This is a genomic window from Sphingopyxis sp. KK2 (assembly GCF_001990265.1).
GTDB lineage: Bacteria > Pseudomonadota > Alphaproteobacteria > Sphingomonadales > Sphingomonadaceae > Sphingopyxis.
The window spans coordinates 1-45,944 of sequence record NZ_LYVN01000016.1; the positions used below are offsets into that span (position 1 = coordinate 1).

Sequence of the window (45,944 nt, forward strand, 5' to 3'; positions counted from 1 at the left end):
CCGCTACCGCTCGTTCGACAAGATCCTCGAGATTCCCGGCGGCTATTTTTCCGACTTCGCCGACTGGTCGCGGCTCGCGCTGATGCGCAACCGCCGCACGATCGACGAACTGCGCCGCTTGCAGCGCGACGCGCTCGAACCCGACCGGATCGAGCGCATGATCGCGCTGATCGAGCACGAACAGGGCTTCCCGCTCTATGACGCCGTCGGCCGGGTGAAGCGCGCGTTGTCGGCGCACGAAGAGGCCGAATTCCATTTCGCCGGCGGCGGGGTCGAGATCGGCACGACGGTCCGCCGCGCCGATTTCGAAAGCTGGATCGCGGGCGACCTTGGCAGCATCGAAGCCGCGATGGACGTCGCGCTCGCCAAGGCCGGCGTCGAACCCGCCGCCATCGACCGCATCTTCCTCACCGGCGGATCGTCGCTGATCCCCGCGATCCGCGCGATCTTCGACCGCCGCTTCGGCGCCGAGCGGATCGCGACCGGCGGCGAGCTGACCTCGATCGCGCACGGGCTCGCGCTGATCGGCGACGAGCCCGATCCGGCCGAGTGGGCCGCCTGACGGTCGTTAGGGTGTCGGCGCCGCCAGTTCGGCTTTGAGGAACGCGACGATCTTGGGCCAGCTGTCGGCGCGTGCGGCGGCATTGCCCTCCTCGGTCCCGCCCATCTGGCTCCAGTTCCTGCGCGCCTCGTCGTCGGTGAAGGGTGCGCCCATCACGCCGTGGCCCGCGTCCCTGTAGCGCAGCACGGTGACCGGAGGGCCGCCCGCCTTCGCCGCGCGCGCCACGATCTGGTCGGTCATCGGACAGCTTGGCCATAATTTCTCGGCCTCGCCGCAGACGAGCATCAGCCTGCCCTTGAAATTTTCGACCGGGATGATCGTAGCGGGATTCGAGCCCAGTTCCTTGAGGCCGTTTTCGAATACCGGCATCAGCCCGCGCGCATCGGGCTGGCCCTTGTAGGCGAGGTGCGGCACCGGCTCGCCCTTCGCGCTCCACGACGAGCTGAACGATCCGAGCAGGTAATTCTCGCCCGACATGCCGTCCCACACGACGCTCGACGGCATGCCGAGAACCGCGGCGCGGATGCCCGGGGTGCGCGTCGCGACGAGCAGCCCCGCCTCGGCGCCCTTCGAATAACCGACGATGCCCAGCCGCGAGCCATCGACCCCCGGCTGTTTCTTGAGCCAGTCGAGCCCGCGGGTGAAATCCTCGAGCGGGATATTCTTGAGCTTGGCGGGCTTGCCGGGGGCATTGTGGTAGGCAAGCTGGAGCGTGCTGAACCCCTGCGCCTGGAGCAGCAGCGCCTGCGCCTGCATATCTTTGCCGAGCCCGCCTTCGGATCCGCCGAGCAGCAGGATCGCGGGGTGCGGGCCGGGGCCGCTCGCGGGATAATAATTGGCGAAGATACCGTCGGCGGCGATCCGCTGCCCTGTCGGACCGGCGTCGGCGATCTTCGCGGGCGCGGGCGCGCGGGTGAGCATATAGGCGAACCCGCCGCCGCCGACCACGACCAGCGCGCCGACGACGCCCAATGTGATTTTCCACCCGCGCTTCATATTCCGCCCTCAGCCGTTGCTGTATGGCAGATATGGGGCGGGGGCGCGGATAGCCAGTGAAAAGGGGCCGCGCGCACCGCGATGAAACAGGGGTCGCCACCGCGCGCTTTTCGGTTATGCTCGGCGCCATGTTGACGCCCCTGATCTCCTCCCTCGCGCTGGGCTTTGCCGCCCAGACGCCGACCGTGCCGCCGCAGACGACGCAATTGCCGCCGGTCCCGGCGCCGATCGCCGCACCGGCGACGCCCGTCGTCGAGGTCGATACGCGACCTTATGTGGCGCTGGTCACCGACCTCGGCACGATCACCGTCCGGCTCGAGGACAAGCGCGCGCCGATCACCGCGGGCAATTTCCTGCGCTATGTCGACAGCAAGCGCATGGACGGCTTTTCCTTCTATCGCTCGACGCGCAGCTGGGGTCCGGCGAACCAGCTGATCCAGGCGGGCAATCGCGTCGATGCCAACATGAATTACCCGCCGATCGCGCACGAGCCGACCCGCGCCACCGGGCTCACCAATTGCAAGGGCGCGCTGGTGATGGCGCGGCTCAATCCCGGCGACGCGACGACCGACTTCTTCCTGCTCCTGTCCGATATCAAGGGCTTCGATTCGGATGCGCCCGGCGGCGACGGTCCGGGCTTCGCGGTCTTCGGCGAACTGGTCGGCGGCGCCGACGTGGTCGAGAAGATTTTCAACGCGCCGATCTCGCCGACCGCGGGCGAGGGCGTGCTCGTCGGCCAGATGCTCGACCCGATGGTGACGATCAAGACCGCGCGCCGGGTGCCGGCCCCCGCCGACGCGCCCGCGGGTTGCGTCGTCAAGGCGCCGTAAATGCGCGCCGATACCCCTATCATTTATTTTGCGTTCATCCGCGCTGTGGCTATACCGCGCGCATGACTCAGCGTCCCACCCTGCGCGCCTCGACGCGCCTGCTCGCCGCCGCCCTCGTGATTACGCCGATGCTGGCCGCCTGCGGTGGCGGTGCGGGGGTCAAGAAGGACACGCGTTATGTCGCGCGCGACGTCAATACGCTGTACCGTGCGGCGCAGGACCGGCTCGACCGCCAGCAATATGGCCTTGCCGCGGCGCTGTTCGACGAGGTCGAGCGCCAGCATCCCTATTCGCCCTGGGCGCGCCGCGCGCAGCTGATGAGCTCGTTCAGCTATTATATGGACCGCGAATATGCCCCGGCGATCGAGGCGTCGCAGCGCTTCCTGTCGATCCACCCGGGCAACAAGGACGCGCCCTATGCCTATTATCTGATCGGGCTCAGCTATTATGAGCAGATCAGCGACGTCACTCGCGACCAGAAAATCACCCAGCAGGCGCTCGCCGCGCTCGGCGAAGTGATCCGCCGCTATCCCGACAGCCGCTACGCCGCCGATGCACGGCTCAAGGTCGACCTGGTGCAGGACCATCTTGCGGGCAAGGAAATGGAAATCGGCCGTTTCTACCAGCGCAGCTCGAACTGGCTCGCCGCCTCGATCCGCTTCCGCGAAGTGACCGAAAAGTTCCAGACGACCAGCCACACGCCCGAGGCGCTCTATCGCCTCACCGAATGCTATCTGGCGCTCGGCGTGCCGTCGGAAGCCAAGAAGTCGGCGGCGGTGCTCGGCGCCAACTATCCGGGCAGCGAATGGTATGACCGCGCGTACAAGCTGATGCAGAAGAACGCGCCCACCGCTTGATATCGCAAGGCGTGGATTCGCGCTTTGTTCTGTTATAAGGGCTGGCCATGCTGACGGCCCTGTCCATCGCCAATATCGTTCTGATCGAACGGCTCGACCTTGATTTCGCGGCCGGGCTCGGCGTGCTTACGGGTGAGACCGGCGCCGGTAAGTCGATCCTGCTCGACGCGCTCGGCCTCGCGCTCGGCGCGCGTGCCGACAGTGCGCTCGTTCGCCAGGGCAGCGACAAGGCGCAGGTGACCGCAAGCTTCGCCGCCCCCGCGCCCGGCACCGCGCTCGCGAAGCTGCTCGCCGACAATGATATCGAGGTCGAGGCGGGCGAGCCTTTGCTCATCCGCCGGACGCTCAAGGCCGATGGCGGCAGCCGCGCCTTTTTGAACGACCAGCCCTGTTCGGCCGCGTTGCTGCGCGAGGTTGGCGGCCATCTTGTCGAAATTCACGGCCAGCACGACGATCGCGGGCTGCTCGCGCCCGCGGGGCACCGCGCGCTGCTCGACATTTATGGCCGCTGCGACAGCGCGGCGGTTGCCGCCGCGCATGGCGCATGGCGCAGCGCGGAGGCGCGGCTCGCGGCGGCGCGCGCGTCGCTCGACGAGGCCGAGCGCGATCGCGACTGGCTGACCCACTGCGTCGCCGAACTCACGAGCCTCGCGCCGCAGCCGGGCGAGGAAGCCGAACTCGCCGAAGCGCGCGCCGCGATGCAGAAGGGCGAGCGCATCGCCGGCGACATGGGCGCGATCATGGCGGCGTTCGAGGGCAGCGACAGCGGCCCGGCGCAGCTGCGCGCCGCGGCGCGGCGGCTCGACCGGCTCGCGGGCGATCACCCCTTGCTCGCCGAAGCGCTGGCGGGACTCGACCGCGCGATCATCGAAGCCGACGAGGCCGAGCAACGGCTGAACGAAGCCGCGCGCGCGCTCGAATATGATCCCGCGCGGCTCGAAGAGACCGAGACGCGGCTGTTCGAGCTGCGCGCGATGGCGCGCAAGCATCATGTCCAACCCGACGAACTCGCGACGCTCGCGGGCGACCTCGCCGCGCGGCTCGACGCGATCGAGGGCGGCAGCGACGGCCTCGCCAGGCTCGAGGCCGAGGTCGCCACGAAAGCGGCCGCCTACACCCACGCCGCGACCGCGCTGTCCGATGCACGCAGCAAGGCGGCGGCGCGGCTCGACACGGCCGTGGCTGGCGAACTGGTGCCGCTCAAGCTCGACGCCGCGCGTTTCCAGACGCTCGTCGAGCGCCTGCCCGCCGAACGCTGGGGCGCCGAGGGCATGGACCGCGTCGAATTCCTCATCTCGACCAATCCCGGCGCGCCCTTCGCGCCGCTCATCAAGATCGCGTCGGGCGGCGAACTCTCTCGCTTCATCCTCGCCTTGAAGGTCGCGCTTGCCGAAGAGGGCGGCGCCGACACGATCATCTTCGACGAAATCGACCGCGGCGTTGGCGGCGCCGTCGCGAGCGCGATCGGTGAACGGCTGGCAAGGCTCGCGCGCGGCGACAAGCAATTGCTCGCGGTGACGCACAGCCCGCAGGTCGCGGCAAAGGGCGCCGCGCACTTCATGATCGCCAAATCGAGCGAAGGCACCGTCACCCGCACCGGCGTCCGCGCGCTCGACGACGCCGAACGCCGCGAAGAAATCGCGCGCATGTTGTCGGGGGCGGAGGTTACCGACGAAGCGCGGGCGCAGGCCGAGCGGTTGCTGGAGGTGGTTTGATGCCTGCTGTTTTCAGCGCGGAACATGACCCTGGCGCAACCCAAGAAGCGTATCGACGGTTTTACGCCTCTATCGGTCTCTGTATTACAAGGTATCAATCCATCGATGATCGATTGGAATCGATATTTTCTTCAACGCTTCGCATCGGAAATGAAGCGTCGAGCGGCATGTTCTCGATCGCCCAAGGCTTGGAGAGTCGGATAAAGCTTATTTCCGCCGCGATGACTGAGCGCGACGAGAGGTTCGGTAAGTTATGGGAAAATCTTCGCCGTAGAATTAAACTGGCCGCCGATCATCGAAATCAAATCGCTCATTCTACCAGCTTCTTGCAGGGCCGGGCGATTGTATTAGCCGAAGGTGAAGACGGTGAGATGGCCGTTGCTGGGTTCTCCCCACTTCAATCCGAAATGAAACTCGCCAAGAAGACGAAGGCTGGAGAAGTAATCTGGAACACCGAAGCCATCATAAAAGAAACTGAAGCGCTGGATGAACTCTCACGAAATATGACGGTGTTCGTTAGGCTCCTAATCGACGGAAAAGTTCCTTCTCAGTTTCAAACTTGGTGGGCCCACCCATTGGTGAAATCATGGGAACCGTGATGACCCACCCCCTCGACCGCCCGGTCTGGTCGATGCTCACCGGGCGGCAGGCCGCGCTCGCCGAAGGCGACCCCGCGCTCGCGCTGCGGATCGACCGCGGTTACGGCGTCTTCGGCATCCCCGCCGACGACAGTCCGGCCGCCGCGGCGGCGCTCGCGGCGCATTGTCCCGCCGGCGAGGAATTGTGGATCGTCGACGGCCCGCGCTGGCCGCTGCCCCCCGGCACCAGCGAAGTGAAGCGCGCGGTGCTCGTGCAGATGGTCGCCGAGGGGCCGCCGCCGCCGCCGCGCGACGGCGAACCGCCGATGATCGCGCTCGGCGATGCCGATGCCGCCGAAATGGCGGCGCTCGCCGATCATGCCAAGCCTGGGCCTTGGGGTCCCAAGACGCATCTTTACGGACCCTTTTTCGGTGTGCGCGAAAACGGCCGCCTGCTCGCGATGGCGGGGCAGCGCATCCTGCTGCCCGGCATGGCCGAGGTGAGCGGCGTGTCGACCTGGGAGGATTGCCGGGGCCGCGGCCTCGCCCGCGCGCTGATCGGCCATGTCATGCGCGCGATGGTGGCGCGCGGCGAGACGCCCTTCCTGCACAGCTATGCCGACAATGCGGGGGCGATCGGCCTCTATGAATCGCTCGGGTTTCGCATTCGCCGCGAAATCCATGTGCTGGCGATCGCGAAATGAACCGCCGCCAGCATCTGATGGCGCTCGCCGCAATGGCCGCCGCCTTTTTGCCGATCACCAAGCTGCGCGCGCTGGAGGCTATGATGGAAGAAGCCGACCCCCAATATGGCCTGATCGGCCAGATGATCGCAAAGCCCGGCCAGCGCGCCGCGCTCGTCGCGGCGCTCAGCGAAGGCACCGGCACGATGCCGGGCAATTTCGCCTATCTGATCGGCGAGGACAGCGCGAACCCCGATGCGATCTGGATCGTCGAGCTGTGGGACAGCAAGGATTCGCATGCCGCCTCGCTGACGCTGCCCGCGGTGCAGGAGGCGATCAGCAAGGGCCGTCCGCTGATCGCGGGATTTGGCACTCGCGCCGAATTCAAGCCGGTGGCAAAGACCGGTGCATGATCGAGATTGAATCGCTGTCCGAAGCCGGTGCTGCCAATGAATTGATGCGGCTTGCAAAAACCATCGCCTATCACAGCAAGCGCTATCATGCCGAGGATGCGCCCGAGATTTCGGATGCCGATTACGACGCGCTCGTCCGTCGCAACAACGACCTCGAGGCCGCCTTTCCGCATCTGATCCGCGCCGACAGCCCGAACAATATAGTCGGCGCCGCGGTCGAGGCCTCGCCGCTCGCGAAGGTCACGCACCGGCAGCGGATGATGAGTCTCGACAATGCGTTCAGCGGCGAAGATGTCGAGGAGTTCGCGGCGCGCGTGCGGCGCTTCCTCAACCTGCCCGACGATGCGGTTGTCGCGCTGACCGCCGAAGACAAGATCGACGGCCTGTCCTGTTCGCTGCGCTATGAACAGGGCAAGCTCGTGCAGGCCGCGACGCGCGGGGACGGCAGCGTCGGCGAGGACGTCACCCCGAACGTCGCGACGATCGCCGATATCCCGCAGGCGCTGAAGGGCGAGGTCCCCGACGTCTTCGAGATCCGCGGCGAGGTCTATATGGCCAAGGCCGACTTTGCCGCGCTCAACGCGCGGCTGATGGAGGAAGGGCGTGCGCTGGCGGCGCAGCGCGAGGCCGAATTCGACCCCGCGACCGTTCGCCAGTTCGCCAACCCGCGCAACGCTGCGGCGGGTTCGCTGCGCCAGAAGGATGCGAGCGTCACCGCATCACGCCCGCTGCGCTTCCTCGCGCATGGGTGGGGCGAGGTGAGCGCGGTGCCCGCCGACACCCAATATGACATGATCAAGCGGATCGAGGCGTGGGGCGTCCCGGTGTCGCCGCTCTTGAAGCGCTTTGACAGCGTCGCCGATGTCCTCGCCCATTATGCCGCGATCGAGGCGACACGCGCCGAACTGCCCTATGATATCGACGGCGTCGTCTACAAGGTCGACCGGCTCGACTGGCAGGCGCGGCTGGGTTTCGTCGCCAAGGCGCCGCGCTGGGCGATCGCGCATAAATTCCCCGCCGAACGCGCGCAGACCACATTGGAGGCGATCGACATCCAGGTCGGGCGCACCGGCAAGTTGACCCCCGTCGGTCGGCTCGTGCCCGTCACCGTCGGCGGGGTCGTCGTGTCGAACGTCACGCTCCATAACCGCGACGAGATCGGCCGGTTGGGGGTGCGCCCCGGCGACCGCGTCGTGATCCAGCGCGCCGGCGACGTCATCCCGCAGGTTGTCGATAACCTCACCCGCGACGAGGATCGCGCGCCCTATGTCTTCCCCGACCATTGCCCGGTGTGCGGCAGCGAAGCGGTCGCCGAGGAGGGCGAGGTCGATGTCCGCTGCACCGGCGGGCTCATCTGCAATGCGCAGAAGTTCGAGCGCCTGCGCCATTTCGTCAGCCGCGGCGCGCTCGATATCGAGGGGCTGGGCGAGAAGAGCATCCAGGAATTTCTCGACCTCGGCTGGCTCGACAGGGGGCCGGCCGACATCTTCCGCCTGAAGGCGCACCGCGACGAATTGCTCACCCGCGAGGGATGGAAGGAAAAGTCGGTCGACAATCTTTTCGCCGCGATCGAGGCGAAGCGCTCGCCCGACGCCGCGCGGCTTCTCTTCGGGCTCGGCATCCGCCACATCGGCGCGGTCACCGCGCGCGACCTGCTCAAGGGGCTCGGCGACATCGCGCGGCTGCCCGAAGCGGCGGCGGGCATTCAGGGCTGGCTCGACGCCAATCCGCAGGGCGAGGGCGAATCGGAAGGGAAATACCTCGCGCGCCGGATGGAGGCGATCAAGGCGATCCTCGAGGTACGCGCCGACGGCATCGGCCCGGCTGTGGCCGAGGCGCTCGGCGACTTCTTCCACGAACCGCACAACCGCGATTTGTGGGACGACCTGCTCTCCGAAGTCTCGCCGCCGCCCTATGTGGTCGAAACGCGCGAGAGCGAGGTGTCGGGCATGACCGTCGTCTTCACCGGCAAGCTCGAGACGATGAGCCGCGACGAGGCCAAGGCGCAGGCCGAAGCGCTCGGCGCCAAGGCGGCGGGCAGCGTCAGTGCCAAGACCGACCTTGTCGTCGCGGGCCCCGGCGCGGGATCGAAACTCAAGCAGGCGAGCGCGCTCGGCATCCGTGTGATCGACGAGGCCGAATGGGCCGCGATCGTCGCGGCGGCGGGATGATGATCCCCCCTGTCGCGCAGCGATGGGGAGGGGGACCGCTCGCGAAGCGAGTGGTGGAGGGGCGAGCAACCTTGCGTTTTGGCCCCTCCGTCAGCGCTTCGCGCTGCCACCTCCCCATGGCTTCGCCACAGGGAGGAATGTTAAGCGGTGCGCGTCATCACAGACGGGACAGCGAAAAAGCTGTGAGGGGACCACATGGCCAAACGTGATTATCTCGACCATCTGATGCGCGATCTCGAATCGCATACCGAGGTGCGGCGCTTCGGCAGCGGCTGGCTGTCGGGTTTCTTCGCTTTGCTGTTCGGGGTCGTCGGCTTCGGGCTGGTGATCGCGCTGCGCTTTCCCGACTGGTTCGCGACCCCCGAACTCGCTATCGTCAAGGATTGGGGCGGCTTTCGCGGCCTCGTCCATCTGATCCTGCTCGCGAGCTACGGTCTCGCGCTGCTCAGCCTGCTGCTGCGTCCGCGGAAAGTTCTCGGCGCGACCGCGCTGATCGTCGCGCTCGCCGCGACGCTCGTCGGCGGCGCGAATGTCCAGCCCGCCGAGACGCGCGACTGGGGCATTTTCTTCGGGCTCGACTTCTTCGTCGTCAACCTGCTCATCACCGGCTTCATGTTCGCGCCGCTCGAACGCGCCTTCCCGCATCGGCGCAAGCAGCGCCTGTTCCGCACCGAATGGCGCGAGGATCTTTTCTATTATCTCGTCAGCACGATGTTCGTGCAGGTGCTCGGCTTCCTCGCGCTCGCGCCGCAGCAGTTCGTCAACGACCATACGAACAGCTGGGACGCCTTCCGCGCCGGCGTCGCCTCGCTGCCGTGGATCGTCCAGTTCGTCATCGTCCTGATCGCGTCGGACGTGGTGCAATATTTCTTCCATCGCACCTTTCACCGCTACCCCTTCCTCTGGGGTTTCCACGCGGTGCACCACAGCGCGAAATCGATGGACTGGCTCGCGGGGTCGCGGATGCATTTCATCGAAATCATCCTGCTCCGCGCGATCACTTCGCTGCCGCTGTTCACGCTGGGATTCAGCCCGTCGGTGATGCAGGCCTATATCGGTTTCGTCTATGTCTGGTCGTCGCTGCTCCACGCCAATGTCGGGGGCAATTTCAACCGGCTCGGCCACTGGATCGCGACGCCGCGCTTCCACCATTGGCACCACGGGCTCGAGCGCGAGGCGTTCGACGTCAATTTCGCGATCCATTTCCCGTGGATCGACAAGCTCTTCGGCACCTTCCACCTGCCCAAGGACCGCTGGCCCGAAAATTACGGCATCCCCGAAGATGTGCCGAAAAACTATTGGGGCCAGATGCTCTACCCCTGGACGCGCACCGGCAAGAAGACCGACGAGACGCCGGCCGAATAGCCGCTTGCCAGCCGGCGGCCCCGGGCATAGGAGGCCCCGCGTGGGCCTCCTCGCCGCCTTTCGCCGTCCGGGCATCCTCCTGTTGCTGCCGCTGCTGCTCGCGCTCGCCGCGCGCATCCTCGTCGCGCCGGGCTGGATGATCGAGACCGACAGCCAAGGCACGATCACCGTGCGCGTCTGTTCGGACCCCGAAAATCCGGGCGCCACGATCACGATCCCGGTCCAGAAGGTCGCGGGTCACGACGGCGAGACGCAGCAGCATTGCCCCTGGGGCGCGCTCGCGGTCGCGCCGATCGTCCCCGCCGAACCCGTGCTGCCCGCCGCGCCCGTCGCACTCGATCCGCAACCCGTCGCGATCCCGTCGCTGGGCTATGCGCCCGGCATCGCCTCGCCGCTGCCGCCAAGTACCGGACCACCCGCCTTCGCCTGATCCAGCCTGAATTGCCGCCCGCGCATCCGCGCGGCGCGGCCCATGCCTGTATCCCAACGAAGGACTATCCATGAAAAGCCACGCCTATGCGGCGGCGCCCCTGCTGGCGCTCGCCTACTCGCTCGTCCCCTCGATCGTCCATGCCGAAGAGGCCGGCGACGATCAGACGATCATCGTCACCGCGCCCGATATCACCGACGCCGCCGAAACCCGCGCCCGCCAGACCCCCGGCGGGACCGACGTCGTCAGCCATCAGGATTATGCCGACAAATCGGTCGTCAGTTTGCGCGACACGCTCGCCTTCTCGCCCGGCGTCTATCTCCAGCCACGCTATGGGCAGGAGGTGCGGATTTCGATCCGCGGCTCGGGCCTGTCGCGCGGCTTTCACATGCGCGGGCTGACGCTCCTGCAGGACGGGGTGCCGATCAATCTCGCCGACGACAATGGCGATTTTCAGGAACTCGAACCGATCTTCTTCGACCATCTCGAGGTCTATCGCGGCGCCAATGCGCTGCGCTTCGGATCGGGCACGCTCGGCGGCGCGGTCAATGGCGTGACCCCCACCGGACGCACCGCCGAGGGCATTTATCTTCGCGGCGATGTCGGCAGCTTCGACAGCGTGCGCGGACTCGTCTCGGCGGGCGTCGCGAGCGAACAGGTCGATGCCTGGGGCGCCATTAGCGCCGATACCTCCGACGGCGACCGCGATCATGCGAAGCGCCACAGCCTGCGCTTCCACGGCAATGCCGGGCTGAACATCAGCGAGGTCGCGAGCACGCGTTTCTATGCCAGCGTCAACCATATACGCCAGGAACTGCCCGGCGCGCTGACGATGGCGGAGGCGCTGACGACGCCGCGCATCGCCGCCGCCGCGAGCGTCGCAGGCGACCAGGCGCGCGACGTGGATTCGCTCCGGCTCCAGAACCGCACGCGCTTCGACTGGGGAAGTCTTGCGCTCGACGTCGGCGGCTTCGTCAACGCCAAGTCGCTCTATCATCCGATCTTCCAGGTCGTCGACCAGGAGAGCGCCGATCGTGGCGGTTTCTTCCGCCTCGACTATGACGGCGGCATGATTGCCGCGACCGTCGGCGGCGAACTGCGCGTCGGCGACACCGCGTCGAAACGCTTCGTCAATCTCGCGGGCAAGCGCGGTGCGAAGACTTTCGAGGCCGAGCAGGATGCGCGCACCGCGACGCTCTATGGCGAGCTGCGGCTGACCCCGGTCGAACCGCTGACGCTCGTCGCCGGTGGCATCTACGCCGACGGAAAAAGGCGGCAGGCGATCGTCTTCAACAGTGCCGCCCCGGCGCAGACGGGCACCGTCGGTCGTGCCGATTTCAACGCCTTCTCGCCCAAGTTCGGCCTGCTCCTCGAACCGGTCGCCGATGTGCAACTCTATGCGAACTACAGTCGCTCGGTCGAATTTCCCGGCTTCAACGAACTGGCGCAGATCGCGAGTTTCGTGCCGCTCGACCCGCAGCGCGCCTGGACCGCCGAGGTCGGCACGCGCGGCAGGGCGGGAGCGCTGAGCTGGGACCTCAGCCTCTATCGCGCCGATATCGAGGGCGAGATGCTGCAGTTCAGCGTCGGCCCGGACATCCCCGCCTCGACCTTCAACGCGGGGCGCACGCGGCACGAAGGGATCGAAGCAGCGCTCGAATGGAACCCCGCCGACTGGCTGCGGCTGCGGCAGGTCTATGCCTATAGCGACTTTCGCTTCCGCGGCGATGCCGAGTTCGGGCACAACCGCCTGCCGATCGTCCCCGAACATATGTATCGCGCCGAGCTGCGCCTCGGCACCGACGCGCTGCATATTGCGCCGAACCTCGAATGGGTCCCCGATGGTCCCTTCGCCGATTACCGAAACCGGGTCCGCACCCCCGGCTATGCGCTGCTCGGCGTGACCGGCGGCGCGCGGATCGCCGAGGGCATCGACGCCTTTGTCGATATCCGCAACGTCACGGGGAAAAAGGCGATCGGCGACATCAGCGCGGCGATCGTCGTGACCCCGGCGTCGGCGGTCTATTACCCCGTCGAACGCCGCGCGGTGTCGGCGGGTTTGCGCGCGCGCTTCTGACGCCGCGACATGGTAAAGGGACCGGTCTGGCGGAGTCGCCGGACCGGTTTCATTTGCAACTATTTCATGCTAGGCCATGCGCCATGAAAGACGGCTTTACCCACGTCCACGAAACCCCGCCGCCCGGCGCCGCGGCCGACTGGACGATTTCGCAAAATTGGGACGCTTTCACCGCCGACGAGCATGCGATGTGGGGCCGGCTTTTCGCGCGCCAGTCGGCGATGCTGCCCGGCCGCGCCTCCGAAGCCTTTCTGCGCGGTATCGACGTGCTGCGGCTCGAAAAGCCCGGCATTCCGGACTATCGCGAGCTAAACGCGCGGCTGATGGCGGCGACGGGGTGGCAGGTCGTTGCGGTGCCGGGGCTCGTCCCCGACGACGTGTTTTTCGACCATCTCGCGAACCGCCGTTTCCCTGCGGGCAATTTCATCCGCACCCCCGAACAGCTCGATTATCTGCAGGAACCCGACGTCTTCCACGACGTGTTCGGCCATGTCCCGATGCTCGCCGACCCGGTGTTTGCCGACTATATGGTCGCTTATGGTGAGGGCGGGCTGCGCAGCCTGCAGTTCGACGCGCTCAAACAGCTCGCGCGGCTTTACTGGTATACGGTCGAGTTCGGCCTGATCCGTGAGGCGGACGGTTTGCGCATCTATGGCGCCGGCATCGTGTCGAGCTACGCCGAAAGCGTCTTCGCGCTCGATAGCGACAGCCCGAACCGTATCGGCTTCGACCTCGCGCGCGTGATGCGCACCGACTACCGGATCGACGATTTCCAGCAGAATTATTTCGTCATCGACAGTCTGGACCAGCTGCTCGACACCACGGTGAAGACCGACTTCGCGCCGCTCTATACCGCGAACGATGCCTTGCCGCCGATCGCGATCGCCGACATATTGGACACCGACGATGTGATCACACGCGGGACCCAGGACTATGCAACGGCGCGAGTTGATTGAGGGCCTGATTGCATTCTCCGCCTCCGCGATCGCGACGCAACCGGGAGGCAATATGTTCGACAAGTTGAAGCAGCTTTTGGGCGGCGGCCAGGCCGGCGCCGCCGTGCCCGAGGTTCCGCCCGCGATCGCGCCGATCCATATCGCCGAAAGCGATCTCGACGATGGCGACCTGCCGCCCGACGAGCCCGACCGGTCGCTCGATGCCAGCATGCATTACCTCGATGCGCTGACCAATGCGCACAACGGGACTTGGCGGCTGGGCACGGCGCGTTGGGATGCCGATCTCGATGCCGGCACGCTCACCTTCACCAATGACCGCGGCTGGAAAATCGTCGCGCCGGTGCAGGTGATCGGCACGCTGAACACCGCCGATGGCACCTGGCTGTGGGGCTGGGATCACCCCTCGGTTCCCGAACCGCTGCGTGCGCATGCCGCGCTGGTGCGCGATTTCGGCGCGGCGCATGGGCTCGATGCCTTCACGACGCGCCATATCGAGGCCAGCGAAGAGGATGGCTGGCAATTCGCCGCACTCGCGGCCTATCTCGCCAAGGCGCAGGGCGCCTATCGCGGTCCTTCGGGGCAGACGATGATCTTCATGACCTTCGGCGAACTGACGATTTCACAAGCCTGACGCGGCGCTACCAGCTCCCGAAACTCGCGTCCGCCGGGTCCGATCGGTGGAAGGCGCGTTCTTTGCGGCGGTAGCCGTAACGGCGGCGCTTGACGAGCAGCAGGCACGGCCAGTCGGCGCTGCCGCCGCGCGCGGCAAGGCGGAACCCCTGCGCGAGATAGGCCGCCAGCACCGGCTCCATCTGCCGCGCGATCAATCCCGCGAGGATGGCGCGGCCCCCCGGCGCGGTGACGCTCGCGATATCGGGGGCGAGCGTGATCAGCGGCCCCGCGAGGATGTTGGCGATGACGAGGTCATAGGGTGAGCGATGCTTGATCGACGGATGGTCGGTCCCCGGCGCGACCGCGACCGCGAGCCGCCCGCCGCCACGCCCCAGCGGCACGCCGTTGATCCCGGCATTGTCTTTGGTCACGAAGATGCTCGCGGGGTCGATGTCCGACGCGATCATCCGTGCGCGCGGCCAGAGCGCCAAGCCCGCAAAGGCGAGCAGCCCGGTGCCGGTACCGATGTCGGCGATGTTGCGCGGGACCACGCCGGTTCGCGCCATCAGGTCGAGCATCGACAGGCAGCCCGCGGTGGTATCATGCCCGCCGGTGCCAAAGGCCTGGCTCGCGTCGATCAGGAACGGCGTGCTGCCCGGCGGCACGCGGTCGGCATAGCTGCTGGTGTGGACGAAGAAGCGCCCCGCCTGCACCGGCTCGAGCCCTTGCTGCGACAGTGTCACCCAATCCTCTTCGGGCAATTCCTCGACAACGGGCGTCGCCCCCTTCGCGCTCGGCACCAGCGATTGCAGCAGCGCGACCAGCGCCGCGCCGGGCTTGTCGTCCATATAGGCGTCGAGCTGCCAGTGCCCGGCATCCTCGTCGATCTCGCGCGTCACCACGACCGGCGCTTCGGGCATCGCGTCGAGCGCAGGGATTTCGCCCGACAGCGCCTCGGCCTCGGCGCGCGTGCAGGGGAGCGAGACGATCCAGCTCATTGCGCCGCGGTTTCCTTCGCCAGCCGCTCGTCGAGCCGCTTCACGGCGCCCGCAGCATAGAAATGGCACGCGTCGGCATCGACCAGCCGCGCGTCGCCCGCCAGCCGCGCGAACAAATTGCTCGCCGACGGATGCGGGGTGATCAGCAGGTCGCAGGGCAGGGTCGGGACCTTGGCCAGCGTCGCGCGGAAGGTCGCGACATAGTCGGGGTGGTCGGTGAAGCGATAGGCGTCGCCCGAGATCGCGGTCAGGCTGTCGACATAAGCGATGCTGCGGCAATCGCCGCCTTCGCACGACCGCCAGGTCCAGCTTGTGCTGCCCGGGGTATGGCCGGGGGTCGCGTGCGCAGTCAGGCCGATGTCGCGCAAGCCGACCGCTTCGCCGTCGCCGATCGTGCGCGACACGGTGGCGCCGGCGAAGGGGTTGGCGATTTCGCGCTGCGGGTCGGTTGCATCGGGCGTGCCGCTGGTCAGCGCCGCGACCGCCTCTCGGCGCGCGAGCAGCTTTGCGCCCGTCGCCGCCTGCAGCGCGGCGAGCCCGCCGACATGGTCGTCATGCTCGTGGCTCGCGAGCAGATAGCGGACATTCTTCGGGTCGAAACCGAGCGCGCGGATATTGGCGAGGATGCCCGGAACCGCCTTTTCGGTCGCGCCGTCGATCAGCACCAGCCCGTCGGGGGTCGCGATCAGCAGCACGGTGATGCCGCAGGTGCCGACATAATAGGTGTTGCCGTGAATCTTTGCGGGCGGCGCGGGGTCGCTCCATCCGTCGCGGCCTTCGCAGGCGATCGCGAGCGCCTTGCCCGTCGGTGCCATAGCTGCGGGGGCGGGGGCCGCTTGCGGTGCGCAGCCGGTCAGTGCCAGCGCGGCGAGCATCGCGATCCTAGCGGACATAGCTCGCCCCGTTCACGTCGAGCACCGCGCCGGTCATCGACGCCGGTGCATCCGTGGCGCACCAGCGTGCCATTTCGCCGACTTCGTCGGGCATCGCGACGCGGCCGAGCGGGATATCGGCGAGCAATTTGTCGCCGCCGCGGCTTTCCAGATACTCCTCGGCCATGCCCGTCATCGTGAAGCCGGGGCAGATGGCGAAGGCGAGGATATTCTCCCTGGCATAGGCGCGCGCGATCGTCTTGGTCATCGCGACCATGCCCGCCTTCGACGCCGCATAATGCCAGTGCGCGGGGCTGTCGCCGCGATAGGCGGCGCGGCTCGCGACATTGACGATGCGCCCGCCCGATGCGCGGCCCTGCCAGTGCAACACCGCGAGGCGGCAGAATGAAGCGCTCGCGGTCAGGTTGATCTGCTGCGTGCGGTTCCAGTTCGCGAGCCAGTCGGCCTCGTCGGCGTCGATCGGGTTCGCCTCGAACACCCCGGCATTGTTGACCAGCACGTCGATGCGGCCACCCAGATGCGCGAGCGCGCGGTTCCAGATGCGTCCCGGCGTGGCGGGGTCGGCGAGGTCGCCGTCTGCGCTCGACAGCGCGACGACCTTGGTGGTGTCGGAAGACAGCGCGCTCGCAATCGCGGCGCCGATGCCGCGGCTCGCGCCGCTGATCAGGATGTGGGTTGCCATGGCCCCGCCTTAGAGGGGTGCGCCGAACGGCGCCAGTGGTTCCCCGGCGGAGTCGTAGACGGCGCGTAGCGCCACCGCCGGGGTCCATGCGGCAGCGCTATGTTCGCGATATGGGCCCCGGCTTTCGCCGGGGAGCAGAGGCTTATGCCACCCGGCGGCTGAACTCGCTCGCCGCCTGTTCGAGCGACTGGAGCCGTTCGCCCATCTTGGCGAATTCGTCGCTCAGCACGCTGATCTCGCCCGCGACCATGCCCGAATCGTTGCGGATGCTGGCGATCGTCGACGACATCGAATCGGCCGCGAGCGCGGTTTCGTCGACCGCTGCGGTGATCGAGGTGACCGTCTGCGCCTGCGCGTCCATCGCGTCACGGATGCGCTGCGCCGACAATTGCACTTCGACGATGGTTTGCTGGATCGACTGGTTGGCGGCGACCGAGCCGCGCGTCGCATGCTGGATTGCGGTGATCTTGCCGGCGATATCGTCGGTCGCGCGCGCGGTTTCGTTGGCGAGGCTCTTCACCTCCTGCGCGACGACGGCAAAGCCGCGGCCCGATTCGCCTGCACGGGCAGCCTCGATCGTCGCGTTGAGCGCGAGCAGATTGGTCTGTCCCGCGATCTCGCGGATCAGCCCGAGGATCGATTCGATCGATTCGGCATGGTGCGACAGCGCCTCGGACATGGCGACCGCTTCGCCCGCCTGTTCGGAGGCGCGGACCGCGACGTCGGACGACGCCTCGACTTCGCTGCGCGCATCCTCGATCGCGCGGATCAGCCCCGCGGCGGTCGAGGCGGCTTCGCGCATCGCGATCGCCGATTGTTCGGAGGCCGCGGCGACTTCGCTCGTCTTGGCGATCATGCCCTTCGCGGCATGGTCGGCCGAGGCCGCCTGCTTCGCGAGTTCGCGGCGGACGCCGTCGGTTTCCTGCACCAGCGAGGCGATCGACTGGTCGAAATCGCCCGCCAGCGCCTGGCGTTCGGACGACACCACCGCGCGGTCGAGCTTTTCGGCATAGCGCTGCATGATGTCATATTCGAGCAGGCCGAGCCGGTTCATCGCGCTCGTCAGGCGGATTAGCCGCGCGTCGTCGCCCTGGCATGCCTCGACGATATATTCGATGGTCAGCCGCTGGCTTTCGGCCATGCACGACATCACCGACGCGAGCGGCAGGTTCACGCGTCGCGCCATATGCGTGTTCTGGCACGCGATCGTCGCGACCTCCTGCCCGGCGGGGTCGCGATATTTGACCGCGCTGTGGTGCGCGCTGCCGCGGACATAGGAGGCAAGGAGCTCGCCCTCGACGCGGTTGTCGATCGTCGGCAGGGCGTTGAACGCATCCCAATAGGCGCGCGCGACCGCTTCCTCGCGTCCGGCGACGATCGCGTGGATTTCGGCGCCGTTCGCCGCGAGCTGGCCGTCGAGATCATAGAAGGGAAAGCGATCCGCCATCAGGATCGGATCAATCTGCTGCTTATGAATCGGATTTTCCTTCACCATGATCCTGCTTCCCTCGCTTGTTCGTGGCGCGCAGAGCTACCGTCCGCTGTCACCGGCGAAAATCATGACCGATCTATGTGGGGAAGGGGTAAATTCGGCGTTAACCAGCTGGCGTAAAATTCGCTTCAGGCCTCGCTTTGCACCGGATAGCCCTCGAACGCCTTGATCGTGCGCAGCGCAAAGGCGCTGTGCATCGCCGCCACACCGGGCAGCCGCGACAGGCAATGGCGGTGCAGCCGGTCGAAATCGGCGACGTTACGCGCCGCGACGCGCAGCCGGTAATCCGACGCGCCCGACAATAGCTGGCACTCCAATATCTCGTCGAAGCTCTTCACCGCGCTCTCGAACGCGGTCAGCGCCTCCTCGCTCTGCGAGGTCAGGCTGATGTCGACGAAGACGTCGAGCCCCAGCCCGATCTTGTCGGGGTCGAGCCGCGCGGCATAGCCGGTGATGATGCCCTCACCCTCGAGCGCGCGGATACGGCGGTGGCACGCCGACGCCGACAGCCCGACGATCTCGCCGAGCTCGACCGCAGGGCGCGGCCCGTGCCGCTGCAACAGGTCGAGAAGCTTGCGGTCGATCCGATCAATCATGAAGCGCTCCAGGCCGATTTGGCGCACAATTTGTGCGCGCTTGTCGAAGAATGGACCGCGATATGCAAGCACCTCGCGCGATCAAGCTGCTATATTGCGGGCAGGAGACGTCGGCACGCGCGCGATCGGGCGCGCCCGGCGATGGAGAGCGACCATGATCATCGGCACCCCCAAGGAAATCAAGAATCACGAATATCGCGTCGGCCTGACCCCCGAAAGCGCGCGCGAACTCGCTGTCCACGGCCACCGCGTGCTCGTTCAGACCGGCGCCGGCGCCGGCATCGGCGCCGATGACCGTTTCTACGTCGAAGCGGGCGCCGAGATCGTGCAGAGTGCCGAAGAGATTTTCGCGACGTGCGAGATGGTGGTGAAGGTCAAGGAACCCCAGCCGGTCGAACGCGCGATGCTGCGCCCGGACCAGATTCTCTACACCTATCTCCACCTCGCCCCCGATCCCGACCAGACGCGCGACCTGATGGCGTCGGGCGCGGTCTGCATCGCTTATGAAACCGTGACCTCCCCCCATGGCGGCCTGCCGCTGCTCAAGCCGATGAGCCAGGTCGCGGGGCGCATGTCGATCCAGGCCGGCGCGACCGCGCTCGAAAAGGCGCATGGCGGCCGCGGCGTGCTGCTCGGCGGCGTCCCCGGCGTCGCGCCGGGCAAGGTGTGCGTCATCGGCGGCGGCGTCGTCGGTTTCAACGCGGCACAGATGGCGGCGGGCCTCGGCGCCGACGTCACCATCCTCGACCGCGATCCCGAAGTCCTCGAACGCGTCGGCACCTTCTTCGAGGCGCGCGCCAAGACGCGCTTCTCGAACCGCGCCAACCTCGCCGAATGCGTTGCCGAGGCCGACCTCGTCATCGGCGCGGTGCTGATCCCCGGTGCCGAGGCGCCGAAGCTGGTCAGCCGCGACATGCTGAAGACGATGCGTCCCGGCTCGGTGCTCGTCGACGTCGCGATCGACCAGGGCGGCTGTTTCGAGACCAGCCATGCGACCACCCACGCCGATCCGACCTATGTGGTCGACGGCATCGTCCATTATGCCGTCGCCAACATGCCCGGCGCGGTCGCGCGCACCAGCACCTATGCGCTCAACAATGTCACCCTGCCGCACGCGCTGCGCATCGCCGATCTCGGCTGGAAAGAGGCGCTGAAGCGCGACACGCATCTTGCGCAGGGACTCAACGTCTGGAATGGTAAGGTCACGTTCGAAGCCGTCGCCGAAGCGGTGGGGACGGATTATGTGCCTGTCGATCAGGCACTCGCCTGATAACAAGGACTTAGGACTGCCATGACTCCCCAGGACGATCTCCCCGACACCGGTACCGGCGAAGAGACGGAGAATGAGGTGCTGCGCGCCGCGCGCGAACTCCAGGCGCAAAAAGACGCAGCCGACGCGACCGAGGCCGCCGACAAGGAAGCGAGCGGCGCGGGCAAGAAAGTCGGCTGGAAAACCGCCGCGGCGGCCGCAGGCATCGGCATCGGTTCGGCGGCGGTGCTTGCCGCGCTGCTCTACGCGAACCGCGGCCGGAAATAATCAGGGCAGGGCGATTTCACCGGTCTTCGGATTGGTGAAACCGTCGATGCCGAGCAGCCAGACGTCCTCGTCGGGCATGATGATCGCCATGTCGACCGGGACGTTATAGCGCACGAAATAATGGATTTCGGTCGGCTGCGGATCGAGCAGGTGCGACACGTAAAAGGCGGTCTTTTTCTCCATCTCGCCGTCGGGGCGGGAATCGATCAGCATGCAGCTGTTCAGGAACGGCCGCCAGCTCGCGACCTTGCCGTCCTTGTCGATGTCGAAGCGATAGTGGCCGCCAAGCGGAAATACCCCTGCGGTGACCGGCGATGACATCAGATAGGCGCGCACTGGCCCGTCGTCCTCGGGCGGCAGAATGACGCTGTTGCCGGTGCCCTTGGTGCAGAAGCCCAGCTTTTCCTGGGCGAAGCGCGCGGCGGCGGCATCGCGCGCATCGGCTAGGCGATTGGCGAGCGGCGACAGCGAGGCGTCGGCGTCCTTCGGGACCAGCCCGCCTTCGACCACGGTCGATCCGCGCATCACAAAGCGCACGATCGCATAGCGCGGCCCGTCGCGCCGACCGAAATAGGTGACGAGCAGACTGTCGTCACCTTGCGGTTCGACGACCCAGCCGGCTAGGTCGGGATAGTCGGCGGGATTGATCTGGGCCAGCAGCGCGTCGGTGCTGTGCCACGCCGCTTGATCATAGCGATACATCATCTGACCCGTCGCCATCGCCTCGGCATTGGCGGCCTTTTCGGCGTCGGTGACCTTGGCGAGCGCGGCGGGCGCCGCCGCCGTAAGGGCAAAAGCCGTCGCCGCCACCATCCATGCCCTCGTTTTACGCTTGCCCACGTCCGCCTCCCCCGCTCTAAGGGGGACTGGGTCGCAAATATTTCCGCGCCGTGCAACAAAGGCTCCTAAGCAATTGCATATCGCGGCCATGGCGCTAAACCGGCGCCCATCGACCGATTAGAGTCAGAAACGGGGCTGATATGGCTGGCAAGCAACCGAGCGGACGACCGCTCTCGCCGCACCTGCAGGTGTATAAATGGGGGCCGGCGATGACCGTCTCGATCCTCCACCGCGCGAGCGGGGACGGATTGGCGATCGTCGGGACGAGCATGTTCCTGTGGTGGCTCTATGCCATCGCGGCGGGGCCCGAGGCCTATGCGGCGTTCATCGCCTGCGTCTGGCACGACCCCAGCCCCGAAATCACGCTGTTCCACCAGATCACCAACATCCTCGGCAAGGTCGTGCTGGTCGGGCTGACCTGGGCCTTTTTCCAGCATCTCTTCTCGGGGCTGCGCCACTTCGTGCTCGACGCCGGCGCGGGTTACGAGCTCAAGACCAACAAGATGTGGTCGGCGGCGGTAATCATGGGCGGTGTCTTCGCGACCGCCGCGACCTGGCTCTACATCCTGTGGGGGAACCTCAATGGGTAACGGCACGCATCTCGGCAAGGTCCGCGGGCTCGGCTCGGCCCAGCACGGATCGCATCACTGGCTGCAGGCGCGGCTCACCGCGCTCGGCAACCTGCTGCTCGTCGGCTTCCTCGTCGTCTCGCTGCTCCGCCTCAACCTTGGCGATTTCGCCGCGGTGCATCGCTGGGCGTCGCACCCGATGGTCGCGCTCGCGCTCATCCTGCTCGTGGTCAGCGTCTTCGTCCACCTGCGCCTCGGGCTGCAGGTGCTGATCGAGGACTATGTCCATGGCGAAGCGACGCGCCTGCTCGCGCTCGTCGCGCTCAATTTCTTCGCCATCGGCGGCGCCGCATTCGGGATCTTCACGATCGCCCGCATCGCATTGGCGCCCATGGCGCTCGGCCCGGGGGGCATGTGACATGACCGAAGCGTACAAGATCATCGACCATATCTATGACACCGTCGTCGTCGGCGCGGGCGGATCGGGGCTGCGCGCCACGATGGGCAGCGCCGAGGCGGGGCTCAAGACCGCCTGCATCACCAAGGTGTTCCCGACGCGCAGCCACACCGTCGCGGCGCAGGGCGGCATCGCCGCCTCGCTCGGCAACAACAGCCCCGACCATTGGCAATGGCATATGTACGACACCGTCAAGGGTTCCGACTGGCTCGGCGACCAGGACGCGATCGAATATATGGTCCGCGAAGCGCCGCAGGCGGTTTACGAGCTCGAGCACGCCGGCGTGCCGTTCAGCCGCAACCAGGACGGCACCATCTACCAGCGCCCGTTCGGCGGCCATATGCAGAATATGGGTGAAGGTCCGCCGGTCCAGCGCACCTGCGCCGCCGCCGACCGCACCGGCCATGCGATGCTCCACGCGCTCTATCAGCAGTCGCTGAAATATGACGCGGACTTCTTCATCGAATATTTCGCGCTCGACCTGATCATGGAAGACGGTGCGTGCCGCGGCGTGATCGCCTTGTGCATGGAGGATGGCAGCATCCACCGCTTCCGTTCGCAGGCCGTCGTGCTCGCGACCGGCGGCTATGGCCGCGCCTATTTCACCGCGACCTCGGCGCACACCTGCACCGGCGACGGCGGCGGCATGGTGCTGCGCGCGGGCCTGCCGCTGCAGGATATGGAATTCGTCCAGTTCCACCCGACCGGCATCTATGGTGCGGGCGTGCTCATCACCGAAGGTGCGCGCGGCGAGGGTGGGTACCTCACGAACTCGGAAGGCGAGCGTTTCATGGAACGCTATGCCCCGTCGGCGAAGGATCTTGCGTCGCGCGACGTCGTCTCGCGCTCGATGGCGCTCGAAATCCGCGAAGGCCGCGGCGTCGGCCCGCACAAGGACCATATCTATCTGCACCTCGACCATATCGAGGAAGCCGTGCTCGCCGAACGCCTGCCCGGCATCACCGAAAGCGGCAAGATTTTCGCGGGCGTCGACCTGACGCGCCAGCCGCTCCCCGTGGTTCCCACGGTCCATTACAATATGGGCGGCATCCCCTGTAACTATCATGGCGAAGTCGTCACGCTGAAGGACGGCAACCCCGATACCGTCGTCCCCGGCCTGTTCGCGGTCGGCGAAGCCGCCTGCGTTTCGGTCCATGGCGCGAACCGCCTCGGCTCGAACAGCCTGATCGACCTCGTCGTCTTCGGCCGCGCCACCGGCCACCGGCTCAAGGAAATCATCACCCCCGGCGCCGCGCAGCAAGCGCTGCCCAAGGACAGCGCCGACCTCGCGCTCGGCCGTCTCGACCATTTCCGTAACGCCAAGGGCGGCTCGCCGACCGCGGTGGTGCGCGACGAGATGCAGCGCGCGATGTCGATGCACGCCGCGGTGTTCCGCACCGACGAACTGATGGCCGAAGGCAAGGATAAGCTCGCCAAGACCTATCAGCGGATGAACGACATCGGCGTCACCGACCGCAGCCTGATCTGGAACACCGACCTCATCGAAACGCTTGAGCTCGACAACCTGATCAGCCAGGCGACGGTGACGATGCATTCGGCGTTCAACCGCAAGGAAAGCCGCGGCGCCCACGCGCACGAGGATTTCCCGAACCGCGACGATCCGAACTGGATGAAGCACACGATCAGCTGGTTCGACGGCTGGGGCGGCAAGGGCGGCGGCGTCCGCCTCGATTACCGTCCGGTCCACGAATATACGCTGACCGACGATGCCGAATATATCAAACCGAAGGCGCGCGTTTATTGATCGCGCGGGTCGCAGGAGGCCTTTGGACCGCCGCGGTCCTGGCCTTCTGTCCGTCGCTCGCGCAGGCTGAGGACAAGCCGTCGGCAGAGGCGATCGTCGCGCGCACCAAGGCGCCGGCGAGCGGCTATTCGCTTTTCCACTGGACGATCTCCCGACAGGAGAATCGCGTCTATTCCTTCTGGGCGGCCGAATTTCATCGCGGATCGCTGCACCGCGTCGAAACGCCGCTCGACCGCATCGTCGCCGACTGCAAGGCGATGACCGGGCACCATCGCTCGCTGATCTCGGGCAAGACGCTGTCCAGCCGCGAAGCCGCCGAAACCGCGTGCGGGATCGACATGACGGGAGCGCCGGCGCTGACCTATGCAGGACGATTGTCGAGCCCCTATGGCGATCTGGACGTCGTTATGCTGACCAAGGACGGGTTGCGGCGGCTCTATTGGGTCGACCCGGCCGGCTTGTTGATCCAGTCGGAATTTCGCGGCGACAACGACCAGCCTGGCCAGCCGAAGTTGCGCAACTGGACGACCGAGGTCAGTCGCACCTCTCCCGACACCGCGATGTTCACGCCCGAATCGCTCGATCGAAGCTTTGTCCCGCTCGAACGCCAAGTCGATATGGCGCCCGAACATTTTGCCTTGTTCGAAGAGCCCGAATGACACGATCACCGAGCGGTGCATCGACCTTCGCACTGTAGTCTGGCTTCTGCCCCTTGCACTTCAGACGCGCCAGATGTAACACTATATCATTATTCGGGGGGCGGCGCGATGCATCTTTCGGGAATAAGATCACATCTTGCGTGGCTGTTCGCCGCGCTTCTTCTGTTCGCCATCGCCCCGGCGCGCGCCGATAGCTGGGCTCCCCCGGCGGTCGAAACCTATGTCTCGGCAAATGGCCAATATCGCCTGACCGTGGTGCCTCGCGAGATCGGCAGCCAACTCGCCTATTTCGAGGCCAAGGCGCGCGGCGAGACGCTGCCCGAACCCGAAGGCCCCCTCGGCCGGTTCGAACGGCTGGAGGATGGGCAGTGGGTTTCGGTCTGGAGCCGTGCCCTGGTCAACGAGGTCGCGCCGGTCGATGTTCTGGTCGGCGACGACGGCCGCCATGTCGTCAGCTTCGATAATTGGCACAGCACGGGCCATGGCGATCATGTCGTCGTCCTATACGGTGAGGGCGGCTCGCTGGTGCGCTCGCTGCGGCTCGACCAGATTGTCCCCGCCTATTTCATCGACGCGCTGCCGGCGTCGGTCAGCAGCATCCACTGGCGCCGCGCCGACCCCCGCTTTGTCGGCGACCGGCTGGAAGTCGCGGTGGCAGAGCCCGACGGCGATATGATGAGCGCGGACAGCTTTCCGGTCCGTATCGCCTTGGCCGACGGCATGGTCGATCCGATCGCGGCGGAGCGGATGGCGACGCTGACCCCGCGTGCCTGCGCGGCGCACACGCGCCAGGTTGCCAGCTTCAACGAATATCTCGCCTTCGAACGCGGTGCTCTCGCCTATCCCGAAACGACCGACAGGGACGACTGGCGCCGTTACCTGCACCATGCGGCTACGCGCCTGCGGCCGGCTGCGGACGACAGCGCGCTTGAGGATTCGGCCGATCCCTTCGCTGCCATGCTCGGCGAAACGACCTTCGAATTGCTCCAGCCGGGCGAGTATATGGAAAAGGATTATCGCGACGATTTCCGTCTGGCGCTGGCCGCGCCGCCCGAGCAATTGCGGCGGCGGTGGTTCGCGGCGCGCGATCAGGACAAGCTGGTTGCCGAGGTCGAGCGGAGCGCGAAGAAGATCAAGCCGGGGCAACTCACGGGGGTGGAGATGCGCTTCTTTGCCGATGCCGCGCACTGGCCCCGCATCGCCGCGGCATTGGCCGCGAGCGGTGCGACGCTGGTGCAGGTCGATATCGGGGTTCCGATCCCGGCCCGTGCCGAGGATGTTGCCGAACTGCCGCCCGAACGGATGATCGATCCCGCCTGCGCTGGGGCCTATTGATCGCCGCCGAACAGGTCGTGCATCGGGTTCAGGTCCGAAAAGGGTTCGTCGACCGCTTCGCCCATCAGCCATAATTTCTGGCAGGCGATGGCAAAGAACATCAGCGCGATCGTCCACACAATGATCGTCTTGATCACCTTCCACCGTTTCGCTTCATAAATGGCCTTGGCGCGGGCCTTGTGATCGATGCCCAGATCGCCTTCGAATTCGGCGACGAGCTGTGCACGGCGGGTACGCGAAATATTCGCGATGCCCGCGGCCCTGTCCTCTCCGATCGAACGGCGACTCGCCATCATTCCTGCCCCGCAAAAGACGCTCGAAGCGCTACTGTCACGGGTCGACCTTTAGGCGAGAGCCCCTGACAAAGCGTTAACCGGGAAAAGGCTTTGCGATCAGTCGAGTGCGACGCCGACGAGCTTGATCCGCGCCGCCGCGCCGCGCAGCAGGGTCAGCCGGCTCGGTGCGACCCCCAGCGCGGCCGCGAGCAGGCGCAGCACCGCATCGTTCGCGGCGCCGTCGGCGGGCGGCGCGGTGACGTGCAGCCGGACGCCGTCGTCGGCGATCGCCACCGCATCGCGGCGCGCGCCCGGCGTCACCCGCACCTCCAGCCGCCCGCTCGCCGCCAGCGCGCGCAGCGCGGCGGTCAGCGAGGGGGCGGGCCGATATTTCAGATGGTCACCACCAGCTTGCCGACCGCGCTGCGGTCGCCGAGCTTGGCGATCGCCTGGCCGCCGTCGGCGAGCGCATAGGTGCCGGTGACGCGCGGCTTGATCTTGCCCTGCGCCCACAGCGCGAACAGCCGCGCGATATTGCCGCGGTTGCGCGCGGGTTCGCGCGCGACGAAAGCGCCCCAGAAGACGCCCGCGACGTCGCAGCTCTTGAGCAGCGTCAGGTTCAGCGGCAGGCGCGGGATGCCGGCGGGGAAACCGACGACGAGGTAGCGGCCCTCCCACGCGATCGAGCGCAGCGCGGGTTCGGCATAATCGCCGCCGACCGCATCATAGATGACGTTCGCGCCGCCGGGGCCGACCGCTTCCTTGAACTTGTTCGCGAGCTCCTTCGACTGGTCCTTGTCGAACGGCTGGCGGCCATAGACGACGACCTCGTCGGCACCCGCCTGACGGGCGATCTCGCCCTTCTCCTCGCTCGACACGCCCGCGACGACGCGCGCGCCGAACGCCTTGCCCAGCTCGACCGCCGCGATGCCGACGCCGCCCGACGCGCCAAGGACGAGCAGCGTGTCGCCCTCCTTGATATGCCCGCGATCGACCAGCGCATGGATGCTGGTGCCATAGGTCATCAGCAAGCTGGCACCTTCGGCGAAGTCATGCCCCTCGGGCAGGTGATAGACATTATGCACCGAAACCGCGATCGCCTCGGCCATTCCGCCGTTGCCGCACCCCGCGATCACCCGGTCGCCGACCTTGAAGTCCGTGACACCTTCGCCAACTTCCGCAACCAGCCCCGCAACCTCGCCGCCGGGGGCGAAGGGGCGCTCGGGCTTGAACTGATATTTGTCCTCGATGATCAGCACGTCGGGGAAGTTGACCGCACAGGCCTTCACGTCGATCACGATCTGCCCGGCCCCCGCGGTAGGGCGCGGCAGCTCGCCCAGCGTCAACGTTTCGGGGCCGCCGGTGGCGGTCGACAAAAGAGCCTTCATCATCTTCTCCTCACAGGGGTGTTACAGCGAAGGTTGCAGCCAGGGCCGGTCCTGCGCCAGTTTTTTCTCATAATCGCCGATCGCGGCATCGCTCTTTTCGGTGATCGAAATCTCGTCGAGCCCTTCGAGCAGGCACATCTTGCGGAACGGGTCGATTTCGAAGGTGAAGCGATCCTGGAACATCGTCGTCACCGTCTGGTTTTCGAGGTCGACATGCACCGGATCGGTCTGCGCGACCTCCATCAGCCGGTCGATCGCCGCCTGCGGCAGGACGACAGGGAGAATCCCGTTCTTGACCGCATTGCCCGAGAAGATGTCGGAGTAGGAGGGCGCGATGACGACGCGGATGCCGAGGTCGCCGAGCGCCCAGGCGGCATGCTCGCGGCTCGACCCGCAACCGAAATTGTCGCCGGCGATCAGGATCGGCGCGCCCTTAAACTCGGCGCTGTCGAAGATATTATCGGGATCCTTGCGGATCGCCTCGAACGCGCCGCGACCCATGCCCTCGCGCGTCGTGCCCTTCAGCCAATGCGCGGGGATGATGACGTCTGTATCGACATTCTTCAGCCCGAACGGGATCGCGCGGCCGTCGACTTCACCCAGCGGGGTCATGCCATCAACTCCCGCACATCGGTCAGCTTGCCGGTCACCGCCGCCGCCGCCGCCATCGCGGGGCTGACGAGGTGGGTACGGCTGCCGGGCCCCTGGCGGCCGACGAAATTGCGGTTGCTCGTGCTCGCACAGCGCTCGCCCGCGGGCACCTTGTCGGGGTTCATCGCGAGGCACGCCGAGCAACCGGGTTCGCGCCATTCGAGCCCCGCGTCGGTGAAGATGCGGTCGAGCCCCTCGGCTTCGGCCTGCGCCTTCACCAGCCCCGAACCGGGGACGACGATCGCCCATTTGACATTGTCGGCCTTCTTGCGGCCCTTGATGACCGCGGCGGCGGCGCGCATGTCCTCGATGCGGCTGTTGGTGCAGCTGCCGATGAAGATATTCTCGATCGGCACGTCCTGCATCCGCGTGCCGGGTTCGAGGCCCATATAGGCAAGGCTCTTGGCGGCGGCAGTCTGCTTCGACGGGTCGGCGAAGCTTGCGGGATCGGGGACGACCCCGGTGATCGGCACGACATCCTCGGGGCTGGTGCCCCACGTCACGCTCGGCGCGATGTCGGCGGCGTCGATCACCACGACCTTGTCGTAGGTCGCACCCGGATCGGTCGCGAGGCTCTTCCAATATGCGACCGCGGCGTCCCAGTCGGCGCCCTTGGGCGCATAGGGGCGGCCCTTGAGATAGGCGAACGTGACCTCGTCGGGCGCGATCAGCCCGGCGCGCGCTCCGCCCTCGATCGCCATGTTGCTCACCGTCAGCCGGCCCTCGATGCTCAGGCTGCGGATCGCGCTGCCGGTATATTCGATGACATGGCCGGTGCCGCCCGCGGCACCGATGGTGCCGGTAATGTGGAGGATGATGTCCTTGGCGCTGATGCCGGGGCCGACCTCGCCCTCGACGCGGACTTCCATCGTCCTGGCGGGCTGGAGCAGCAGCGTCTGTGTCGCGAGCACATGCTCGACCTCGCTCGTCCCGATGCCGAAGGCGAGCGCGCCGATGCCGCCGTGGCACGCGGTGTGGCTGTCGCCGCAGACGATCGTCGTGCCGGGCAGCGAAAAGCCCTGCTCGGGGCCGACGACATGCACGATGCCCTGTTCGGGTGCGACCGCGTCGATGTAGCGGATGCCGAATTCCGGCGCGTTCTTTTCGAGCGCCGCGAGCTGCGCCGCGCTTTCGGGGTCGGCGATGGGCAGCTTGTTGCCGTTAGCATCGAGCCGCGCGGTGGTCGGCAGATTGTGATCGGGCACCGCGAGCGTCAGGTCGGGGCGGCGCACGGTGCGGCCGCTCGCGCGAAGCCCGGCAAAGGCCTGCGGGCTGGTGACTTCATGGACGAGGTGACGGTCGATGAAGATCAGGGCGGTACCATCGGGGCGCTGTTCGACGACATGCGCGTCCCAGATTTTCTCATAAAGGGTGCGGGGCCGAGTCATGCGGGTTCACTTACGCCTGCCGGATAACTTTGCAAGCGAGTGGCGATCAAAAACGCAATTTTCGGTCGCGCACGTTAGAGTATAAGCCGGGCATGTCGCTGCTCGCCATCATCCTGCTCGTCCTCGCCACCGTCGTGGCGATGGAGCTCGTCGCCTGGGGCAGCCACAAATATATCATGCACGGCTTCGGCTGGGCCTGGCACCGCGACCATCACGAGCCGCACGACAAGTTGCTGGAAAAGAACGACCTGTTCGCGATCTTCGGCGCAGCACTCAGCATTTCGATGTTCGCGGCGGGCAGCCCGATGATCATGGGCGGCTCGGCGTGGGAGCCGGGGACGTGGATCGGCCTCGGCGTGCTCTTCTACGGCATCATCTACACGCTGGTGCACGACGGCCTCGTCCACCAGCGTTATTTCCGCTGGGTGCCGCGACGCGGCTACGCGAAGCGGCTGGTGCAGGCGCACAAGCTCCACCATGCGACGATCGGCAAGGAGGGCGGGGTCAGCTTCGGCTTCGTCTTCGCGCGCGATCCCGCGAAGCTGAAAGCAGAACTCAAGGCGCAGCGCGAGGCCGGGATCGCGGTGGTGCGTGAAGCGATCGCGGACTAGCCTGTCCGGTAATCGGCCGTAACCATACCCGCCGCCGCCAGCTCGGCCTCGTGGCTCTCCTCGCGCCATTCCTCGATCAGCGCCTGCCGTTCCCATTTCTGCATCGCGGGATGCGCGAGCATATGGTCGACCCACGCCTGCCCGGCGCCGACGTCGAGGCCATAGGTGCGGATGCGATAGGCGACCGGCGCGAAAAAGGCATCTACCGCGCTGAAATCGGGTCCAGCGAGCCACGGCCCGCCGAAGCGCGCGAGCCCCTCCTCGAACAATTCGCGGATGCGTGCGACATTGGCGGCAAGCGCGTCGGACATCGGCTTGGGCGTCACGCGCACCCCGACATTCATCGTGCAATCGCCTCGCAGCGCGGCAAAACCGCTGTGCATCTCGGCGGTCGCGCACTGTGCCCATGCTCGGGCATCGGGATCGGCAGGCCACACGCCCGCGTGCCGGTCGGCTAGGTAGAGCGCGATGCCCAGCGAGTCGTAAATGGTGCGCCCTTCGTGGAGCAGCGCGGGCACCTGGCCCGTCGGCGAAAAGCTGCGGAAGGCGTCATAGTTCACCGGCAGGGTGAAGGGCTCGATGCGGTCTTCGAACGCGATGCCGAGTCCCTGCATCAACATCCAGGGACGCAGCGACCAGCTCGAATAGTTGCGGTTGGCGGTAATCAGTTCGTAGCCGTTCACGGGCTTCTCCATCGCTTAATCGATCGTCGCCCCGGCGCTCGCGCTTCGCCGTGCGGTGGGAGCCCGGCCGACGAGCCTGTTCCCAAGCTTGTGCGCGAGACGGTGGCTCGGCCGTTCGCACAGCAGATAAAAGATATAGGTCATGATGGCGGTCACGACGAAATAGAGCAGCAGCGACAGGATACCGTGATCGCCACCGTCGAACCATCGCATCGCTACCGGATGTACGAGATAAAGGCTAAAGGTGGCCAGGCCCATGCGGTCGAACATCGCCGGTTTGGTCCGGTCGAGCATCTGCATCAATTCGAAGCCGAGCCATATCGTCGCAAAGATCGCATAAATATTCAGCAGAAAGGCTGCCGAGGTGAAAATTCCGAGGCTGACGAGTTGCGTCTTCGCGAGCTTGAACACGACCGCCAGCGCGAAGATACCCACCCGCATGAGGTTCATACGGAGATCGGAAATCCGGCGGAAGCGGTGCAGGTTTTCCGCAAGCCAGCAACCCGCGAGCCAGCAGGGAAAGCCGACCAGGAAGGTGCCGTACCCAAAGGCACGATAATTGCGATTTTCAACGAACACGTCGGTATAGAAATAATAGATTAGCAGTGTGACGACGCATGAAATGGCAAGCGGAATGTGCATGCGTCCGTTGAAGCGGACGAGGAAGGGATAGAGGAAATAATAGATGAGTTCGCAGATCAGGCTCCACAGGACGGTACCCTTCCAGCCGACCTCGGTGATCCTGTCGATGTCGGGGAACACGAAGGCGATCATGAAGACGATCGACGGAATGACGATCCGGATCGACCGTTTGACGTAAAATTCACCCGTGTCGAACGCCTTGCCTCGATGATAGGGGGCGTGAATGACGAGTCCTGATATGATGAAGAAGACGATGACAGCCGCCGGGCCGTTCCACAATATGTCCCATCCCGACGAAATCAGCCGGTTGTAGCGATCCGATTCGAAAATCCGGAAATTCGAATAATGATGGCCGATCGCAACAATAGCAGCGCAAATCAGCCGAATCGTGTCGAGGCCGTGATAATAGTTCACGACCTTGTGATCATTGGTCGGCGCCGCGATCATTCTGTCTTCACCCCTGTCGTTTCCCGATGCCCTGACTGTGCTCGCTAGAGCAGAAATCGCGACGCTTCCATAGATTTAGGCCGCGCATCGGAGTGCAAGCTGGCGGGCGTCGGGCTTTCGGCAACCCGAGTTCAGGGCAAGGTCGACGGGCCTCGCGAATCCCCTGCGATCGCTTTGGGACGCAGAGGGGAGCCCGTCTTCGGCAGTTCGCTGAGGTCGAGCCAGTTCACGCCGGGGCGCTTGTGATAGCTGTCGATCGCGGCAAAGGGGATGCGAAAGGGGAAGCCCCAGTCGCTGTTCCACATCGCGACCACGCCGGTCCGCGTCGCGGGTTCGAAGATCATCGTCGCGCGATAGCCCTCGACCGCGCCCGAATGGCCCTCGAGCCGATGCCCCTCATAGGTGAAGCTGCGCCAGCCGAGGCCATAGGAGGCGTCCTTGTTGGCCTGGCGCAGCGCGCCGCCGTAAAGATGCGCGGTGCCGACGCGCGGGCGATGCGCGAGCTGCAGCACTGCGTTCGGCAGGACATCGGTCCGCGCGCCCATCATCGCCTGCATCCAGGTCGCGAAATCGACGATGTCGCTTTCGACCCCTGCGGCGGCGGGGACGCGCCAATAGGCTTCCTTGATCGGGCGGACGTGGCGGCCGCGGTGCGGCTTCGCCCAGTCCTTGGCGCCGGTCAGCCGCGCCATGCCATAGCCTGCGCTGACCATGCCGAGCGGGCGGAAAAAACGATCTTCGATCGCGTCGCCAAAGGGCTTGTTCGCGGCCTTGGCCAATATCTCGCTCGCCGCGTCGAAGGCGATATTCTGATAGGTGTGGCAAGTGCCGGGTTCGCATTGCAGCGGCGCACCGGCGAGGCTTGCGCGGAGCAGCGCGGGGTCCTGTCCGTCCTCCAGCCTTTCATCATAGGCGTTTTTGGTCAGGCCCGATCGCTGGGCGAGCAGTTGGTCGAGCGTGACATGCGTCTCGGCTCCGCCGGGCAGGCGCAGCGAGGTGCCCAGCGCGGCGACCGGACGGTTCAGGTCGACACTGCCGTCCTTGTCGAGCGCGGCGGCGAATATCCCCGTCGCGGTTTTCGACACCGAGGCCCAGCGGAACAGGGTCTGCGGCGTCACCTGTGCCCCCGTCGTGCTGTCGGACACCCCATAGGTGCGCACGAAGCTGAGTTTGCCGTCCTCGACCACCGCGACCGCGAGTCCCGCCATTTCGGGTCGCTGCGCGAGGTCACTCAACTGCTTGTCGAGCGCGCGATAGTCGATCCGCCCGCGCCATTCGGCGGGGGTGTCGGGCAGGTCGGCCGGGGCCTGCATCGGGATGGCGACGCTGACCAGCGAGTGGGCGTCGCCCATCGTACGAAGGCCGAACCAGCCGGCCAAAGACAGCGCGGCGACCGCGAACAGGATAAGGAATAAACGCTTCATGGACTCGAAAACTGGATGCGACCTGCTATTTTGGCGCCGTCTTAGCTTCGCCTTATGCCGCCGTCACCCCCGGCTGCGCTCAACTCGCCAGAAAGCGCCAGGCCTTGACCGTCCCGATGGCATAAACGGCGCCATAGACGAGGACGATCGCCGACGACCAGATCGCAAAAGCGTCACTATGCGTCGGACGCCACAGGTTGAGCGGCACAAAGATCAGCCCGCGCAGCAGATAGATGGCGGTGATCGCCACCAGCCCGGTGCGCAGCAAAGGCAGGCGCGGCAGCAGACCCGCACCCGAAAAGGCGAAGGCCGCCCAAACCATCAGTATCGCGGCGATCGCGAGCGTGATCAGCGCCGGCCGCCACAGGCCCTGCGCCGCGGCGCGCGCCATGCTCTCGCCCGCGCCGAAAAAGCGGTACCAGTCGGGCCCGCCGAAAATGCAGGCGATATGGAGCAGCGCCGCGACCACCGACAGCGATCCGCCGACGATCAGCCAGGTCGAGCCGGGATGGGCCGCGACGTCAGGCAATATAATGGGCGGTCGTCTTTTCGGCGACGTCCTCGGCGGTGACGCCCGGGGCGAGTTCGATCAGCTTGAACGGGCTGTCATGGTCGTCGCGCTTGAACACCGCGAGGTCGGTGATGATCATGTCGACGACATTCTGGCCGGTCAGCGGCAGCGTGCACGCCGGGATGAATTTCGGGCTGCCGTCCTTGGCAACATGCTCCATCACGACGATGATCTTCTTCACCCCGGCGACGAGGTCCATCGCGCCGCCCATGCCCTTGATCATCTTGCCGGGGATCATCCAGTTGGCGATGTCGCCATTCTCGGCAATCTCCATCGCGCCGAGCACGGTGAGGTCGATATGCCCGCCGCGGATCATCGCGAAACTGTCGGCGCTCGAGAAATAGGCCGACTGCGGGAGCTCGCTGATCGTCTGCTTGCCCGCGTTGATCAGGTCGGCATCCTCGTCGCCTTCGAGCGGGAAGGGGCCGATGCCGAGCATGCCATTCTCCGACTGGAGCGTCACCGTCATCCCGGCGGGGATATGATTCGCGACCAGCGTCGGGATGCCGATGCCGAGGTTGACGTAATAGCCGTCCTGCAGTTCCTTCGCGGCGCGCGCCGCCATGTCATCACGCGTCCAGGCCATTATTTCGGCTCCCAATTTTTGTCGGAGGGGAAGGCGTCGTCCCAGCCCAGTTTTTCCCATGGGCCATAGACGGGGTTCGGGAAAAGGAACCAGCCCTTGTCCCAGAGAGCGCTCGCGCCCGCGCCGGTCGCGAGCGCCATGCGCTGCGCCGCAGGCAAGTCCTTGACGTTGAACTGCTGGCTGAAGTCGCCGAGCTGGTCGCCGCCGAGAATGATGACGCAATATTTCGACGCGATCGTCGCGCGGCGGCCGTCCTTGCTCGACCCGCCGGCATCGTCACCCATCAGGAACAGGGTCTCGCCATGCTTGAACTCGCCGAGCCCGGCGGCGCGCAGCGTGTCCTCGCTGCCCTTGGCATTGGCGGCGCTGCGGTTGGTGTTGGCTATCACGGTGATCCCAGCGGCGCGCAGGGCGTTCACCATCTCGAGCGTGCCGGGCATCGCGACGGCCTTGCCCGCGCCGGTCTTTTCCCACTGGTCCCAGACCTTGGGATCGAAGGCCGTGCCCGTCTCGGCGAAATGGCGCATCGGGCCGAGGTTCCAGATCAGCGTCTCGTCGGCGTCGAAGACCGCGGCGAAAGGCTTGTCGCCGCAAGGCTCGAACGCCGGGGCGTCAATCGTCGCCCCCGGCGCCAGCACGACGCTGTCCCTCGGTCGCTCCCTGATCCGCCACACGCCATAGTCGGCAATCCGCTTATTGGTCGCACGCACTGCGACGGCGGCCTCGGGCGAGCCGTAGAGATATTGCAACGCGACCGGCGGCTTGGCCGCGTCGGCAGGCACCGCCGCGGTCGGCGGGGGCCTTGTTGCAACCGGCGCGGGCGCATTCGCGCATCCCGCGAGTAGCAGCGTGGCGGTAAGGGCGAAGCTTCGCATCAGGCGATCTCGCGCGGACGGGTCGTGCGAAACTCTATCTTCTTGTCGTAAGGCGCGCCGACGATCATGCGCTTCACATAGATGCCGGGCAGGTGGATGCTGTCGGGATCGAGGCTGCCGGTCGGGACGATTTCCTCGACCTCGGCGACGCAGATCTTCGCGGCGGTCGCCATCGGCTGGTTGAAGTTGCGCGCGGTCTTGCGGAAGATCAAATTGCCGCTCTCGTCGGCCTTCCACCCCTTGATGATCGCGAGGTCGGCGAAGATGCCGCGTTCGAGGATATAATCCTGCCCGTCGAAATTCTTCACTTCCTTGCCCTCGGCAACGAGCGTGCCGACGCCGGTCTTGGTGTAGAAGCCGGGGATGCCCGCACCGCCCGCGCGGCAGCGCTCGGCGAGCGTACCCTGCGGGCAGAATTCGACCTCGAGCTCGCCCGCCAGATATTGCCGCTCGAACTCCTTGTTCTCACCGACATAGGAGGAGATCATCTTTTTGACCTGCCTGGTGCGCAGCAGCTTGCCGAGCCCTTCGCCGTCGATCCCGGCGTTGTTCGATGCGATGGTCAGGTCTTTCGTGCCCGCATCGCGGATCGCATCGATCAGCCGTTCGGGGATGCCGCAGAGGCCGAAACCGCCCGCGCAAATCTGCATGCCGTCGAAGAGCAGCCCTTCGAGTGCGGCGGCTGCGTCGGCATAGCGCTTGTTACCCATGAACGGACTCCTCGTGGTTGCGGCGGCAAGTTTGGCGCATTTGATCCATCAATTCTAATTTTTCTAATTTTCGATTATGCATAAATGATGTCTATCAGTCGTGTCTCGCTCTACCATCTCGAAACCCTGCTTTGGATCGACCGGCTCGGCACCTTCTCGGCCGCCGCCGAGCGGCTGAACACGACCCAGCCGGCGGTGTCGGCGCGGATGCGCGAACTCGAACAGCGGCTCGGTTCGACGCTGTTCCGCCGCGACGGGCGCACGATGTCGCTGACCGCGGCGGGGCGCAAGCTGGTGCGCGACTGCGACCCGCTGCTCCGCGACATGCAACTCGCGCTGCTCGGCAGCGGTGGCTATGGCGAGGCGAGCGGGGTGGTGCGCATCGGCGCGGGCGAGATCGCGGCGGCAAGCTGCCTGCCCGGCTTCGTTGCCGCGCTCAAGGCCGACATGCCTGGCGTCGGGCTCGAGATCGAAATCGACCTCACCGCGAACCTGATCCAGCAATTGCTCACCGGCCGCATGGACATGGTCTTTGCCGCGGGTCCGATCGCGCATCCGGCGCTCAAGACCAGCCCGATCGGCGAGGTTGCGCTCGTCTGGCTCGCCAGTCCCGCCGTCGCGGCGGCCTTTGCACAAGGGGAGGGGGTGCCCGTCTGGTCGCTCGCCAGTCCCTCGCCGATCCACGGCCGCATGCGCGACGCGATCACCGCGTCGCGCATCGCACAGAAATCGCTGAACCTGTGCAACAACGCCCGCACGATGATCGACATCGCGCGCACCGGCGGCGGCATCGGCATCTTTCCCGAACCGATGGTGCGCGGCGAGTTGGTCAGCGGCGCGCTTGTCGAGATAGCGGCCATGCCGGCGCTTGCGCCGGTCGCTTTCCATGTCGCGATGCGCGTCGCGGACAGCGAGCCGGTGCTGGCGCGAATTTTCGAACGTGCGGGCGCGCTCGACCTCGCCGAAACGTCAGGGTAGCCGGATGCCCAGCGCCGCCGACAGGTCGGCCAGCGCCTGCTCGCCGCTCGTCACCTTGATCGCATGCATGCCGAGCGTAGCTGCCGGTTTGCAGTTGATGCCCAGGTCGTCGAGATAGACGCACTCGGCCGGTTCGACGCCGAGCTTCTCGCACATCATCAGATAAATGGCGGGGTCGGGCTTGCGCACCCCCGCCTTGCTCGATTCGATCACATGTTCGAAGCGCGCCATGATGGCGGCGACCTCGATCGCGGCTTCCTCGCTGCGCGTCATGCCGGCGCCCTTGATCCCCATCTTGCCGCCGGGGACATTGTTGGTGATGCATCCGATGCGAAAGCTTTTTGCCTTCAGCGTGTCGAGCGCCTTCACCATGTCGGGGCGCACTGCGCCTGCGATCACTGCGAGCACGGCTTCGCCCTGCAATTCATGCCCCAGCGTGCGTGCTTCCTCGGCGAACAGACTGTCGAACGCCGCGGCGTCGATCTCGGCGCGCTCGAACTTCGCCCAGGCATTGTCGTCAGGATTGGCGGCATTGACCCGCCGCACGAAATCGCGCGGCAGCCCGCGCTCTTCCTCGAGCCGGTTGAAGGCTTCGAAGGGCGAGGCGGTGATGACGCCGCCGAAGTCGAAAATGACAGTGGTGATGGACATGGCGCGGCTAGAGCGAAATTTGCCCGTCGCGTCAAATCACCATTGCGGCATCAGCGGCGTCAGTCGCGTCGCCACTCCGGCCGCGTCATTCCGACGAAGCGGTCGCCGAGCCCGCGGGCGTTGCGCGTCAATATGTCGCGCAGCGTCCGCGTCGCCTCGATCGCCTCGAGCCCCTTGGCGGTGAAGGCAAGCGCGCGGTTGGCCGGATCGCCATAGACGTGCCGGCTGAGCAGCGGGTTGGTCAGCGCCTGTGAAAAGGCATCCATCGCCACCATCGCCAATATGAGGTCGGGCAGTGGGCCATTGTGTTCGACCGGCTCGGCGAACAGGCCGACATAGAATTCCACATTGTCGACTTGGCCGTAGAGTGCTTCCAATTCGCTGGCGAGAGCCTTGCGCCGCGCGTCCTCGGCCGCATTCTTGCTCTTGCCGACGATGTCGCGAAAACTCTCGGCGCGGTCGAGTCCCATCGCGTCGCGATAGGCGTTATAGCCGTCGATATGGTTGGTGCGCGCCTGTTCGACGGCCTTGGTTTCGGCGCGGATCAGGAAGCTCGCCGAATTGTGCAACCCCAGCCGCATCGCCTGGTTCGCCGAAATCTCGGCGAAAGCGGTCGCCAGCCCGTCGCGCACCACCAGCCGGTTGTCGAGCAGCAGCGCGCCGCCGGGGATCGTCGCCGTACCCCATTTCAGATTTTCGGGCACCAGCGAATGCCAGCGATACAGCAGGCTGAATTCGGCGGTCATCCAGTTGGGGCGGTTCCAATGGGCTTTCCAAGCGACCTCGGGATCGGCGCGAAAGCGGAAGGACGAGGTGTTGATGTGGTTGATATATTCTTCGACCACGATCTTGATGAACATGAAGATCAGGATGTTGCGTGCGATCTGGAAAACGCGCTCGTCGTCCCAGCCGGAGTTCTGCGCCTCCAGCAGTCCCGCCATCCGGTTGTGTTCACGCAGGAACAGCGTGTTGACCATCGTCACCTGGGGCGACGCATTGGCGCGGTCGCCGCCCACCGCGAACAGCGATCGTCGGCCGTCGGGCGTGGCATGGTCGAGCCCGAGCGGCGGGTCGAGGATCTGGCTGCCGTCATCGGCCAGGAAATGCGGATCGATGCTGCCGTCGTCGCGGTGGAGATAGGGGGGCCATTCCTCGCCGCCGATCACCTGCGTCTTCAGCCGGCCCTTGCGTCCCGCGCCCTCGCTGCGCAGCCGCAGGACGTCGGTCTGGCGCCGATTGCGCCCGTAAAGCGGGCTGAGGTCGATTTCATGGTTGCTGGTGGTTCGCCGCCGGTTCGTCAACGCGTCGTTGTTCGAAATCTGAGTACGGATGAAGCCGTCGGTCAGATATTGCGCAAAGGCCGGAAACAGACAGGTCGATTTGGCGCAGGGGCGCTGGCCCTCGGGGCCGGGCCGGAACAATTCGGCGACGCGTTCCTCGGGCGGGCGCCGCGTCCCCATCGCCTCGGCATCGGGGTAGCGCCTCGCGGGCAGCAAGCGGGCGTTGTAGCTGCGGTCGGTCAGCCCGTCCCAGCAGATGTAATCGTAGCGCGTGCTCCACGGGTGGGGGCGATTGCGTGCCTTGTCGACCAACTTGTCGATCAGGAACTCATTGACCTCGCTGCGACCCGCCACCGCGGTGAAGGCACCCAATGCCAAATCTTCGAGAAAAGAACCCACGTCGCTCTCCATATCCAGTAATCGGGATAGTCTGGACTTGGCGAGCGGCGATGCATCAAGGACGCCCGTTGCAGCGACCGGCGTTCTGTTCTTGCCCTGCTGTGAAGCGGGACGACTCTTATACACGAAAAACGGGCGCCCCGCACCGCCAATCGACGGGCGGCGCGCCATGGCTCAGCCCGGCAAGACGACGATCCCCGCCTTGGGGTCGGTGCGGCCCGACAACATGTCCTGATAGGCGCCGAGCGCCGCTTCGCCGCCGCGGCGCTTGTCGATCGTCGCGATCCGCAGCGCGACATCCATGAAGGCGAGCCAGGCCGCGGCGATCTTCTGCCCGAAGGCGGCGCCGCCCCAGTCGGCGATGCGCTTCTGGCTGCGGCCGGGGGCGAAGAAGCCCTGCCGTTCGGGACCCGGAAGGCCTGCATCGTCGGCCTGCGCATCCCAATGCGACTTGCCGACGATGATCGAGGCCTTGAGGTTGCTGCCGAAATGGCTGTGGACCGCGCGCGTCACCGCGCCATTGCCCGCCATGTCGACGAGCGCCGCGGGTGTAGCGGCGTTAAGCGTCATGATCTGGTCATAGCTGATGACGCGGTCGTAAATGCCCTGTGCCGCCAGCGCATCGACGTTGGCGGCGCTGGTCAGCCCGATCGTTTCGGGGCGATGCCCGGGCCGCTGCGCAAGCGAAAAGCCCAGCCCGATCGCGGTCTTGCTCGACGCGCTGGCGATCAGAATCTGCTGGACGCCATAGTCGCCCTCATCCTCGAACTGGTCGGCGATCAGCCAGCCGGTGAGGAAGAGCGGGCGGAACACCGGCCAATAATCATGGTCGGCGGCGCGATAGTCGTGCAGCGCCTCGACGCGCTGATACTGGTTGTAAATCGGGGGCAGGGTGGTGCGGCGCGGCGTGACATCGGTAAAGCCGCCAGGTCCGGCGTTGCCGACGTTGAGCACCGCATGGCTCGCCATCGGATAATAGCCATAGAAGGTCTCGCCGACCGCGACGCCCTCGGCGGTGCTTTCGGTCACCGTCGCAAAGCCCCAGACCGGCAGGCGGCCGGGCGTGCCGCGCTCGGCGAAGAAATCCCAATAGCCCTGATCGTTCCCGAACAGCCCGGCGGGCTTGCCGAACACCGCATAGGTGATGTTGTTGGCGGTCATCGCATAGCTGCCGATGGCCACGCGGACCTGCCCCGGCGCCAACGGCGCGGCGGGATCGGCGACCAATTCGGCGCGCGCAATATCGTCGCGATCGATATCGATCGCCCATCCGGTTTCATTCATGTGCGGACCCCTCCGGCTGCTTGCCCGCGAACGCGGGATGGCGGATATACATACAGATGAGCAGGCCCCTGACAATCGCGGTCAAACGCATCCACGATGCCGCAGCGGAATCCGACGGCGCGCGCTTCCTCGTCGACCGTCTTTGGCCGCGCGGCGTGTCGAAGGAGAAGGCGGCGCTGACTGCCTGGCTGAAGCCGCTCTCGCCGAGCGATCGCTTGCGCAAGGCCTATCATGGCGCGACCGCCGAATCGGACGAGGCGTGGGATGCGTTCCGCACCGATTATTTCGCCGAGCTCGATGCCGGGAACGAGGAAGTGCAGGCGGCGCTGGCGGTGCTCGACGCGGCGGGGGACGCGACTTTGCTCTATGCCGCGAAGGACCCCGACCGGAACAATGCGGTCGCGCTGCGCGAATGGCTCGACCGCCGCTAGCCGACCGTCGTCCCCAGCAGCGATCCGATCGCGATCGTCGCCGCCATCGCCATCGCGCCCCAGAATGTCACGCGCACCACCGGGCGCAGCATCGGCGCCTGTCCGACCCGGGCACCCAGCGCGCCGAGGATCGCGAGAAAGATGAGCGACGCTGCCGATACGGTGAAGGGCAGCGATTCGCCGCGATCGACCAGCACCATCGCCAGCGGCAGCGCCGCCCCGACCGAAAAGCTCGCCGCCGAAGCCACTGCCGCCTGCCCCGGCCGCGCGATCGCCGCGTCGGTCATGCCGAGTTCGTCGCGCAGATGCGTGTCGAGTGCGTCGTGCGCGGTGAGCTGCACCGCGACCTGCTCGGCGAGCGCGCGGTCGAGCCCGCGCTGCTCGTAGATTTGCGTCAGCTCCTCGAGCTCGAACTCGGGATCGGCGGCGAGGTGGCGCTTCTCAAGCTCGACATCGGCCTTTTCGGCATCGCCCTGCGAACTCACCGACACATATTCGCCCGCCGCCATCGACATCGCGCCGGCGACGAGACCGGCGGTGCCGGTGACGAGGATCGACGAGGAACTCGCGCCTGCCGCCGCGACCCCTGCGATCAGGCTCGCGGTCGAAACGATCCCGTCATTCGCCCCGAGGATCGCGGCGCGCAGCCAGCCAATCCGGGTAACGGCATGGGTTTCCTCGTGCATGCGCTGGCTCCCCTACCAGAAGCGAATGACGCCGAACTGGTCGAACAGCTTCTCGTTCGACACTAGCGAATATTGCTCGATCTGTGCCTGGGCGATCAAAATGCGATCGAACGGATCGCGATGCTCGAAGGGCAGCAAGCCTGCTAGGCTGGCGTGCGCGACCGTGATGGGCAACTGGCCAAAGCCGAAACCCGCGATCACGATCTCGAATCGCTTGGCCAGTTCGTCCGCGCCTTCCAGCTTGCCAATTCGGAACTTGATCGCGACCTCGATGGCCGACACCGCGCTGATCCAGATGTGATTGTCCGCATCCTCAATGGCGGCCCGCACAGCTTTCGGCAATTTTTCCGGCTCGTTGGCGGCCCAGATCAGCGCGTGCGTGTCGAGCAAAAGGTTCATCGCGCCTCGGTCGCGCCTTCGCCGTTCCACAATGCCAAATCCTCGTCGGGCAGGGGATCCCAAAACCCCCTGTCGAGATCGATTTTGCCTTTCAACGTTCCCAGAACGCGCTTCGCTTTCGGCGGTGCGTTCACCGGCATCAGCTTGACCACGGGTTCCTTGCCGCGCGCGATCGTCACTTCCTCGCCGGCGAGGACGCGCGCGATCAGGCGCGACAGGTGCGTTTTGGCTTCATGGATGGTGACGACGGTCATGCCATAGACTTAGCTAAGTCACATAACTAAGTCAATATTGCAGCACCAGTCCCGGCCGCGCCCAGCGCGTCTTCACCAGCCGCCCGGTCCCCGACAGGGTTATATAGGCGTCCCGCATGTCCGCGCCGCCAAAGGCGATGTTGGTCGTGAAAATATCGTCGGTCGCGACGAACTCGACCAGTTCGCCTTCGGGCGAGACGACCGAAACCCCGCATTCGCCGATCGTTGCGACGCAGATATTGCCGCTCGCCTCCATCGCGAGACTGTCGAAGAATTTATAGCCGGCGGGGCGATAGAGCGGGATGCCGGGGCCACCGGGTCCCGCATCGGGGGCGACCTTGCCCGGCGCGGTGATGTTGAATTTCATCAGGCGGCAGGTGTAGGTTTCGGCGGCGTAGAGTGCGCTCCCGTCGGGCGACAGGCCGACGCCATTGGGGTTGTTCGACGGGAAAATCACTTCCTCGATGAAGCTGCCGTCGGCCTTGGCGTAGAAGATGCCGACGATGTCGTGGCAGCGCTTTTCATAATCGACCTTGCCATGGTCGGTGAACCAGAAGCCGCCGTGCGCGTCGAACATGATGTCGTTGGGACCGCGCAAGGTGACGCCATGGTCGCCCGATTTGTACAGCGTCTCGACCGCGCCGGTGTCGATGTCGATGCGCTCGATCCGCCCGCCCGAATAGTCGCTCGCGATGCCATGCGGCGCCAGATAGCCGTTCGATTCGACATAGTTGAAGCCGCCGTTGTTGCAGCAATAAAGCTTGCCGTCGGGTCCGATGGCGAGGCCGTTCGGGCCGCCGCCGGGGGTGGCGATCACCGCTTTCCGGCCGCCGGGCCAGCAGCGCGTGATCCGGCCCGATTCGATCTCGACGACGATAACGCTGCCGTCCTCCATCACCACCGGCGCCTCGGGAAAGCGCAATCCATCGGCGATCAGTTCAAACTCGGCCATCCTCGTCTCCCTTGCTCTCAGTCATTCGCTGTGCTTTGCGGCCATCATGCCCGTTCGTTCGCTCTTCGCCAGCCTTTTCTACGAAGCCGATATCGGCTCTCCCGACCTGCTCGAAGAGCTGGAGGAGAGCAGCCGCCTGTTCGCCGAGGAGGATGGCGCGGGCCGACGCTGGAGCCGCGAGCATGGCTATAAGGGCTACACCAGCTACGCGAGCCTCGGCGACCTGCCCGAACGCGACCCGGCCTTCCACGATCTGAAACGCCTGCTCGACAAGGAGGTAAAGGCCTTTGCCAAAGCGGCGCATTTCGACCTCGCCAAGCCGCTGAAGCTCGACAGCCTGTGGGTCAATATCCTGAGACCCGGCGGCACCCACAGCGGGCATATCCACCCGCACAGCATCGTGTCGGGCACTTTCTACGTCACCGTCCCGCCGGGGTCCGGCGCACTCAAGCTCGAGGACCCGCGCCTCGCGATGCTGATGGCGGCGCCGGGGCGCACCGACGACGCGCCCGAGCATCTGTTGCCCTTCGTCTATGCGCAGCCCGCGGCGGGCCGCGTGTTCCTGTGGGAAAGCTGGCTGCGGCACGAGGTGATGCCCAATGCCGGCAAGGGCGAACGCATCAGCATCAGCTTTAACTATCGCTGAGGGCGACTATATGGGCGGCATCCTCTTGCGCCCATAAGGACCCCCCATGACCGACACCGCGACCTACGACGCCGACCTCCAGCTTTTCATCGCCGGCGCCTGGCGGAGCGGCGAGGGACGCGAGGCGCGGCCGGTGTTCAATCCAGCCACCGCGGGCACGATCGCCGAACTGCCAGTGGCGACCGCCGCCGACCTCGACGAGGCGCTCGCCGCAGCCGAGCGCGGCTGGCCCACATGGCGCGCCAAGACCCCCGACGAGCGCGCCGCGCTGATGCACAAGGCCGCAGGCCTCATCCGCGAACGCGTCGAGCATATCGCAACGCTGCTGACGCTCGAACAGGGCAAGCCGATCGGCGAGGCGCGCGGTGAGGTGCTGTCGGCGGCCGGGCTGCTCGCCTATTTCGCCGAACAGGGCAAGCGCATCGAGGGCCGGGTGCTCCAGCGCCCGCTCGGCCAGCGCGCGATGGTCACCAAGCATCCCGTCGGTCCGGTCGCGGGTTTCAGCCCCTGGAACTTCCCGGTCAATCTGATGGTCAAGAAAATCGCCCCCGCGCTCGCCGCCGGCTGCGTGGTGATTGCCAAGGCGCCCGAGGAGACCCCGGGCTGCACCAGCGCGATCATGCGCTGCCTGATCGACGCGGGCATCCCCGGCGACGCGGTCCAGCTCGTCTATGGCGACCCCGACATGATCAGCCGGCATCTGCTGGCCAGCCCGGTGATCCGCAAGGTCAGCTTCACCGGCTCGACCGCGGTCGGCAAGCATCTGATGAAGCTCGCCGCCGACCGTGCGCAGCGCATCACCATGGAACTGGGCGGCCACGCCCCGGTGCTGATCTTCGACGATTGCGACCTCGAGGCGACGCTCGACAAGGTCGTGTGGCAAAAGTTCCGCAACGCCGGCCAGGTCTGCATCTCGCCGACGCGCTTCTATGTCCAGCAGGGCATCTATGACGCGTTCGTGAAGGGCTTCGCCGAACGGACGGCGAAGGTGAAGATCGGCAGCGGCCTCGACGCTGACACGCAGATGGGCCCGCTCGCCAACGCGCGCCGCATCCCGGCATTGGAGGCGTTGGTTGCCGACGCCAAAGCTAAGGGCGCGCGCGTCATCGCGGGCGGCGAGGCGACCGGCAACGGCTATTTCTTCCAGCCGACCGCGATCGCCGACGTGCCGATCGAGGCCGATGCGATGAACAACGAACCCTTCGGCCCGATGGCGCTGATCCGCCCCTTCGGCACCGAGGAGGAGGCGCTCGAGCAGGCGAACCGGCTGCCCTATGGCCTCGCGGCGTTCGCCTTCACCGAGAATGGCCGCCGCATCAACCGCATCGTCGATGCGATCGAAAGCGGCATGGTCGGGGTCAACAGCTTCGTCATCTCGACGCTCGACATGCCGTTCGGCGGAATCAAGGAATCGGGCTTCGGCAGCGAGAGCGGCCCCGAAGGGCTCGACGGCTATCTCGTCACCAAGGCGGTGCATATCTACTAGAACTCGTCGCCCCCGCGAAGGCGGGGGCCGCTGGCAAGGTAGCGCAAGGCCGAGTGCGGCCCCGCCTTCGCGGGGGCGACGGTCAGTCTTTTTCCAACTGAACGAAATCGCGCGCCATCGGCGCCAGATGCGCGCCGCCGTCGACGAAGATCGTCTGCCCCGTCACCGCCTCGGCGCGC

51 protein-coding genes are annotated in these 45,944 nt (G+C 66.1%); 25 read left to right on the top strand and 26 right to left on the bottom strand.

Annotation, left to right across the window (positions count from 1 at the left end; translation table 11 throughout):
- The coding region (locus B1A78_RS04415) for an Hsp70 family protein (protein WP_179101973.1) at positions 1 to 562 on the top strand (562 nt) is incomplete at its 5' end.
- A 6-nt stretch (positions 563 to 568) separates the two neighbouring features.
- Here the strand turns inward: B1A78_RS04415 and B1A78_RS04420 are convergent.
- On the bottom strand, positions 569 to 1,558 hold the full coding sequence (locus tag B1A78_RS04420) for an acyl-CoA thioester hydrolase/BAAT C-terminal domain-containing protein (protein WP_077145793.1): 990 nt from the start codon (positions 1,556 to 1,558) through the stop codon (positions 569 to 571).
- A gap of 128 nt (positions 1,559 to 1,686) precedes the next feature.
- Between B1A78_RS04420 and B1A78_RS04425 the strand changes: the two genes are divergently transcribed.
- The 12 genes from B1A78_RS04425 (at position 1,687) to B1A78_RS04480 (ending at position 14,264) form a co-directional block, all read left to right on the top strand.
- Complete coding sequence (locus B1A78_RS04425) at positions 1,687 to 2,388, top strand: peptidylprolyl isomerase (protein WP_256837468.1); 702 nt, start codon at positions 1,687 to 1,689, stop codon at positions 2,386 to 2,388.
- Between the two features lie 62 nt (positions 2,389 to 2,450).
- Positions 2,451 to 3,245, top strand: a complete 795-nt coding sequence (locus B1A78_RS04430; protein WP_077145794.1) for an outer membrane protein assembly factor BamD — start codon at positions 2,451 to 2,453, stop codon at positions 3,243 to 3,245.
- Between the two features lie 47 nt (positions 3,246 to 3,292).
- Positions 3,293 to 4,960, top strand: coding sequence for a DNA repair protein RecN (recN, locus tag B1A78_RS04435; protein WP_077145795.1), 1,668 nt, complete (start codon positions 3,293 to 3,295; stop codon positions 4,958 to 4,960).
- Positions 4,960 to 5,559 (top strand): hypothetical protein, encoded by a 600-nt coding sequence (locus B1A78_RS04440; protein ID WP_144037680.1) that lies wholly within the window; start codon positions 4,960 to 4,962, stop codon positions 5,557 to 5,559. Before recN ends, B1A78_RS04440 begins: the two co-directional genes overlap by 1 nt.
- Positions 5,559 to 6,242 (top strand): GNAT family N-acetyltransferase, encoded by a 684-nt coding sequence (locus B1A78_RS04445; RefSeq protein ID WP_077145836.1) that lies wholly within the window; start codon positions 5,559 to 5,561, stop codon positions 6,240 to 6,242. Before B1A78_RS04440 ends, B1A78_RS04445 begins: the two co-directional genes overlap by 1 nt.
- Positions 6,239 to 6,634, top strand: coding sequence for a putative quinol monooxygenase (locus B1A78_RS04450; RefSeq protein WP_083733831.1), 396 nt, complete (start codon positions 6,239 to 6,241; stop codon positions 6,632 to 6,634). Before B1A78_RS04445 ends, B1A78_RS04450 begins: the two co-directional genes overlap by 4 nt.
- The gene (gene ligA, locus B1A78_RS04455) at positions 6,631 to 8,805 is read left to right on the top strand and encodes an NAD-dependent DNA ligase LigA (protein ID WP_077145797.1); all 2,175 of its coding nucleotides are present in this window, start codon (positions 6,631 to 6,633) and stop codon (positions 8,803 to 8,805) included. The genes B1A78_RS04450 and ligA overlap by 4 nt, the downstream gene beginning before the upstream one ends.
- A 195-nt stretch (positions 8,806 to 9,000) precedes the next feature.
- Positions 9,001 to 10,170 carry a sterol desaturase family protein gene (locus B1A78_RS04460; RefSeq protein WP_077145798.1) on the top strand — a complete coding sequence of 390 codons (1,170 nt, stop codon included), beginning with the start codon at positions 9,001 to 9,003 and terminating at the stop codon, positions 10,168 to 10,170.
- A gap of 40 nt (positions 10,171 to 10,210) precedes the next feature.
- Complete coding sequence (locus B1A78_RS04465; protein WP_077145799.1) at positions 10,211 to 10,600, top strand: hypothetical protein; 390 nt, start codon at positions 10,211 to 10,213, stop codon at positions 10,598 to 10,600.
- Between the two features lie 70 nt (positions 10,601 to 10,670).
- On the top strand, positions 10,671 to 12,677 hold the full coding sequence (locus B1A78_RS04470; RefSeq protein WP_077145800.1) for a TonB-dependent receptor: 2,007 nt from the start codon (positions 10,671 to 10,673) through the stop codon (positions 12,675 to 12,677).
- Between the two features lie 83 nt (positions 12,678 to 12,760).
- Positions 12,761 to 13,633, top strand: a complete 873-nt coding sequence (gene phhA, locus B1A78_RS04475) for a phenylalanine 4-monooxygenase (RefSeq protein ID WP_077145801.1) — start codon at positions 12,761 to 12,763, stop codon at positions 13,631 to 13,633.
- Positions 13,634 to 13,685: 52 nt separating this feature from the next.
- Positions 13,686 to 14,264: a DUF6882 domain-containing protein gene (locus tag B1A78_RS04480; RefSeq protein ID WP_218667938.1), complete on the top strand. Its 579-nt coding sequence runs from the start codon at positions 13,686 to 13,688 to the stop codon at positions 14,262 to 14,264.
- A gap of 7 nt (positions 14,265 to 14,271) precedes the next feature.
- On the opposite strand, the gene B1A78_RS04485 is transcribed toward B1A78_RS04480, so the two are convergent.
- From B1A78_RS04485 to B1A78_RS04505, 5 genes are all read right to left on the bottom strand, one after another.
- Entirely contained in the window at positions 14,272 to 15,243 is a 972-nt protein-coding gene (locus tag B1A78_RS04485) for a 50S ribosomal protein L11 methyltransferase (RefSeq protein WP_077145802.1), read from the bottom strand.
- Positions 15,240 to 16,136 (bottom strand): subclass B3 metallo-beta-lactamase, encoded by an 897-nt coding sequence (bla, locus tag B1A78_RS04490; protein ID WP_077145803.1) that lies wholly within the window; start codon positions 16,134 to 16,136, stop codon positions 15,240 to 15,242. Before bla ends, B1A78_RS04485 begins: the two co-directional genes overlap by 4 nt.
- Positions 16,126 to 16,818: an SDR family NAD(P)-dependent oxidoreductase gene (locus tag B1A78_RS04495; protein WP_077145804.1), complete on the bottom strand. Its 693-nt coding sequence runs from the start codon at positions 16,816 to 16,818 to the stop codon at positions 16,126 to 16,128. Before B1A78_RS04495 ends, bla begins: the two co-directional genes overlap by 11 nt.
- A gap of 142 nt (positions 16,819 to 16,960) precedes the next feature.
- Entirely contained in the window at positions 16,961 to 18,313 is a 1,353-nt protein-coding gene (locus tag B1A78_RS23290) for a methyl-accepting chemotaxis protein (RefSeq protein WP_077145805.1), read from the bottom strand.
- Between the two features lie 125 nt (positions 18,314 to 18,438).
- The gene (locus B1A78_RS04505; protein WP_144037681.1) at positions 18,439 to 18,906 is read right to left on the bottom strand and encodes an Lrp/AsnC family transcriptional regulator; all 468 of its coding nucleotides are present in this window, start codon (positions 18,904 to 18,906) and stop codon (positions 18,439 to 18,441) included.
- A 154-nt stretch (positions 18,907 to 19,060) separates the two neighbouring features.
- Here B1A78_RS04505 and ald point away from each other — a divergent pair, with 154 nt between their 5' ends.
- The gene (gene ald / locus B1A78_RS04510; RefSeq protein ID WP_077145806.1) at positions 19,061 to 20,176 is read left to right on the top strand and encodes an alanine dehydrogenase; all 1,116 of its coding nucleotides are present in this window, start codon (positions 19,061 to 19,063) and stop codon (positions 20,174 to 20,176) included.
- 21 nt (positions 20,177 to 20,197) lie between these two features.
- Positions 20,198 to 20,443 carry a hypothetical protein gene (locus tag B1A78_RS04515; RefSeq protein ID WP_077145807.1) on the top strand — a complete coding sequence of 82 codons (246 nt, stop codon included), beginning with the start codon at positions 20,198 to 20,200 and terminating at the stop codon, positions 20,441 to 20,443.
- Here the strand turns inward: B1A78_RS04515 and B1A78_RS04520 are convergent, their stop codons facing one another.
- Positions 20,444 to 21,283, bottom strand: a complete 840-nt coding sequence (locus tag B1A78_RS04520; RefSeq protein ID WP_144037682.1) for a hypothetical protein — start codon at positions 21,281 to 21,283, stop codon at positions 20,444 to 20,446.
- 140 nt (positions 21,284 to 21,423) lie between these two features.
- Here B1A78_RS04520 and sdhC point away from each other — a divergent pair, with 140 nt between their 5' ends.
- The 5 genes from sdhC (at position 21,424) to B1A78_RS04545 (ending at position 26,068) form a co-directional block, all read left to right on the top strand.
- Positions 21,424 to 21,873 (top strand): succinate dehydrogenase, cytochrome b556 subunit, encoded by a 450-nt coding sequence (gene sdhC / locus B1A78_RS04525; protein ID WP_077145809.1) that lies wholly within the window; start codon positions 21,424 to 21,426, stop codon positions 21,871 to 21,873.
- Positions 21,866 to 22,270: a succinate dehydrogenase, hydrophobic membrane anchor protein gene (sdhD, locus tag B1A78_RS04530; RefSeq protein ID WP_077145810.1), complete on the top strand. Its 405-nt coding sequence runs from the start codon at positions 21,866 to 21,868 to the stop codon at positions 22,268 to 22,270. The genes sdhC and sdhD overlap by 8 nt, the downstream gene beginning before the upstream one ends.
- Before the next feature lies 1 nt (position 22,271).
- Positions 22,272 to 24,074, top strand: coding sequence for a succinate dehydrogenase flavoprotein subunit (gene sdhA, locus B1A78_RS04535; protein WP_077145811.1), 1,803 nt, complete (start codon positions 22,272 to 22,274; stop codon positions 24,072 to 24,074).
- Positions 24,071 to 24,733, top strand: a complete 663-nt coding sequence (locus tag B1A78_RS04540; RefSeq protein WP_077145812.1) for a hypothetical protein — start codon at positions 24,071 to 24,073, stop codon at positions 24,731 to 24,733. Before sdhA ends, B1A78_RS04540 begins: the two co-directional genes overlap by 4 nt.
- A gap of 108 nt (positions 24,734 to 24,841) precedes the next feature.
- Entirely contained in the window at positions 24,842 to 26,068 is a 1,227-nt protein-coding gene (locus tag B1A78_RS04545; protein WP_077145813.1) for a hypothetical protein, read from the top strand.
- Here B1A78_RS04545 and B1A78_RS04550 read toward each other — a convergent pair.
- The 5 genes from B1A78_RS04550 to leuC all read right to left on the bottom strand — a co-directional run bounded on the left by B1A78_RS04550 (position 26,062) and on the right by leuC (position 29,770).
- The gene (locus tag B1A78_RS04550) at positions 26,062 to 26,361 is read right to left on the bottom strand and encodes a hypothetical protein (RefSeq protein WP_077145814.1); all 300 of its coding nucleotides are present in this window, start codon (positions 26,359 to 26,361) and stop codon (positions 26,062 to 26,064) included. The two genes, B1A78_RS04545 and B1A78_RS04550, sit on opposite strands and share 7 nt — an antisense overlap.
- Before the next feature lie 99 nt (positions 26,362 to 26,460).
- Positions 26,461 to 26,670 (bottom strand): DUF167 domain-containing protein, encoded by a 210-nt coding sequence (locus tag B1A78_RS04555; RefSeq protein WP_306171643.1) that lies wholly within the window; start codon positions 26,668 to 26,670, stop codon positions 26,461 to 26,463.
- A gap of 65 nt (positions 26,671 to 26,735) precedes the next feature.
- The gene (locus tag B1A78_RS04560) at positions 26,736 to 27,731 is read right to left on the bottom strand and encodes an NADPH:quinone oxidoreductase family protein (protein ID WP_077145841.1); all 996 of its coding nucleotides are present in this window, start codon (positions 27,729 to 27,731) and stop codon (positions 26,736 to 26,738) included.
- A 21-nt stretch (positions 27,732 to 27,752) separates the two neighbouring features.
- Positions 27,753 to 28,343, bottom strand: coding sequence for a 3-isopropylmalate dehydratase small subunit (leuD, locus tag B1A78_RS04565; RefSeq protein ID WP_077145815.1), 591 nt, complete (start codon positions 28,341 to 28,343; stop codon positions 27,753 to 27,755).
- Positions 28,340 to 29,770 (bottom strand): 3-isopropylmalate dehydratase large subunit, encoded by a 1,431-nt coding sequence (leuC, locus tag B1A78_RS04570; RefSeq protein WP_077145816.1) that lies wholly within the window; start codon positions 29,768 to 29,770, stop codon positions 28,340 to 28,342. The genes leuD and leuC overlap by 4 nt, the downstream gene beginning before the upstream one ends.
- Positions 29,771 to 29,862: 92 nt before the next feature.
- On the opposite strand from leuC, the gene B1A78_RS04575 reads away from it, so the two are divergent.
- Positions 29,863 to 30,381 (top strand): sterol desaturase family protein, encoded by a 519-nt coding sequence (locus tag B1A78_RS04575; RefSeq protein ID WP_077145817.1) that lies wholly within the window; start codon positions 29,863 to 29,865, stop codon positions 30,379 to 30,381.
- Here the strand turns inward: B1A78_RS04575 and B1A78_RS04580 are convergent.
- The 7 genes from B1A78_RS04580 to B1A78_RS04610 form a co-directional block, all read right to left on the bottom strand.
- Positions 30,378 to 31,064, bottom strand: coding sequence for a glutathione S-transferase family protein (locus B1A78_RS04580; RefSeq protein ID WP_256837469.1), 687 nt, complete (start codon positions 31,062 to 31,064; stop codon positions 30,378 to 30,380). The genes B1A78_RS04575 and B1A78_RS04580 overlap by 4 nt on opposite strands.
- Positions 31,065 to 31,079: 15 nt before the next feature.
- Positions 31,080 to 32,153 (bottom strand): acyltransferase, encoded by a 1,074-nt coding sequence (locus tag B1A78_RS04585; protein ID WP_077145819.1) that lies wholly within the window; start codon positions 32,151 to 32,153, stop codon positions 31,080 to 31,082.
- 131 nt (positions 32,154 to 32,284) lie between these two features.
- Positions 32,285 to 33,577, bottom strand: coding sequence for a serine hydrolase (locus B1A78_RS04590; RefSeq protein ID WP_077145820.1), 1,293 nt, complete (start codon positions 33,575 to 33,577; stop codon positions 32,285 to 32,287).
- Between the two features lie 79 nt (positions 33,578 to 33,656).
- A complete protein-coding gene (locus B1A78_RS04595; protein ID WP_077145821.1) occupies positions 33,657 to 34,106 on the bottom strand; it encodes a hypothetical protein in 450 nt (149 codons plus the stop codon).
- Positions 34,099 to 34,734, bottom strand: coding sequence for a CoA transferase subunit B (locus B1A78_RS04600; RefSeq protein ID WP_077145822.1), 636 nt, complete (start codon positions 34,732 to 34,734; stop codon positions 34,099 to 34,101). The genes B1A78_RS04595 and B1A78_RS04600 overlap by 8 nt, the downstream gene beginning before the upstream one ends.
- Positions 34,734 to 35,609, bottom strand: coding sequence for an HAD family acid phosphatase (locus B1A78_RS04605; RefSeq protein ID WP_077145823.1), 876 nt, complete (start codon positions 35,607 to 35,609; stop codon positions 34,734 to 34,736). Before B1A78_RS04605 ends, B1A78_RS04600 begins: the two co-directional genes overlap by 1 nt.
- On the bottom strand, positions 35,609 to 36,319 hold the full coding sequence (locus tag B1A78_RS04610) for a CoA transferase subunit A (RefSeq protein ID WP_077145824.1): 711 nt from the start codon (positions 36,317 to 36,319) through the stop codon (positions 35,609 to 35,611). Before B1A78_RS04610 ends, B1A78_RS04605 begins: the two co-directional genes overlap by 1 nt.
- An 87-nt stretch (positions 36,320 to 36,406) precedes the next feature.
- Between B1A78_RS04610 and B1A78_RS04615 the strand changes: the two genes are divergently transcribed.
- Positions 36,407 to 37,297 carry a LysR family transcriptional regulator gene (locus B1A78_RS04615; protein WP_077145842.1) on the top strand — a complete coding sequence of 297 codons (891 nt, stop codon included), beginning with the start codon at positions 36,407 to 36,409 and terminating at the stop codon, positions 37,295 to 37,297.
- Here the strand turns inward: B1A78_RS04615 and B1A78_RS04620 are convergent.
- From B1A78_RS04620 to B1A78_RS04630, 3 genes are all read right to left on the bottom strand, one after another.
- A complete protein-coding gene (locus B1A78_RS04620; RefSeq protein WP_077145825.1) occupies positions 37,289 to 37,948 on the bottom strand; it encodes an HAD-IA family hydrolase in 660 nt (219 codons plus the stop codon). The genes B1A78_RS04615 and B1A78_RS04620 overlap by 9 nt on opposite strands.
- Positions 37,949 to 38,007: 59 nt before the next feature.
- Positions 38,008 to 39,627: a peroxidase family protein gene (locus B1A78_RS04625; RefSeq protein ID WP_256837470.1), complete on the bottom strand. Its 1,620-nt coding sequence runs from the start codon at positions 39,625 to 39,627 to the stop codon at positions 38,008 to 38,010.
- A gap of 174 nt (positions 39,628 to 39,801) precedes the next feature.
- On the bottom strand, positions 39,802 to 40,911 hold the full coding sequence (locus B1A78_RS04630) for a DUF2855 family protein (RefSeq protein WP_077145827.1): 1,110 nt from the start codon (positions 40,909 to 40,911) through the stop codon (positions 39,802 to 39,804).
- A 56-nt stretch (positions 40,912 to 40,967) separates the two neighbouring features.
- On the opposite strand from B1A78_RS04630, the gene B1A78_RS04635 reads away from it, so the two are divergent.
- Entirely contained in the window at positions 40,968 to 41,342 is a 375-nt protein-coding gene (locus tag B1A78_RS04635; protein WP_077145828.1) for a DUF488 domain-containing protein, read from the top strand.
- Here B1A78_RS04635 and B1A78_RS04640 read toward each other — a convergent pair.
- From B1A78_RS04640 to B1A78_RS04655, 4 genes are read right to left on the bottom strand one after another with little or no spacing between them, the layout of a single operon-like run.
- On the bottom strand, positions 41,339 to 42,028 hold the full coding sequence (locus B1A78_RS04640) for a VIT family protein (protein ID WP_077145829.1): 690 nt from the start codon (positions 42,026 to 42,028) through the stop codon (positions 41,339 to 41,341). The two genes, B1A78_RS04635 and B1A78_RS04640, sit on opposite strands and share 4 nt — an antisense overlap.
- A 12-nt stretch (positions 42,029 to 42,040) precedes the next feature.
- The gene (locus tag B1A78_RS04645; protein WP_077145830.1) at positions 42,041 to 42,427 is read right to left on the bottom strand and encodes a type II toxin-antitoxin system VapC family toxin; all 387 of its coding nucleotides are present in this window, start codon (positions 42,425 to 42,427) and stop codon (positions 42,041 to 42,043) included.
- Positions 42,424 to 42,681, bottom strand: coding sequence for a type II toxin-antitoxin system Phd/YefM family antitoxin (locus B1A78_RS04650; RefSeq protein WP_077145831.1), 258 nt, complete (start codon positions 42,679 to 42,681; stop codon positions 42,424 to 42,426). Before B1A78_RS04650 ends, B1A78_RS04645 begins: the two co-directional genes overlap by 4 nt.
- Before the next feature lie 31 nt (positions 42,682 to 42,712).
- Positions 42,713 to 43,633, bottom strand: a complete 921-nt coding sequence (locus B1A78_RS04655; protein ID WP_077145832.1) for an SMP-30/gluconolactonase/LRE family protein — start codon at positions 43,631 to 43,633, stop codon at positions 42,713 to 42,715.
- A gap of 46 nt (positions 43,634 to 43,679) precedes the next feature.
- On the opposite strand from B1A78_RS04655, the gene B1A78_RS04660 reads away from it, so the two are divergent.
- Positions 43,680 to 44,279, top strand: coding sequence for a TIGR02466 family protein (locus tag B1A78_RS04660; protein ID WP_077145833.1), 600 nt, complete (start codon positions 43,680 to 43,682; stop codon positions 44,277 to 44,279).
- Positions 44,280 to 44,325: 46 nt separating this feature from the next.
- Positions 44,326 to 45,765, top strand: a complete 1,440-nt coding sequence (locus B1A78_RS04665) for an NAD-dependent succinate-semialdehyde dehydrogenase (protein WP_077145834.1) — start codon at positions 44,326 to 44,328, stop codon at positions 45,763 to 45,765.
- Positions 45,766 to 45,944: the final 179 nt, after the last annotated feature.

Bases quoted from the DNA above. Each gene is read 5' to 3' on its own strand.
- B1A78_RS04420 (WP_077145793.1), bottom strand. From the start codon at position 1,558: ATGAAGCGCGGGTGGAAAATCACATTGGGCGTCGTCGGCGCGCTGGTC.
- B1A78_RS04425 (WP_256837468.1), top strand. From the start codon at position 1,687: ATGTTGACGCCCCTGATCTCCTCCCTCGCGCTGGGCTTTGCCGCCCAG.
- B1A78_RS04430 (WP_077145794.1), top strand. From the start codon at position 2,451: ATGACTCAGCGTCCCACCCTGCGCGCCTCGACGCGCCTGCTCGCCGCC.
- recN (WP_077145795.1), top strand. From the start codon at position 3,293: ATGCTGACGGCCCTGTCCATCGCCAATATCGTTCTGATCGAACGGCTC.
- B1A78_RS04440 (WP_144037680.1), top strand. From the start codon at position 4,960: ATGCCTGCTGTTTTCAGCGCGGAACATGACCCTGGCGCAACCCAAGAA.
- B1A78_RS04445 (WP_077145836.1), top strand. From the start codon at position 5,559: ATGACCCACCCCCTCGACCGCCCGGTCTGGTCGATGCTCACCGGGCGG.
- B1A78_RS04450 (WP_083733831.1), top strand. From the start codon at position 6,239: ATGAACCGCCGCCAGCATCTGATGGCGCTCGCCGCAATGGCCGCCGCC.
- ligA (WP_077145797.1), top strand. From the start codon at position 6,631: ATGATCGAGATTGAATCGCTGTCCGAAGCCGGTGCTGCCAATGAATTG.
- B1A78_RS04460 (WP_077145798.1), top strand. From the start codon at position 9,001: ATGGCCAAACGTGATTATCTCGACCATCTGATGCGCGATCTCGAATCG.
- B1A78_RS04470 (WP_077145800.1), top strand. From the start codon at position 10,671: ATGAAAAGCCACGCCTATGCGGCGGCGCCCCTGCTGGCGCTCGCCTAC.
- phhA (WP_077145801.1), top strand. From the start codon at position 12,761: ATGAAAGACGGCTTTACCCACGTCCACGAAACCCCGCCGCCCGGCGCC.
- B1A78_RS04480 (WP_218667938.1), top strand. From the start codon at position 13,686: ATGTTCGACAAGTTGAAGCAGCTTTTGGGCGGCGGCCAGGCCGGCGCC.
- B1A78_RS04485 (WP_077145802.1), bottom strand. From the start codon at position 15,243: ATGAGCTGGATCGTCTCGCTCCCCTGCACGCGCGCCGAGGCCGAGGCG.
- bla (WP_077145803.1), bottom strand. From the start codon at position 16,136: ATGTCCGCTAGGATCGCGATGCTCGCCGCGCTGGCACTGACCGGCTGC.
- B1A78_RS04495 (WP_077145804.1), bottom strand. From the start codon at position 16,818: ATGGCAACCCACATCCTGATCAGCGGCGCGAGCCGCGGCATCGGCGCC.
- B1A78_RS23290 (WP_077145805.1), bottom strand. From the start codon at position 18,313: ATGGTGAAGGAAAATCCGATTCATAAGCAGCAGATTGATCCGATCCTG.
- B1A78_RS04505 (WP_144037681.1), bottom strand. From the start codon at position 18,906: ATGATTGATCGGATCGACCGCAAGCTTCTCGACCTGTTGCAGCGGCAC.
- ald (WP_077145806.1), top strand. From the start codon at position 19,061: ATGATCATCGGCACCCCCAAGGAAATCAAGAATCACGAATATCGCGTC.
- B1A78_RS04515 (WP_077145807.1), top strand. From the start codon at position 20,198: ATGACTCCCCAGGACGATCTCCCCGACACCGGTACCGGCGAAGAGACG.
- sdhC (WP_077145809.1), top strand. From the start codon at position 21,424: ATGGCTGGCAAGCAACCGAGCGGACGACCGCTCTCGCCGCACCTGCAG.
- sdhD (WP_077145810.1), top strand. From the start codon at position 21,866: ATGGGTAACGGCACGCATCTCGGCAAGGTCCGCGGGCTCGGCTCGGCC.
- sdhA (WP_077145811.1), top strand. From the start codon at position 22,272: ATGACCGAAGCGTACAAGATCATCGACCATATCTATGACACCGTCGTC.
- B1A78_RS04545 (WP_077145813.1), top strand. From the start codon at position 24,842: ATGCATCTTTCGGGAATAAGATCACATCTTGCGTGGCTGTTCGCCGCG.
- B1A78_RS04550 (WP_077145814.1), bottom strand. From the start codon at position 26,361: ATGGCGAGTCGCCGTTCGATCGGAGAGGACAGGGCCGCGGGCATCGCG.
- B1A78_RS04560 (WP_077145841.1), bottom strand. From the start codon at position 27,731: ATGAAGGCTCTTTTGTCGACCGCCACCGGCGGCCCCGAAACGTTGACG.
- leuD (WP_077145815.1), bottom strand. From the start codon at position 28,343: ATGACCCCGCTGGGTGAAGTCGACGGCCGCGCGATCCCGTTCGGGCTG.
- leuC (WP_077145816.1), bottom strand. From the start codon at position 29,770: ATGACTCGGCCCCGCACCCTTTATGAGAAAATCTGGGACGCGCATGTC.
- B1A78_RS04575 (WP_077145817.1), top strand. From the start codon at position 29,863: ATGTCGCTGCTCGCCATCATCCTGCTCGTCCTCGCCACCGTCGTGGCG.
- B1A78_RS04585 (WP_077145819.1), bottom strand. From the start codon at position 32,153: ATGATCGCGGCGCCGACCAATGATCACAAGGTCGTGAACTATTATCAC.
- B1A78_RS04590 (WP_077145820.1), bottom strand. From the start codon at position 33,577: ATGAAGCGTTTATTCCTTATCCTGTTCGCGGTCGCCGCGCTGTCTTTG.
- B1A78_RS04600 (WP_077145822.1), bottom strand. From the start codon at position 34,734: ATGGCCTGGACGCGTGATGACATGGCGGCGCGCGCCGCGAAGGAACTG.
- B1A78_RS04605 (WP_077145823.1), bottom strand. From the start codon at position 35,609: ATGCGAAGCTTCGCCCTTACCGCCACGCTGCTACTCGCGGGATGCGCG.
- B1A78_RS04610 (WP_077145824.1), bottom strand. From the start codon at position 36,319: ATGGGTAACAAGCGCTATGCCGACGCAGCCGCCGCACTCGAAGGGCTG.
- B1A78_RS04615 (WP_077145842.1), top strand. From the start codon at position 36,407: ATGTCTATCAGTCGTGTCTCGCTCTACCATCTCGAAACCCTGCTTTGG.
- B1A78_RS04620 (WP_077145825.1), bottom strand. From the start codon at position 37,948: ATGTCCATCACCACTGTCATTTTCGACTTCGGCGGCGTCATCACCGCC.
- B1A78_RS04630 (WP_077145827.1), bottom strand. From the start codon at position 40,911: ATGAATGAAACCGGATGGGCGATCGATATCGATCGCGACGATATTGCG.
- B1A78_RS04635 (WP_077145828.1), top strand. From the start codon at position 40,968: ATGAGCAGGCCCCTGACAATCGCGGTCAAACGCATCCACGATGCCGCA.
- B1A78_RS04640 (WP_077145829.1), bottom strand. From the start codon at position 42,028: ATGCACGAGGAAACCCATGCCGTTACCCGGATTGGCTGGCTGCGCGCC.
- B1A78_RS04645 (WP_077145830.1), bottom strand. From the start codon at position 42,427: ATGAACCTTTTGCTCGACACGCACGCGCTGATCTGGGCCGCCAACGAG.
- B1A78_RS04650 (WP_077145831.1), bottom strand. From the start codon at position 42,681: ATGACCGTCGTCACCATCCATGAAGCCAAAACGCACCTGTCGCGCCTG.
- B1A78_RS04655 (WP_077145832.1), bottom strand. From the start codon at position 43,633: ATGGCCGAGTTTGAACTGATCGCCGATGGATTGCGCTTTCCCGAGGCG.
- B1A78_RS04660 (WP_077145833.1), top strand. From the start codon at position 43,680: ATGCCCGTTCGTTCGCTCTTCGCCAGCCTTTTCTACGAAGCCGATATC.
- B1A78_RS04665 (WP_077145834.1), top strand. From the start codon at position 44,326: ATGACCGACACCGCGACCTACGACGCCGACCTCCAGCTTTTCATCGCC.